The organism is Hydrococcus rivularis NIES-593, from assembly GCF_001904635.1.
Classification (GTDB): Bacteria; Cyanobacteriota; Cyanobacteriia; order Cyanobacteriales; family Microcystaceae; genus Hydrococcus; species Hydrococcus rivularis.
Genome location: NZ_MRCB01000019.1, coordinates 1 through 57671, shown reverse-complemented (window position 1 = coordinate 57671; position 57671 = coordinate 1). Strand labels below are relative to the sequence as shown.

At 46.8% G+C, this 57671-nt stretch carries 48 protein-coding genes and 2 pseudogenes (1 of these 50 running past the window's edge); 24 read left to right on the top strand and 26 right to left on the bottom strand.

Features of this window, described 5'->3' with window-relative positions:
- Positions 1-99, top strand: partial view of a dual-specificity RNA methyltransferase RlmN gene (gene rlmN / locus NIES593_RS15415; protein ID WP_073600424.1) — the end only. 1017 nt of this gene lie to the left of the window's left edge; 99 of the gene's 1116 nt are visible here — the last part of the coding sequence; its start codon lies off the left edge, out of view; the stop codon is at positions 97-99.
- A 7-nt stretch (positions 100-106) separates the two neighbouring features.
- On the opposite strand, the gene NIES593_RS15410 is transcribed toward rlmN, so the two are convergent.
- Both NIES593_RS15410 and NIES593_RS15405 read right to left on the bottom strand, forming a co-directional pair.
- Positions 107-346, bottom strand: a complete 240-nt coding sequence (locus tag NIES593_RS15410; RefSeq protein ID WP_073600423.1) for a hypothetical protein — start codon at positions 344-346, stop codon at positions 107-109.
- A 265-nt stretch (positions 347-611) separates the two neighbouring features.
- Complete coding sequence (locus tag NIES593_RS15405) at positions 612-1010, bottom strand: hypothetical protein (protein WP_139253718.1); 399 nt, start codon at positions 1008-1010, stop codon at positions 612-614.
- Between the two features lie 510 nt (positions 1011-1520).
- Between NIES593_RS15405 and menB the strand changes: the two genes are divergently transcribed.
- Complete coding sequence (gene menB / locus NIES593_RS15400; protein WP_073600421.1) at positions 1521-2354, top strand: 1,4-dihydroxy-2-naphthoyl-CoA synthase; 834 nt, start codon at positions 1521-1523, stop codon at positions 2352-2354.
- Between the two features lie 321 nt (positions 2355-2675).
- Here the strand turns inward: menB and NIES593_RS15395 are convergent, their stop codons facing one another.
- Positions 2676-2957 (bottom strand): hypothetical protein, encoded by a 282-nt coding sequence (locus NIES593_RS15395; protein WP_073600420.1) that lies wholly within the window; start codon positions 2955-2957, stop codon positions 2676-2678.
- A gap of 364 nt (positions 2958-3321) precedes the next feature.
- Complete coding sequence (locus tag NIES593_RS15390; RefSeq protein WP_073600419.1) at positions 3322-3915, bottom strand: DciA family protein; 594 nt, start codon at positions 3913-3915, stop codon at positions 3322-3324.
- 221 nt (positions 3916-4136) lie between these two features.
- Here NIES593_RS15390 and NIES593_RS15385 point away from each other — a divergent pair, with 221 nt between their 5' ends.
- The gene (locus tag NIES593_RS15385) at positions 4137-5312 is read left to right on the top strand and encodes a hypothetical protein (protein WP_073600418.1); all 1176 of its coding nucleotides are present in this window, start codon (positions 4137-4139) and stop codon (positions 5310-5312) included.
- A gap of 49 nt (positions 5313-5361) precedes the next feature.
- On the top strand, positions 5362-6012 hold the full coding sequence (locus NIES593_RS15380; protein ID WP_073600417.1) for a PspA/IM30 family protein: 651 nt from the start codon (positions 5362-5364) through the stop codon (positions 6010-6012).
- A gap of 21 nt (positions 6013-6033) precedes the next feature.
- Here NIES593_RS15380 and NIES593_RS15375 read toward each other — a convergent pair whose 3' ends face one another.
- Positions 6034-7350: a DUF2330 domain-containing protein gene (locus tag NIES593_RS15375; protein ID WP_073600416.1), complete on the bottom strand. Its 1317-nt coding sequence runs from the start codon at positions 7348-7350 to the stop codon at positions 6034-6036.
- 30 nt (positions 7351-7380) lie between these two features.
- Entirely contained in the window at positions 7381-8274 is an 894-nt protein-coding gene (locus NIES593_RS15370) for an RnfABCDGE type electron transport complex subunit D (RefSeq protein WP_073600415.1), read from the bottom strand.
- 314 nt (positions 8275-8588) lie between these two features.
- Here NIES593_RS15370 and NIES593_RS15365 point away from each other — a divergent pair, with 314 nt between their 5' ends.
- The 3 genes and pseudogenes from NIES593_RS15365 to NIES593_RS15355 all read left to right on the top strand — a co-directional run.
- A complete protein-coding gene (locus NIES593_RS15365; RefSeq protein WP_073600414.1) occupies positions 8589-9134 on the top strand; it encodes an NADPH-dependent FMN reductase in 546 nt (181 codons plus the stop codon).
- A 105-nt stretch (positions 9135-9239) separates the two neighbouring features.
- The gene (locus NIES593_RS15360) at positions 9240-9428 is read left to right on the top strand and encodes a hypothetical protein (RefSeq protein WP_073600413.1); all 189 of its coding nucleotides are present in this window, start codon (positions 9240-9242) and stop codon (positions 9426-9428) included.
- A gap of 104 nt (positions 9429-9532) precedes the next feature.
- Positions 9533-9868: pseudogene (locus NIES593_RS15355) on the top strand (glycerate kinase); the annotation flags it as partial.
- Between the two features lie 18 nt (positions 9869-9886).
- Here NIES593_RS15355 and NIES593_RS15350 read toward each other — a convergent pair.
- From NIES593_RS15350 to NIES593_RS15325, 6 genes are all read right to left on the bottom strand, one after another.
- Entirely contained in the window at positions 9887-11176 is a 1290-nt protein-coding gene (locus NIES593_RS15350; protein WP_073600412.1) for a pentapeptide repeat-containing protein, read from the bottom strand.
- A gap of 99 nt (positions 11177-11275) precedes the next feature.
- The gene (gene fabD, locus NIES593_RS15345; RefSeq protein ID WP_073600411.1) at positions 11276-12151 is read right to left on the bottom strand and encodes an ACP S-malonyltransferase; all 876 of its coding nucleotides are present in this window, start codon (positions 12149-12151) and stop codon (positions 11276-11278) included.
- Between the two features lie 111 nt (positions 12152-12262).
- A complete protein-coding gene (locus NIES593_RS15340) occupies positions 12263-13264 on the bottom strand; it encodes a beta-ketoacyl-ACP synthase III (RefSeq protein WP_073600410.1) in 1002 nt (333 codons plus the stop codon).
- A gap of 87 nt (positions 13265-13351) precedes the next feature.
- Complete coding sequence (gene plsX, locus NIES593_RS15335) at positions 13352-14422, bottom strand: phosphate acyltransferase PlsX (protein WP_073600409.1); 1071 nt, start codon at positions 14420-14422, stop codon at positions 13352-13354.
- A 164-nt stretch (positions 14423-14586) separates the two neighbouring features.
- Entirely contained in the window at positions 14587-15768 is a 1182-nt protein-coding gene (locus tag NIES593_RS15330) for a class I SAM-dependent methyltransferase (RefSeq protein WP_073600408.1), read from the bottom strand.
- A 92-nt stretch (positions 15769-15860) separates the two neighbouring features.
- A complete protein-coding gene (locus tag NIES593_RS15325) occupies positions 15861-17168 on the bottom strand; it encodes a hypothetical protein (RefSeq protein ID WP_073600407.1) in 1308 nt (435 codons plus the stop codon).
- A gap of 328 nt (positions 17169-17496) precedes the next feature.
- Between NIES593_RS15325 and NIES593_RS15320 the strand changes: the two genes are divergently transcribed.
- The 3 genes from NIES593_RS15320 to NIES593_RS15310 all read left to right on the top strand — a co-directional run bounded on the left by NIES593_RS15320 (position 17497) and on the right by NIES593_RS15310 (position 23934).
- The gene (locus NIES593_RS15320) at positions 17497-19113 is read left to right on the top strand and encodes a serine/threonine-protein kinase (protein WP_073600406.1); all 1617 of its coding nucleotides are present in this window, start codon (positions 17497-17499) and stop codon (positions 19111-19113) included.
- Between the two features lie 54 nt (positions 19114-19167).
- Positions 19168-22140 carry a methyl-accepting chemotaxis protein gene (locus tag NIES593_RS15315; protein ID WP_073600405.1) on the top strand — a complete coding sequence of 991 codons (2973 nt, stop codon included), beginning with the start codon at positions 19168-19170 and terminating at the stop codon, positions 22138-22140.
- Positions 22141-22203: 63 nt separating this feature from the next.
- The gene (locus tag NIES593_RS15310; protein WP_073600404.1) at positions 22204-23934 is read left to right on the top strand and encodes a response regulator; all 1731 of its coding nucleotides are present in this window, start codon (positions 22204-22206) and stop codon (positions 23932-23934) included.
- 22 nt (positions 23935-23956) lie between these two features.
- Here the strand turns inward: NIES593_RS15310 and NIES593_RS15305 are convergent, their stop codons facing one another.
- Positions 23957-25303, bottom strand: a complete 1347-nt coding sequence (locus tag NIES593_RS15305) for an ABC transporter substrate-binding protein (RefSeq protein WP_073600403.1) — start codon at positions 25301-25303, stop codon at positions 23957-23959.
- Positions 25304-25875: 572 nt separating this feature from the next.
- Here NIES593_RS15305 and NIES593_RS15300 point away from each other — a divergent pair.
- Positions 25876-26862, top strand: a complete 987-nt coding sequence (locus NIES593_RS15300) for a TauD/TfdA family dioxygenase (protein ID WP_073600402.1) — start codon at positions 25876-25878, stop codon at positions 26860-26862.
- Positions 26863-26886: 24 nt separating this feature from the next.
- Positions 26887-28050, top strand: coding sequence for an MFS transporter (locus tag NIES593_RS15295; RefSeq protein ID WP_073600401.1), 1164 nt, complete (start codon positions 26887-26889; stop codon positions 28048-28050).
- A gap of 14 nt (positions 28051-28064) precedes the next feature.
- Here NIES593_RS15295 and NIES593_RS15290 read toward each other — a convergent pair whose 3' ends face one another.
- From NIES593_RS15290 to NIES593_RS15270, 5 genes are all read right to left on the bottom strand, one after another.
- On the bottom strand, positions 28065-29516 hold the full coding sequence (locus NIES593_RS15290) for an ABC transporter substrate-binding protein (protein WP_073600400.1): 1452 nt from the start codon (positions 29514-29516) through the stop codon (positions 28065-28067).
- A 411-nt stretch (positions 29517-29927) separates the two neighbouring features.
- Positions 29928-30662: an MgtC/SapB family protein gene (locus NIES593_RS15285; RefSeq protein WP_073600399.1), complete on the bottom strand. Its 735-nt coding sequence runs from the start codon at positions 30660-30662 to the stop codon at positions 29928-29930.
- 355 nt (positions 30663-31017) lie between these two features.
- A complete protein-coding gene (locus NIES593_RS15280) occupies positions 31018-31389 on the bottom strand; it encodes a hypothetical protein (protein ID WP_073600398.1) in 372 nt (123 codons plus the stop codon).
- A 155-nt stretch (positions 31390-31544) separates the two neighbouring features.
- On the bottom strand, positions 31545-32378 hold the full coding sequence (locus tag NIES593_RS15275; protein WP_073600397.1) for a hypothetical protein: 834 nt from the start codon (positions 32376-32378) through the stop codon (positions 31545-31547).
- 12 nt (positions 32379-32390) lie between these two features.
- On the bottom strand, positions 32391-32588 hold the full coding sequence (locus NIES593_RS15270; protein ID WP_073600396.1) for a hypothetical protein: 198 nt from the start codon (positions 32586-32588) through the stop codon (positions 32391-32393).
- Between the two features lie 632 nt (positions 32589-33220).
- Here NIES593_RS15270 and NIES593_RS15265 point away from each other — a divergent pair.
- Positions 33221-34387 (top strand): pyridoxal phosphate-dependent aminotransferase, encoded by a 1167-nt coding sequence (locus NIES593_RS15265; protein ID WP_073600395.1) that lies wholly within the window; start codon positions 33221-33223, stop codon positions 34385-34387.
- 230 nt (positions 34388-34617) lie between these two features.
- Here NIES593_RS15265 and fahA read toward each other — a convergent pair whose 3' ends face one another.
- The 3 genes from fahA to NIES593_RS15250 form a co-directional block, all read right to left on the bottom strand.
- Positions 34618-35937, bottom strand: coding sequence for a fumarylacetoacetase (fahA, locus tag NIES593_RS15260; protein WP_073600394.1), 1320 nt, complete (start codon positions 35935-35937; stop codon positions 34618-34620).
- A gap of 238 nt (positions 35938-36175) precedes the next feature.
- Entirely contained in the window at positions 36176-37051 is an 876-nt protein-coding gene (locus NIES593_RS15255; RefSeq protein ID WP_073600393.1) for a hypothetical protein, read from the bottom strand.
- Between the two features lie 104 nt (positions 37052-37155).
- Entirely contained in the window at positions 37156-37710 is a 555-nt protein-coding gene (locus NIES593_RS15250) for an Lrp/AsnC family transcriptional regulator (protein WP_073600392.1), read from the bottom strand.
- Between the two features lie 298 nt (positions 37711-38008).
- On the opposite strand from NIES593_RS15250, the gene hppD reads away from it, so the two are divergent.
- From hppD to NIES593_RS15220, 6 genes are all read left to right on the top strand, one after another.
- Positions 38009-39103, top strand: a complete 1095-nt coding sequence (hppD, locus tag NIES593_RS15245; protein ID WP_073600391.1) for a 4-hydroxyphenylpyruvate dioxygenase — start codon at positions 38009-38011, stop codon at positions 39101-39103.
- A gap of 100 nt (positions 39104-39203) precedes the next feature.
- Positions 39204-40364 carry a homogentisate 1,2-dioxygenase gene (locus NIES593_RS15240; protein ID WP_073600390.1) on the top strand — a complete coding sequence of 387 codons (1161 nt, stop codon included), beginning with the start codon at positions 39204-39206 and terminating at the stop codon, positions 40362-40364.
- A gap of 231 nt (positions 40365-40595) precedes the next feature.
- Positions 40596-41084: an Hsp20/alpha crystallin family protein gene (locus NIES593_RS15235; protein ID WP_073600389.1), complete on the top strand. Its 489-nt coding sequence runs from the start codon at positions 40596-40598 to the stop codon at positions 41082-41084.
- 169 nt (positions 41085-41253) lie between these two features.
- Complete coding sequence (gene dnaK / locus NIES593_RS15230; RefSeq protein WP_073600388.1) at positions 41254-43125, top strand: molecular chaperone DnaK; 1872 nt, start codon at positions 41254-41256, stop codon at positions 43123-43125.
- Positions 43126-43215: 90 nt separating this feature from the next.
- The gene (gene ftsH, locus NIES593_RS15225; protein WP_073600387.1) at positions 43216-45195 is read left to right on the top strand and encodes an ATP-dependent zinc metalloprotease FtsH; all 1980 of its coding nucleotides are present in this window, start codon (positions 43216-43218) and stop codon (positions 45193-45195) included.
- Positions 45196-45291: 96 nt separating this feature from the next.
- On the top strand, positions 45292-46248 hold the full coding sequence (locus NIES593_RS15220; RefSeq protein WP_073600386.1) for a DMT family transporter: 957 nt from the start codon (positions 45292-45294) through the stop codon (positions 46246-46248).
- A gap of 567 nt (positions 46249-46815) precedes the next feature.
- On the opposite strand, the gene NIES593_RS24265 is transcribed toward NIES593_RS15220, so the two are convergent.
- Positions 46816-46962 (bottom strand): hypothetical protein, encoded by a 147-nt coding sequence (locus NIES593_RS24265; RefSeq protein ID WP_175561150.1) that lies wholly within the window; start codon positions 46960-46962, stop codon positions 46816-46818.
- A 784-nt stretch (positions 46963-47746) separates the two neighbouring features.
- Between NIES593_RS24265 and NIES593_RS15215 the strand changes: the two genes are divergently transcribed.
- Positions 47747-50485 carry a bifunctional acetate--CoA ligase family protein/GNAT family N-acetyltransferase gene (locus NIES593_RS15215; RefSeq protein WP_073600385.1) on the top strand — a complete coding sequence of 913 codons (2739 nt, stop codon included), beginning with the start codon at positions 47747-47749 and terminating at the stop codon, positions 50483-50485.
- A gap of 35 nt (positions 50486-50520) precedes the next feature.
- Here NIES593_RS15215 and NIES593_RS15210 read toward each other — a convergent pair whose 3' ends face one another.
- Together NIES593_RS15210 and amrS are read right to left on the bottom strand one after the other, a co-directional pair.
- A complete protein-coding gene (locus NIES593_RS15210) occupies positions 50521-51339 on the bottom strand; it encodes an alpha/beta fold hydrolase (protein ID WP_425432543.1) in 819 nt (272 codons plus the stop codon).
- A gap of 451 nt (positions 51340-51790) precedes the next feature.
- Positions 51791-52804, bottom strand: a complete 1014-nt coding sequence (gene amrS / locus NIES593_RS15205) for an AmmeMemoRadiSam system radical SAM enzyme (protein ID WP_073600451.1) — start codon at positions 52802-52804, stop codon at positions 51791-51793.
- 454 nt (positions 52805-53258) lie between these two features.
- Between amrS and NIES593_RS15200 the strand changes: the two genes are divergently transcribed.
- Positions 53259-54191 carry a ribose-phosphate diphosphokinase gene (locus NIES593_RS15200; protein ID WP_073600384.1) on the top strand — a complete coding sequence of 311 codons (933 nt, stop codon included), beginning with the start codon at positions 53259-53261 and terminating at the stop codon, positions 54189-54191.
- Positions 54192-54444: 253 nt separating this feature from the next.
- Here the strand turns inward: NIES593_RS15200 and NIES593_RS25860 are convergent.
- A pseudogene (locus NIES593_RS25860) lies at positions 54445-54564 on the bottom strand (pepsin/retropepsin-like aspartic protease family protein); the annotation flags it as partial.
- Positions 54565-54636: 72 nt separating this feature from the next.
- On the opposite strand from NIES593_RS25860, the gene NIES593_RS15195 reads away from it, so the two are divergent.
- From NIES593_RS15195 to NIES593_RS15185, 3 genes are all read left to right on the top strand, one after another.
- Positions 54637-54915 carry a DUF1816 domain-containing protein gene (locus tag NIES593_RS15195; RefSeq protein ID WP_073600383.1) on the top strand — a complete coding sequence of 93 codons (279 nt, stop codon included), beginning with the start codon at positions 54637-54639 and terminating at the stop codon, positions 54913-54915.
- A gap of 16 nt (positions 54916-54931) precedes the next feature.
- Positions 54932-55381, top strand: a complete 450-nt coding sequence (locus NIES593_RS15190; RefSeq protein ID WP_073600382.1) for a pyridoxamine 5'-phosphate oxidase family protein — start codon at positions 54932-54934, stop codon at positions 55379-55381.
- 153 nt (positions 55382-55534) lie between these two features.
- The gene (locus tag NIES593_RS15185; RefSeq protein ID WP_015142173.1) at positions 55535-55855 is read left to right on the top strand and encodes a GYD domain-containing protein; all 321 of its coding nucleotides are present in this window, start codon (positions 55535-55537) and stop codon (positions 55853-55855) included.
- Here the strand turns inward: NIES593_RS15185 and NIES593_RS15180 are convergent.
- Positions 55852-57330, bottom strand: a complete 1479-nt coding sequence (locus tag NIES593_RS15180) for an AAA family ATPase (RefSeq protein ID WP_073600381.1) — start codon at positions 57328-57330, stop codon at positions 55852-55854. The genes NIES593_RS15185 and NIES593_RS15180 overlap by 4 nt on opposite strands.
- Positions 57331-57671: the final 341 nt, after the last annotated feature.

Below are 57671 nucleotides of genomic sequence, written 5' to 3'. Positions count from 1 at the left end.
GATATCTTAGGACAAAAACGTATTGCCGTTAGCGTTCGCTACTCTCGCGGGTTGGAAACTGATGCAGCTTGCGGACAGTTGCGAGCATCGAAAGTTTAATTCGATTTCAGTTAAAAGTGGCTACGGATAACGGAGATAGAGGGGTGGGTATAGGGGTGCATCGCGATGCGTCCATCATTGCAATGCCGGGTGCGTAGGACTCTAACACTTTACCCGTAACGGAGCAGTTCACCATTAAGTAATCGCAAACCGGACAGGAAGTTTCTGTAATTTGGTTGTTTAAAAAATAAAATCGTTTTGCAGGACTGCCGCAATTTGGGCAGCGAACTTGTTGAATTTTAGTCATCTTAAAACCTTTTAATTCCGTGACAACTAATTTTGAAAAGAAGTTGGTTAGTTATTTTTTAGCGACTAATTAGTTTTTTTTGATAAATTTCATAAGTACGTTTCATATGTTAACGAGCCATATCTCTCTTGTCAATGTCGATCCCCATTGAATTTATATTTTTTAATCTAGTATTTATCTCAAATGAGCAATTGACAGGAGTTGTTCGGTTTATGTAAGGATCGCTTGGATAAAATTGCTGATTTCTTAAGAAAAAATTAATATTTTATTTTTTTCTGAAAATGTAGGTATCCATCTGAGGGCTAAAAGGAAGAGATTGATAGTGAAACAAGAGAGTTTCATGCTGCTGCAACTCTTTGAGAGCTTCTGGTGAAATCTTGTTCTCTGGCAGAATTACAATTAAGTCACCTGTTTGAGGCACTTTTGCGTGATAACAATAATGGTCGCGCTCCCAAGCAACGCATAGATTATTCTTAGGGAATTTTAGAGGACTCTTGAGAATAAAAATAGTTTCATCTTTAGATTCAGCGAATTGAGGCTTAGCGAGTCGAAGTTTTTTATATTCCAAAAAACTAGAGAGAAAGTAAAGAGTAGGCTCTCCTTTAACATAAGGAAAAAATAAAGTAACGCGATCGGGAACGTCTTGTTGGGCATAGTTCTTCAAAAAATGAGCGATCTGCGCTCTACCATGAATAAAATTCTTTTGATAAACAATAAATTCTTGAGATTTATAGATGTTATGTAAAAAAAAAATCAAATAACAGGCTAAAAAGACTAGACTAGGTATTTGACTTTATTTATGCCGATGATTAAAGAAATAAAATCTATAATATATAAACTAAAAATTAAATCAATGGGAGCTGTAAAATACGGCATAAAAAGCTCGATTTTAACATAAAATATAAAGTATAAAATAGCAGCGATAGCCAAAGTCTAATTTTTTAGATTTAAAAGACAGCAAAAAAGTGTAATTCAGTCAAGTCTAACGAAATATAAAGATTTCTGTAATGTGACTCCTCATAGGTTGTCCCAAAAGTAGAGAATATGGACTTTTCAGATGTTCTCTCAAAACTTGCGATCGAGTGCAGAATTTTTTTCTTATCAATTGAGGCAAATATTAAGCGGATCGCGCTTTGCGGTAAGATTGCCAAAGCGATAGAAATGACCGCCTCTTATGCAAGTTGAATGGCAAACTGCTAAAACCTACGAAGATATTCTGTATCACAAGTTTGAAGGCATTGCGAAAATTACTATTAATCGCCCTCACAAACGCAATGCTTTTCGCCCTAAAACCGTTTTTGAACTCTATGATGCCTTTTGCGATGCCCGCGAAGATCGTCACATTGGCGTTATTTTACTGACAGGGGCAGGACCCCACACCGACGGCAAATATGCCTTTTGTTCTGGCGGAGATCAAAGCGTCAGGGGAGAGGCAGGCTATATTGATGACGATGGCGTGCCTCGCTTAAACGTCCTCGATTTGCAACGCCTGATTCGTTCTATTCCCAAAGTTGTAATCGCCCTGGTTGCTGGATATGCAATTGGTGGCGGTCACGTTTTACATTTGGTTTGTGACTTAACCATAGCTGCTGATAATGCCATTTTTGGACAAACTGGTCCTAAAGTTGGCAGTTTTGACGGTGGATTTGGTGCTAGCTATCTCGCTCGCATCGTCGGACAAAAAAAAGCTAGAGAAATTTGGTTTCTCTGTCGTCAGTATACGGCAGCTCAAGCTTTAGATATGGGTTTGGTGAATTGTGTCGTCCCAGTCGAGCAATTGGAGGCAGAAGGTATTCAATGGGCAAATGAGATTTTAGAGAAAAGTCCCATTGCGATTCGTTGTCTCAAAGCTGCCTTTAATGCCGATTGCGACGGTCAAGTTGGGTTGCAAGAATTGGCTGGCAATGCAACGCTACTCTATTACATGACCGAAGAAGGCGCAGAGGGAAAACAAGCTTTTCTCGAAAAACGCTCGCCCGATTTTCGCAAATACCCTTGGCTACCTTGAGGGATAAGAGGACTTCTGAGATGGGGAAACAATTAACGACTAATATCATTTTTCATTCATTAATGACAGAGATGGTCGATCGCCCTCACCCCCAACCCCTCTCCCTATTTGGGAGAGGGGAGAAGAATGTCGATCGCGAAAACCTGAAAATTGGTATAACCACTAACCACTAACAAATGACAAATGACCAATGACAAAGGATCAATAACAAAAACTAAAATCGCACCTTGGTTAAAAATAAGGTGCGATCGTAAGTGCTAAATTTTTAAAGAAGATTTGAAAACTCAATATATATCTTGCCAAGTTAGGGAAAATAGTTGCTTAAACTGTTGCAGGTTGTTTTGATTCGAGATCGGGTGTTGTACTTGAAGTAATAACCGAAGTGCATTCAGCCGGATGTTTCAACGTCAAAGAATTTTCTAAATGAACGACTTCTTCGAGACTTTCCCAGGGATCACTAAACGGTCGGGCTGCTAAAGCGCAAGCCTTCCAACCAGACTGTACGGGAACTCCCAATTGCTGGCACATGCCCCCTCTACGCCCTTCTGGATGATAGTAACGGCAGTAACGACACGAAGAAGTTAAGAAATTGGCTGTTTTCATAAGTTTCTGTCAAACGATAGCCTTTGATAGAGCTTTATCTCCGCCCTTGATTCTATTTTCCTTCTTGATGAAACTAGGGTTGTCATGGTTAAAGCTCCGATCTCGTATAGATTTCTGCGATCCCCGACATATTCTTAATCTTTAGTTTTTTTTAATTATTAGTTAATACAACTATACAATTAATCAAAAACCTAAGCAATTTATTACTCCAATGGGTTTACACGAATTCAGTATTTTTCAGGATAAAATGATGGGGATCGACTAAAATAAGAACAAACACTTAAACTATTTTTAATAGAAATTACTTAGATTGATTTAAAAAATACCTTAAAAGTGTGACTTCTCAATTTTTTTTTAGACTTATTTAAGATAGATTTTCTTGGAAAGTAGTCGGGCTTTCGGAAGACCATTGCTTGGCTATGCAGTGGGCACAGACACTCCATCGTTCCAGTTCTCCAGGCGGAGTAGGACTCTGACAGCGAGGACAAAGGGGAAGGTTTTGCGATCGCGCTCCAATAACTGCCGCCCAACTTTGAAAGGCTGCTTCAGGTGTTTTTTTCCCTTTGGAGAACTCTGTTAAAGGTGGTTGAGAGGTCATCTCGATCGCGCTAGGATGTTTTTCCTGACTAATCGATTTGGGCGCAGAATCAGTAAGACGCTTAGAATTATGCCATTGAGCCGTAGAAAAGCGAATATCGGTTAAAGGCTCCGATAACAGCGCATTTAGTTTTTTTAGCAATGAATACCTCTGAAAAGATAAATTTTGCGCCCAGACAGAACTAGAAGTCGCTACCCATAAGACATTGCGAGCAATATACAAAGGTCGCGTTTGTCGGACAACTTTAGGATCGACTACAGTTTCCCAGCATTGCAGCAAGTGGCGATACTGTTGCTGAATTTCCCAACCCGCTTGTTTTTCAAGCGCTTCAAGAATGCGATCGAGAGAGTCGAAAGACATAGTTAATACCTAGTGCAAAAGTCCCGAAAACAAATTGGTAAAGTTCAGCCCATCTCAGTAATTCCACCGATCTCTAGCAGTTGCGTTCGACAAATATGCGTAATCTCACGGAATTATTATTGCGGCTGTTTTTAGATACTAAAGCTGTAATAAACTGAACCAAAGAAATTCAACCCCCGATAGAATGCAAAATAGATTTGCTAAAAAAATGGAAGAAATCCATGAACTGCTCAGATTCAAATAACTCTCCTGAAAAATCATCAATTACTTCGTCTACTACACCTGCATCTGAAGACTCGGTACAGTCGATAGATGCAGAAATTGTAGAAAACGATCGTTCCTCATCCAATAGTATCGTCAACGTCAAAAGAAACCCAATTCAGAGAAGATCGGTTAAAGTTTATCGCGTCGTCAAACTCCTTCCCGCATCCTATGAAGCTATTCCAGAAGCAGAAAGAACGACACGTCCCGATCGCGATCGCAATTGGCTCGATGATGTAATGACTCCCTGGACAATTGCTTCTATGCTATTGGTGCTGGGTGCTAATATTCTTCTCGGTTTCTCTCAGTTGAGCCGTCCAAACCAGATGACGGCAGAGCAGGATATTTCAAAAACCGCGACTCCATCCACACAACAGCTACAGACATTATCCACCCCTAAAAACCTTGACCTAGCGACCGAAAAACCCGATCGCTTAGATGTAGAGGTTTTGAGTCAAGTCAAACCCGATTCTGCTGGCAAGTCAAGCACGCCGACTGCCTCTTCTCAAATTCCTCCCGCTCAAGCAAAAGCGATCGCGGCTAAGCCCACTCCAAGGCTAACACAAGCCCTCCTGCCTCCTTCCGTGCAACCACAGCAGATCATTCAAACTTATACCCTACCGCCTTCTCTGCCAGTGGCTTCCCTGCAAGTACCAAGCCAGCCACCTCAGCCGTCCTCTCACGTTCAACAGCTTCAAACTCCTCCACCTCCAGTTATTTCCTCAACTCAGTCAGTCCAACAAGCTCAAACAGTACCCACTCTTCCTCAAAACGCCGATCCCATGGCAGAATTTTCTCAACGTCATGCCGCAGAGCAAAGACGGTTAGAGGCGGAAAATTTACCGACTCCCAGTCTTTATCAAAAAACGCGTCTCGAAGGGATCGCCAAACAAAATCAACTTAATCCTGACGGGTTAATACGGTATTTTCAGCAACAACAAAAAGAGCAAATTCTCAATTCGACAAATGGCGAGTCAGCAGCCAGCAGCCAGCAACCAGCTATTAGCAACCAACCACTAACTACTAACAATCCACAACCATCCACGATCGATGCATCTCCGTCAAATAAAGGTAGACCTTTAGTAGAGATGAATAATGATGGTTCGGTGGAGATAAGAAGTAACAGTTTGCGATAGGATAAGCTTAGCGATTGCTTTAAACTAATCCTGTTAGCGGAGTAGAGTTATGGGCTGGCTGGAGCGTATGGGACGAGTGCTTCGCGCACAGATGAACAGCCTGGTAAGTGAAGCTGAAGATCCAGAAAAAATTCTGGAGAAGGCTGTTATGAATATGGAACAAGAGTTGATTGAAATGCGAAGGGCGTTAGCAGAAGCGATCGCGACGCAAAAAAGCACAGAACGATATATCGCTAATTATCAACAGGCGAGCCAGAAATGGTACGAACGCGCTCAAATCGCTTTGGAAAAAGGAAACGAAGCCTTGGCAAAAGAAGCGCTGCTTCAGCGCCAATCCTATCAAAAGCAAGCCCAATCTTTACAAGCTCAGCTAGAGGGACAAAACGAAGTAGTCGGCAAGCTTAAAAAAGATTTGCGAACTCTAGAGCATAAATACACCGAAGCCAAAGCTAAGAAAAATCTTTATATTGCTCGCTTGCGCTCGGCTATGGCAACTCAAAAAATTCACGAAATAACAAGTAATCTTAATAGTGCAAGTTCTGTGAGCGTTCTCGAGCAGATAGAGACTAAAATTCTCGAACTCGAAGCGCGATCGCAATTAACGAGCGCTTCAGTGACAGATAGCCTAGAAGAGAAATTTGCTTCTCTTGAGGATGAAGATGACGTCGATAACGCCAATTCCAAACATCAAATTAGTTAGCAACTATTCGCGATCGCTGATTTAACGCCAGATACTGTTCCACCAAGCATTTTGTTTGGACTCTACAAAATTTATCTTTTTACGAATTTCGTTAATATTCCATCCCGTCAATTGAACTAATGTTTGCGCTTCTTTTTCCTGTCGTTTTTTTACTGACTGATAGTAGTCTTTTGCTGCATCGCAGTTAGCTTCTTCTCGATAGGGGTGATGAATAATATAACGTCCTTGGAATAATTGATGGTTGGCTGTTTCTTGAAACTGTAAATCTTCTGGAAATTTATCGCGAGCATAGCGGACGCGCAGTCGAGTAATAAATACATTAGATAAGCGATCGGAATTCAACCAAAAAACGCCTGCTTGTTTTAATTCTTCTGAATTTAGAGGTTGAGCCGAACAGGGATCGCAATTGTTCATGTCCCAAGTATATTCGAGAAAAGCTACTTTTTTTCCTGCCCGTTCGTGAGATTTTTTAAACATCGCCTGATAGAAATTCTTAAATTCTTGTGCGATAAATTCAGGAACTTCTACATCTGACGGAATTTTGATAGTTCGATAATTAGTTAATTCAATTTGCCCTTTGGGGGAAAGTAAGTAAACAATTAAATCTTGTTCGTCTTTGGCATTTACCATCCCCAGACGAATCGGCAACATAAATTTGGGAGATTCATAAGCCATCATTAGGGGACGTAGCGATTTAAATCCCGTATTGGCATATTCTTGTAGGTTGACTTTAGCGACAAAAAATTTCAGTCCCCCTCGGATGTAAGGACGTAATAATTGACTCGCAGCGCTAGGAATTTTATAGCCATTTTGCTTTAACCAAGTTTCTAGCCCATTTGATTCTTTAGCGCTAAGAATGACAATGTCGTATTCGCCAACAGTAAATTGTTGTTCTACCGTTACGCCTAAAGCATTATCGGTTTTTTCTCTGCTTTGAGGAACCGCTACTGCACCTCCTCGCGTTCGATATAGCATATCTTCTGGTCGAACGTTAATTCCACAAGGATCGGAATCGAAATATTCTACTAATCGCGGTGCGCTAAATGCATCTAATCGTTCGATAATTTTGGGGTCGCCAACTTGCACTTGTTCTTGAGTTAAAACAACGGGAACGGGAACGACTAAAGCAAAATCTTCGATCTCGCCTTGATAGTCATTCGCCATCGTTAAAACCGTGCGATCGCCATTTCGAGCAATAATTACTTGAGAGGATTTGTTGTATAATTTAGCATCCGCTTTAGCAACGTAAAATCCACAAAAAGCCCAGGCAGGTTCGGGAAAAAAAATTACCGCGATCGCGAGTAGAATCAATGTAATAAATAGTCGCTTAATTTTCATTAGGATTATTTTTATTGCTAGTTTTACTTGTTAAAAAACTCGATCGAGATTTAGACGACCGACCGAGGTTGACTGCCAAGAAAATCTAGATGCAGACCAAATTGAATCTAAAATTATTGTCAAAGGTGAGAGGCTAAATAAAGCCCAAAAGACAGCAGTAGATAGATAGAAAGCATGTTGAAGAATAAAGGTTAAAATAGCAATACTAACAGCCCAAATAATGCGGCTAATAGTAGCGTTAGGAATGGAACGAGGATCGGTAATCATAAAGAAAGCAAACAGCAATAAACTTCCGCTCGTTAATTGATGTTGCAGAACATCTAAACTCCATCCCAGCCAAAAATTTCGGATCGCTTCCAAACCAATATAAGTCAATAAAAATGCTGCCGAAGTATCCCACCGCCCTACTCGTTTTAAAATGATTCCTCCCGTTCCAGCAAACAATAGCAAATACCACCAATCCGTTCCCCATTGTCCGGGAGAAACCCAGGCATCATCGGTCAGAATCAAAGTGGCAATAATGCCAAAATTGGCGGGGTTGAAAAAATGCTTTTCTCGAAAGCGAAAAATAAACTTACTGGCAATAGCCAAACATCCCGCGATCGCTATCGTCGTCCAGTGATTTCCTCGCAGCAACAAACATAATCCCAAAGCAGTAATTGTTGCACTCCGCAATGAAAAAATAGACAGGAAATTTTTTAAATGATAAAATTGATTATCGTAATGATACTGTCGCGTATACTGACCATTTTTTTCTTGGGTCGCGTTAACCAGTAAAGACAAAAACGCCTGAGTCAGTAAGCAACTCAACAAAAGCATGCCGATAAGATCCAACCGCAGCGTCCAGTCCCTCGTAAGAATCCCCAAAAATAGGAAGCCTGAAAGAAAAAGAATTTGATAGTCGCGTGCATCTTTAAACAGCATTATTTTGCGATCGCTCAACTTCTGCTCTAGTATGCCTGTTTTAAAACCTATACAGCTAAAACGTTACATTTTCTGTAACAAGGCATAGAATTTTCTGTTTTGACTCCTATCGATCGATATGACCAACAACAGTCAAAATTCGTTGATAAATTCATCAATTAATTTATTTCCACAATCTATCAGGGACGGATTCCCGAACCTTTCACTACTTTATTTAGCTTGACAGAACGCGATCGAATTCGTTAGTCTCTATGTAGTCATAACGACTTCATTTTAATAGCCAAACTCTCGTACCAGATGGAGCGATCGAACTCATGGTCAAAATTGTCGGTATCAGCGGTAGTTTGCGCCCTGAATCCTATAGCGCTCAAGCACTCGATCTAGCAGCAACGCGAGTGCGTGCTTTGGGTGCAGAAGTAGAAATACTCGACCTTAGAGAGATGTCTCTTCCCTTTTGCAACGGCGGGGACGAGTATCCAGGCCATCCAGATGTAGAGAAACTGCAAAAGGCAGTTCGGGAAGCAGACGGACTGATTTTAGTCACGCCAGAGTATCACGGCAGCGTCAGCGGCGTTCTCAAGAATGCACTCGATTTAATGGGATTTGAGGAGCTATCCGACAAAGTGACGGGATTGATTAGCGTTTTGGGAGGACAATCCAACAGTAACGCCCTCAACGATATGCGCACGATTATGAGATGGGTACATGCTTGGGTAATACCCGAACAAATCGCGATCGGACAAGCTTGGAAAGCCTTCAATGGTGAAGGAAAACTGTTGGATGAAAAACTCTCCCAGCGATTCGACCAATTCGCGCAAAGCTTAGTCGAAAATACCCGCAAACTGCGCGGGGTTTCCTAGCCAATTCCTTATTGGAACTACTTAGCAGGTAACTAAATTGCTAGTTAGGATCTAGCAGAAGCGATTAATTCCTAATCCAGCAACAGCAAGCTTTAGGAGGTAAATATGAATAAGACAACGACGAATGCATCGAATGTCTTCCTGACTGATGAAGACTGGTTTAACCTGGGGAAAGCTGATGCCTGGGCTGGAAAACCTATGTCTCCGCCAGAGGATGATTCGCGGGCAGCTACTCTGTACCAACTAGGTTACAGCGAGGGCAAGATCGAACGCCCGTCGAGTGAAAAGTTGTAAAGCTGCAACAAAAGTGCCACACAAAAACCTTCGAGATCTATGATTTTTGACTAAAAAGTTGGTAAGATGTTTAGCCGCATTCACCAACATCTCTAGAATTAGACGAACTGCTGAGTCAGTCCGATCTGGTGATTACTGCCGAAGGAAGTATTTACTTTCAAACGCCGCGCGGCAAAATTCCTGTAGAAGTGGCGCGACGAGCTAAGCAATATCAACTACCCACGATCGCATTAGCGGGAACTATCGGCAAGGATGTAGCAATAAATTTCGAGCATGGCATCGACTCATTTGAAAGTATTCTGGATGCACCTTGTACCCTTGGCGACGCGATCGCTAACGCATCCGAACTGGTAATTAATGCAGCCAAACGGCTAGCGCGATCGATTTTGGTGGGTCAAAAACTTACTGCTAGGTTATCGCCTAATCTCTCCCTTAGATAGTAATTAAAAATTGTATCTTTAACGACCTAACTGATTGGGAATTCCTTCGCAACCGCCGGGGATTGTCGAGCGAGTTTTTTCTCCTCCCCAAGCGCAGCAATAATAGCGCTGTTCCTCGCTGAGATTTTGAACGCCCGTGAGATCGGCATTTTCGATAACTGTTCCCGTATGAGCACCCGTTTGGTAGTTGGCAGGAGCATTACGACTCCGAGGACTGGCGGTTTCAACGGAACCGTAGAATAATCGCGCTCCCTTGAGATCGGCTCCCCGGAGATTGGCTTCATATAAAATTGTGCGGGAGAGATTAGCTTTGACGAGATCGCAGTAGCTCAAATTAGCGCGAACCATATTGGCTTCGCTTAAATCCGTCCAGCGCAAATCCTGTCCGGCAAGATCGGCTAGTGCTAACATGACACCTAAATTAATGACCCGTATTCCCTGGGAGCGATCCTCTGCATAGCCGCCGGAACCGTCGAGAATCGGTCTGCCCAAGTAGCGATCGCGCGCAATCGGCGTTAATAATTTAGATTGAGATAAGAAACGTAAAATTTTGGCTTTTCCTGTCGCGTCTACGCTACTCATAAGAGCGGCGGTACGTCCTTCTGCGATCGCTCGTTCTTGGGGCCAATCTTCTAGCAAACCTTCTTCATCGAGAGCTAGGTCAGAAATTCCTTGAAAATAAGCATCAATCGTCTGCTGTTGCGTAATTCGGTTTTGTTGAATCGTTAAATCTTTGGAAATAACATACTGTTCCCAAGCTACATAGACCGCCAAAATCGCAATCATAATCTGACCCAACGCTCCCACCCATTCTGCCCAAGAGCCAAATTCATCGTACTTAAAATTATTGAGCCAATTGCTTATAATTCTATAGAACCCAAAATACTTGATTAAACTAGCCACTGCCAGCAGAAAAACGATAAATCCAAACACCGTCCTTCGCTCGTTAGGCGTTAGATATCGGCTAATCCAGCCTTGTAGGGATGGCAAAATCACTCGTAGTGAGAGAAACAGGGCAACTAATGCGCCAGAAAACCCTATCCAAGCTACATTAGACCATAAGCCTATGCCCATGACTGCCACGGTTGCTAGTAGCAGCCAGGGATTAGATGAGTCTACCTCTTGCAAGTAGAGTGGTTTGCGTTGGGAAGGGATTTGAGGGGGAGGGATAACGATATTTGCTTGCTCTGTTGAAGTTGAAAAGGAATCGCCCGATGAAGCTTGAGAGGCAGAATTTGGATTGCCATTTCGATCCTGAAGCGTTTTAGAGGGATTGGGAGTTTGACTGGAATCGGGTCGATCTGTCATCTTGTCTGTCTATAGGGCACCTTGAAAATAGTTTAGCCTTAGCGATCGCTAGATAGCCAACGGCTAAATTGTGACCTCCCCATCCCCAATCTTGAGACTTCAACTTATGTCTGCTAAGCTGCCGACATTTTTTAGTTTTAGATCGGGACAAATTCTCTTAATCAAGCCAGTCAATACTTTGCCGGGTCCCACCTCTACAGCTTGAGAAACTCCTTCTTTTGGCAATTGCAGCATAATTTCTCGCCAGCGAACCGTTCCAGTCATCTGCTTTATCAGGCGCATTTTTATCTCAGTTCCTTTAGTGGCAGGCACAGGATCGACGTTTGATAGGACAGGAACTTTGGCATCACTAAAGGTAACTGACTCTAAGATTTCTTGGAACTGTTGGGCGGCTGGTGCCATCATCGGCGAGTGAAACGCACCGGAGACTTTCAGACCAACGGCACGTTTGGCTGAAACTTGAGAGAGAACCGAATCGACAGCTTCTGGCGTTCCAGAAATGACAACTTGTTCGGGACTGTTATCGTTAGCGATGACGACATCTGGGGTGGCTTCAACGACCTTTTCTAGCGTTTCTCGGTCAAATTTCATCATCGCTACCATTTTACCGCCAGCCGCAGCATCCATGAGTTCGGAGCGATGCTTGACCAGTCGCAACCCAGTTTCAAAATCAAAGACTCGCGCTGCATACAGGGCAATGTATTCTCCTAAACTGTGACCCGCAACGAAATCGGGAAACTGTCCTCTCTCCATCAATAGATCGGCTAGAATGCTTTCGATAACATACAGGCAAGGTTGGGTGTAGAGGGTGCGAGATAATTGCTCTTCCTCGCCTTGGCACATTTCTAAAACAGACCAGCCCAATATTTGTTCGGCGCGATCGAATTGGGCTTTAGCCGCTGGGAGATCTTCGAGATCGACTCCCATTCCTACTGCTTGCGAACCTTGTCCTGGAAATACCCACGCTGTTTTCATCTGTTATTTGTTATTGAATTTTGGATTTTGGATAGGGGATTAGTAGCAGAAGTCGGAATTCGGAACTCGGAACTCGGAAGTATGTCCCCCACTCTCCGGGTTCCCCATCTCTTATTTTCCCCATTGAAAAATCGCTGCTCCCCAGGTCAGTCCCGCGCCAAAACCAGAAGTGACAATGGTATCGCCCGGTTGAATTTTTCCTTGTCGTACTGCTTCGTCGAGGGCGATGGGAATGGAAGCAGCAGAAGTATTGCCATATTCGGCAAGATTGCTAATGACTTTCTCGCTAGGAATTTTAAGACGGCTAGCAACGGCATCCATGATTCGTTGATTGGCTTGATGCAGAATGAGCCAATCTATCTCCTCAACTGCGAGGTTAGCGCGATAGAGCGCTTTTTCAATGACTTCCGGGACTTTTTCGACGGCGAAGCGGTAAACTTCTCGACCGTTCATTGAAATTGGTTGATAAGTTCCGGAAGCGATCGCGATATCTTCTTTGAGAATTTTTGGCTCTCCTCGATAAGCTAGATTGAGAGAGCCATTTTGAGTGCCATCGCTATGCATTTCAAATCCCAAAAGGCGATCGCCATTTTCGATCGCTTGACATACCACTGCTCCTGCGCCGTCGCCAAAGAGAACGCAGGTGCTTCTATCCGACCAATCGAGCCAGCGAGAATTGACATCTGCCCCAATGACGAGAACGTTGTGATAAACTCCCGTGCGAATGAATTGAGAGGCAGTAATTAGACCGAAGACAAAACCCGAACAAGCAGCCGTGAGATCGAAGGCAACAGCTTTGGTAGCTCCTAGCAAGCTTTGTACTTGACAAGCGCTTCCATACAAATCGTCGGGAGTAGAAGTCGCCAAGACGATCAAATCGAGATCGCAGGCACTAAGACCTGCCATCGCGATCGCGCCTTGACTCGCTTTAGCGGCAAGTTCGCTCAGGGAGCTAGAAGCGGCAGCTAGGTGTCGCCTTCCTATTCCCGTTCGGCTTCTAATCCATTCATCAGACGTTTCGACCATTTGACTGAGGTCGTGGTTATCGAGAATCTGTGCTGGTGTTGCCGAACCGCTTCCGGCAATTGCGATGCCTGCCCCTTGTGCTTTCAATGCCTTTCTCCCTTTTTTTCAGTTATCAGCGATGTTTGCCATTTGTCCTTGGTTGTCTTCCCATCGACCAACGACGAATGACAATCTTTACTGCTCGCTGTTCCCGCCGAGTGAGGTTTCTGAGACTCGATCGCCGTCTTTTGTGGATCTTTCTTTATATCCCTGAATGCGATCGAGCACTTGATGGTCGTTCGCTTCTTTAGCGAGGCGAATGGCATTAAAGATTGAGGGAGCTTGAGAACTGCCGTGGCTAATAATACAAACGCCAGCCACCCCAAACAACAATGCGCCGCCGTGTTCGGCATGGTCGATGCGCTGCTTGATTCGCCGTAAATTTGGCTTCAAAATTGCCGTTCCGATCTGACCCCGCAATCCTTGGGGTAACTCTTCTCGCACGATTTGCAGCATAATTTCCCCGACGGCTTCGGCAAATTTGAGCAAAATATTGCCCACAAAACCGTCGCAGACGATTACATCGAAGCGGCCCGACAGGACGTCTCTCCCCTCAGCATTGCCGATAAAGGGGATTTGTCCGTTGGTTTCTAGCAGTTGATAAGTTCGCAAAGCTAGATCGTTGCCTTTTGAGGGTTCTTCCCCAATATTGAGCAAGCCTACTTTTGGTTCTTCGACACCCAGTACGTACTTACTATAAATCGTCCCCATCAAGGCGAATTGTTCTAAGTACTTGGGACGGCTGTCTACGTTAGCCCCAACATCGAGGATGATGACCGATTTTCCTGCCAGCATCGTCGGAAAGACTGCCCCGATCGCCGGACGGTCGATGCCTTTGAGACGACCCAAGCGCAGCGATGCCGCTGCCATAGCCGCACCGGAATGCCCTGCCGACACGACTGCATCGGCTCGTTTTTCTTTAACCAAATTCATCGCCACGTTAATCGACGCATTGGGTTTGCGTCGAATTCCCACTACCGGTTCTTCGTGCATGCCGACTACACCTTTAGCAGGAACGATTTCGATATTGATATTGCTAGTGGTGGTATGTTGCTTGAGGGAGGATTCGAGCCGCTCTGGTTCGCCTACCAGCAGAATTTCTACATCTAATTCTGCGGCGGCTCTAATTGCTCCAGCGACGATTTCCTGAGGAGCGTAATCCCCTCCCATAGCGTCTACTGCAATTCTTGCGCGAGTTGATGCCATCGATCGAAGTTATAGAAGCCTTAAAGATTGTATCATTGGAGTTCGACTTAACGGCGACTACTTTGCTACTTTAGTAGCAATTTTGGTTTATTCTAGCCTTAGCTGCTTGCTTTTGCGCCTAATTTCTGTTAATTTAAAGTCGTCAAGTAGCCATTAATTTAAAACTATTCGGGTTGCATCAGCCCCTTGAGAGGTCGCGCTCTTTCTTGTTCTGTCAAGCCTTTCTCTTGAATCAACACGCCAAATCCTCCCAACCCAGCCGGATCGATTAACTGATGCAGTGCGTCGCGACGCTTGATAATTTGCTCGACATTGTATTTTCCGCTAGACAGCTCCCGTAGGCGATCGCCCAATCCCAATGCCATTAAAAACATTCCCTGTTGCGTGAATCCGATCTTGGACAACCCGCACAATTGTCCCTGACGTTCTAGAGCGCTAAAGTCTACATGGGCGGTAATATCCTGATAGCCGATATTTATGTAGGGATCGTCGTGACGGCGATGCTGGTAGTAACATTGCAAAGTGCCTCGATACCGTTGGGGATTATAGTAACGTCGAGCGCTATAGCCATAATCGATGGTCAAAAGATAGCCGCGCTTTAACTTGTCAGACACTGTTTTCAACCAGTCTAGAGCCGCTAGATTGACTTCTGTTCTATAGCCCTCTGGATATGAATCAGAGGGCAAGTCAACGCCGACTAGGTTAAAATATTCCCTCAGCTTGGGCGTTGAAATTTCGTCGATCGTTTCTATCAATCTGCCTTGGGAATGAGTGACGTAGACTTCTTTTAAATGACCTTGCGCGATCGCGATTTGATGGAAGGGCAGCGCATCGACTAATTCGTTACTAAAAATACAGCCAACAATTGAATCTTCTGGAATCTCCTGCCACGATTTCCAGAAGAGTTTTAGACCGCGATCGCGCCATGGCTTTAATAAATTTTGTTGCCGAGCGATTAATCCTTTTGCCTGTTCGATAATAATATATTCGATGACCTTGAAGCAGTCTAAATAATTTTGTTGTAGCTCGGACAAAATATCTGAAGCTAATAATCCCGATCCCGCACCCAATTCTACTAATAAAAAAGGGTTGGGACATCCTAAAATTTCCCACATTTCAGCCAATTGCTTGGCGAGCAACTCACCAAAATCTCCTCCTAAAGAAGAGGAAGTAAAAAAATCTCCGCTAGCGCCAATCTCGACTGTCCCGGAGGAGTAATAGCCATACTGGGGATGGTATAAAACTAAGTCCATATAGTCAGCAAAAGTTAGGCGTTGCTGGCTGGAGGTAGAGAGGCGATCGAGGAGAAGATCGAGCAAAACTTGAGAGTTTGAATGGGTTAACATTTAAAAGATTGATGGAAAGGGAGAGTAGATACTTTCTCTTAAAACTAACTACAGATTGCGATCGCGACAGATAAATTGTCACTCATGAAAAACTAATATTTCTCTAAATCTTTTAAAGATCGATGGATTTTTTCGTGGATCTGGCGCAGAGAAGGAAGCATCTCTAGTCGAGTAGGATTAATTTTAGACATCGCTTGAATTTGTCTTAATTTTCTCTCCAAGCTTTCAGCCAATCGCAAGGCTTGCTGTCCTAATTCATCCATTTGCCGCTGTTGATACAACTCCGATGCTTTGCCTCGCAACACTTGCAGCGTTCCTTCCTCCCCGTATTTACCCGGTATGACCTGCCAGCGCAGTAACAAACGTTCTTGCCGATAGTATCGTTCTAGTTCTCCTTTTCTCGCTTGTTGAAGCGGCGTAGCGGGTAGCTTGAGCAATCGCTTAAACTCGTCGATCGTGCCCTGGAAAACCGATGGCGTTACTTTTTCCAAAGACAACTGCAAAACGCCATTTTTACTCCAAAAAATGCGTCCGTGATGGGGATGTCGTTCAAAATAGAGTCGCCCGATCCCTTCGCTGAGCACTCGAGTCAATAATTCTTGCCATAGCTTTTGGGGCGACAATTTCGCCAGAAAGTCAAGAGATTGCGACGTCGAGTAGGTTTGTACTTCCAATAGCGGTTGGGAAGCGACATCGGATAGCTTTTCCGCTGGCGAATTAGCGTTTTGGGGCGAAGCCGAACCGAACATCCTCTCTGCTAGCTCTGGGGGTAGCTCATCTAGACCATCGACAATTAGAGTCGGTTGTTCGTTAAAGTTAGTAGCAGATGGAGGGGGAGGGAAAGCATCGGAAGCACTGTCTGCCAAGCTGGGCGATAGGTCTTCTGGGTTATCAACGATTAGCGTCGCTCGCTCGTTAATTAGTGCCGAGTGATTGTTGAAATGAGTTGCGGAGTCGGCATTTGGTCGTTCCAACGCGATCGCGTCATGAATTAGCGTTGGCTGGGCATTGAAATTAGTTGGAAGTTGGGGAATCTGTTGTTGCGTCAACTTCGCGTCTTGGAGGTCTGAAGGAGCTGCTTGCAGAGAGTTTGAATGAGCAGAAAGAATGAGTTGCAGCGTTTTAGAATCTATGGGCTGAATTTTTAGACAATAGTCGCCGGAAGATAAAAGGGACCGGACGTAATCGAGCGCTGCCGCATCTTTCAAGTTTACCATCCCCAGAGTCAGATGCTTCTCGACTAGCGATAGCGGTAAAAACTGATGGTAAAGGCAAGCTGCTTTAGGAATGAGCGAGTCGATCAGCCGAAAGGCTTGCTCGAAATTGCTGACTGACCAATCCGTCTGAGCCGGAACGGGTTCGGGTTGAGAAAATTGAAAAGGGTTGCTGGGTTGGGGCATTGTTTTTCACACAGAAGTAATGAATTTTGTAAAACTAATTGTTACTTTCCCAAACAAAATATAGCTGTATAAAGATAACATGACTTAAATTCTATTAAACCGCTACTTTGAGAGAAAGGGGGAATTGATTTTAGAGTTTTTCAACGTTAGCTTTTGTTTGCTGTAAAATGCCTTCTAAGGATAAGCTTTTCGCAAGCTTGTTACTCGTTGTGTATCGGTTAAGTCTTTAACTTTATCTCGTCAAACAGATTTCAATTGTAAATAAATAACTGGCTATCGACATCTCTAATTGTGTCAAACTTCCATCATTTATTAAAAAAGCAAGAGGATGACTGCCTTGAAAACCAGCCAGTGCATGAATCCTAATTGCCTCTATCATCATCCATACAACAGTACGAACTGTCAGCGATGCGGTGCAAACTTGCTATTGGCGGCTCGATATCGAGCCGTTCGCCAAATTGGATCTGGGGGATTTGCTCGAACGTTTGCAGCAGTGGACGAACATTTGTTGGACAATCCCTGCGTTATCAAGCAGTTTTATCCGCTTCCCCAAAGCAGCAAAGCTTACCAGAAATCTTTAACTTTGTTTCGGCAAGAGGCAGAAATCCTCAAAAAATTGGGTCAACACGCTCAGATTCCAGAACTACTGGCTTTTACAGAGCAGGAGGGACGATTGTATATCGTCCAGGAATTTATCGAAGGGCTTGATTTGTATAGAGAAGCTAAAGAAAGCGGAGCTTTTAGCGAACAAAAAGTGCGGCAAGTTCTCGTCGAGTTGCTACCAGTTCTTCAATATATTCACGAACGACAGATCATTCACCGAGATATCAAACCGAGTAATATTATCCGGCGATCGCAGAGGTCTCTGGTATTAATCGATTTTGGCGGTTCTCAACAGCTAAGTGCTGACTTCCCTATTGGGAAAAGTCCGATTACTGGAACGCCAGGATATGCCGCCCCCGAACAAATGCGAGGAAGCGTTTCTCCTGCCAGCGACCTCTATAGTTTAGCTATGACTTGCATTCGATTGCTAACCGGATGCTTCCCAACCGATGAGGAGGGCGACCCGCTTTTTGATGTCGAGCGCCAGCAGTTTAACTGGCAAGAGCGGGGCATTTCGGTGAGTGCCCAGTTAGAAGCTATCCTAAACAAAATGTTGCAGTGGGAAGCGAGCGATCGCTTTCAGTCTGCCGCAGAAGTCCTGCAAGCCTTGACTTTAACGCCAACGATAACGCTAACAGACAAAAAAAATCTGACTCCTACCGTTTCCGTCCTTCCAAATACCACTTGCTTCAAAGAAGAACAATCCAACGCTAGTGATGATGGGTCGGAAAACCCACGCCAGCAATTCCCCCAACTAAGAGACCCCCGACGCGCTGTACCCATGACGGTTGATTACAGCCAACTGCGATCGCTACTAGCGACAGGGAACTATGGAGAGGCAGATCGCGAAACCTGGAATTTGATGCTGCGAGTCGCCCGTCGCGAACAGGAGGGATGTTTGAATCTCAACGCGATCGAACAATTTCCCTGCACGGATTTATATACGATCGATCGCATCTGGCAGGATTATAGCAACGGACGCTTTGGTTTTAGCTCCCAGAAGCAAATTTATCAGCAATTGGGGGGAACCAGTGAGTTCGATTACGAGATTTGGAGAGCTTTTGGCGATCGCGTCGGCTGGTACGCAAAAGGAAAATGGTTGAATTATCATGAGTTAACCTTCGAACGATCGGCAGTCCCAGGACATCTGCCAGCTTGTTTCGTTGACGTTTTCAATCGGGCGGGGGTAGCGCGAGGGGTTTGCGGTTGGTGGCGACTGGGGTTTGTGTCTTTGGTGGGGAGAATGGATGAATGTAATTGCCAGAGCGAGCCATCTTCCGACGATCGCCAAAAAGAAATAGGCAAAAATCTTCATCGGTTAGTAGATAGGATTTTATCCTAGAAGTGCGGGCAAAAAAAGAAATTTTAGTCAACTGCTCCAAGCGAGGTTCGATTTATGTCCCAGTCTCCGTCCCCAAAGTCTAGTAAAAATCCAGACAATCCTCCCGATTCTGCCCAGAGAATCGACAATCTTCCTCCTCGTCCCGAATTAGGAGCGCCTCAGCGGCAAGCAGAACCGAGGCGGCAGCAGAGCGGGCAACGCGAGCAGAGTCTGAAATCGAAAGTATTAGCGATCGCGATCGCCATCGGCACGATCCCTCCGCTCATCGTGGGGACGGCTACTTATATCGGCAATCAATCGTTCCAGAAGGAGCTAGAGCAAGCCGGATTGCTCGCAGAAAAACTCGCACTCCAGAACCAACTGTCCCTCCTGGGATTGGGAACGGCAGCCACCGCCGCGATTGCTGGCGCGATCGCAGCAATTGCCGCCAATCGAACCTTGCGACCAGTTCTCAATGCCGCCGAAACCTCAAATCAATTGGTCAATCGACTGCGGCGAGAAGACACGAGAATTCGCGATCGCGTAGCGGGCAAAGATGAATTAGTGGCTTTGAAAACAAACCTCAGCTTGCTCGACGAACAACTGCCAGACCTACTTTGGAAACAAGAAGCCGAAGCCGAACGCTTTCAAATTTTGATGAAAATTACTCGTCGCCTGCGGGAAGCGCGCTCTCAAGAAGAAGTCCTCAGATTTGCCGTCGAAGAAGTGCGTCAATCCCTCAGAACCGACCGCGTAGCCATCTTTCGCTTCGACGCTAACTCTAACGTCGAGGGGGTAATCGTCGAAGAATCGGTGGCGGCGGGCTGGCCGAAAATGTTGTGGGCGACGCTCTCAGATGCCTGTTTAGAGGAATATGTCGAACTCTATCGCAACGGTCGCGTCAAGGCGATCGACGATATTCATAACGCAGGTCTTAACGATTGTCATATCGGGCTGCTGGAGCGATTTGCGGTCAAGGCAAATCTGATTGCTCCCATTCTTAAAAAGAATCGGCTGTTTGCCTTACTGATTGCCAATCAATGCTCTGCGCCTCGCTATTGGCAGTCCGCCGAAATCGATTTGTTGGCTCAAATCGCAACTCAAATCGGTTTTGCCCTCGACTACACGCAAACGCTAGAACAGTTAGATACGAAATTCGATCGCGCACAGCTATTTATCGAAATCACGCGCCGCATTCGCGAGTCTTTAGTCGAGGAAGACATTCTCAAAACGACGGTTGACGAAGTGCGTAAGGCAATCAGAAGCGATCGCGTCGTCGTTTACAGTTTCGACGACGAATGGTACGGAACCGTAGTCGCCGAATCGGTAGTACCGGGATTGCCCAAGGCAATTCACGCCCGCATCAAAGACCCCTGCTTTGCCCAAGGCTATGTCGAGCAATATCAAGCGGGTCGGGTACAGGCAACGCCGGATATTTACCAGGCTGGCCTGACCGAATGTCACCTCAAACAACTCGAACCGTTTGCGGTCAAAGCCAATTTAGTTGCCCCTATTCTCAAAGACGGGCGATTATTCGGGTTGCTCATCGCCCATCAATGCTCTGCCCCGCGCAACTGGCAGCAGTCAGAAATCGATTTCTTTACCCAGATAGCGATGCAAGTCGGTTTTGCCCTCGACCAAGCCAGACTCCTCCAGCGCATGGATGCCGAAGCGGTACGAACCGAGTTATTAGCCTACCTTTCCCGCCGCATTCGGGAATCGCTCAACGAAGAAAGCATTCTCAACACTACGGTAGAAGAAATCCGTAAAGCCATTAGAGCCGATCGCGCGGTCGTTTATCGCTTCAACTCCGACTGGAGCGGCTATATTGCCGCCGAATCCGTGCTATCCGGCTGGATACATGCCCTAGAACATCGAATTGAAGACCCTTGCATTCCCGAACAGTTGCGTCAAGCTTATCTAAGGGGTCGCGTCGTTCCCACTAGCAACGTCTTCGAGGCGGGGTTTCATCCCGAACACTTGCAGTTAATGGAACGGTTAGAAATCAAGGCGAATTTAGTAGCTCCGATTATTAGAGACAATCAGTTATTCGGGTTGCTAATCGCCCATCAGTGCTCTAGCTACCGCACCTGGCAGCAAGCCGAGATCGATCTCGTTGCCCAGCTAGCCCTACAGGTCGGATTGGCCCTCGACCACGCACGGCTGCTTTCTCAGGTAGAGCAAGCTTACCACCAAGCCGAAGGATTGGCTTACCAACAGCGCCAACAAAAAGAAGTGCTTCTGGCTCAAGTTGCCGAACTGCTCAGAAATAGCCAGACTGCCGTCGAAACCCTCTCGACCGAAGCGATGAGTCAGATGGAATCGGTGACGGCTGCCTACAATCAGATTAAAGAAGTCAACAATTTAGCCCAAACCACGAGCGCCAGCGCCCAACAAGTAGACATGCACAAGCAGCAGGTCGCTCAAATCGTCCAGTTTTCCCAACGGGCGATGGGTCGTATCGTTAAAGGGATGGCTGCCATTCAAGAAACGGCATTGGCAGCAACCGAGCAAGTCAAGCGTCTCGATCGACCCTCTCGCAAGCTTGCCGAGATCGTCGATATGCTCTCTCAGGTAGCATCGCAGATGAAGCTTCAGGCAATGAATGCAGCCCTGGAAGCGGCGAGAACCGGAGAGGCAGGCAAAGAATTCGCGACAATCGGCGAAAAAGTGCTGGCTTTGGCGCGGCAGTTGGACGCCGATATTGCCGCGATCGCTCCTTTGGTCGAGGAGATCCAAGCACAAACCCGACAAGTGGCTGCCGCGATCGGAACCGGACATGACAGGGCGATCGCAGAAAGTCAGGTAGTTAGCGAAACTCAAAAAGCGCTTCAGCAAATTGCCACCGTCAGCGAACGAATGAACGCGCTAGTAGCGGAGATCGTCCAAGCTGCCGATCGCCAAGCACAAACCTCCGCCTCGGCAAGCCAATCGGTTCTCAATGTTGCCAATCTTGCCAGCCGAACCTCGGAGCAATCAATGGCAGTAGTCGAGTCCTTCAACAAGCTAGCAGCAGTTGCCCACCAACTTCAGAGCGAAAAGCCATAGTCATCCGGATTTTGAATTCTATGCGTTGAATTCTAAACAATAGACGATGACAGGAAACTAACGATGACCCTCGATCCCGATTTCCACGACCAAGCCTATCATCTCTTCGTCGAGGAAGCGCTAGAACTCCTACAGCAGCTCCAAGAAACGTTGCTAAAACTCCCTGATGACCTCAGCCTTACCAATGTTTATGGATTGGTGCGGGCGGCGAGTACTATCAAGAGTGGTGCAGCCCAAGTTAAATTAACCGACATCTATACTCTAGCCGATCGGTTCGAGAATTTTTTTCGTCGAGTGTGGCAAGAAAAGCCGATCGTCGATTCCGAACTCGCAGATCTGCTCTGGCAGGCTTATGAATGTCTGCGCCAATCTCTGCTGACCCAAATTCAAGCCGATCGCGAGGAGGGGGCAAACGCGATCGCCAAAGCGGAACCCATTTTTACCCGACTCGAAGCCTACCTGACTCCTGTGCCAGACGAGCTAGAAGAACTACTGGCGCTCGATGATGACCTGGAGCGAGAGGAGGAAGAGACAGAATCGCTGTTGAACCAGGAAGTTCCTCAAGCGCTGGCAAATCTGGAGGCGATCTTGTCTCGTCCCAAAGCCTCTAACCTGGCAACAGCACTCATGGCTCAAATCGAAGAGTTTTTAAGCTTGGGCGAACTGTTAGAGATCTCCGAGTTTGTTGCCGTTGCCCAAATTACGCTGGCAACCCTGCAAGTGAGTCCTCAAACGGCTCCTACTATCGGACAGCTGGCTTTAGCAGGTTTTAGAGGCATTTGGAAGGCAACCGCCAAAAGCAGTTTGACGACAAAAGTCAAACACGAGGATTTATGGGACGCAGAAATCCCTATCGCAGAACAGTTTTTGGAACTGGAACGAGAGCGGATGGTTTTCCCAATCGCTGGCCCACAGGAAACCTTAAACGAGGAACGAACGCTGAAGACGGCTAATTCGCTCGTTTGGTTGGCGGGTTCTGCTGCCTTTGTCGTCTCTTGCCAACAAGTCCGAGAAATTTTGCTAGCTCAAGGCAAATGCTCCATCGATGCGAGCGGACGGCAGTGGTTACACTGGCAAGATAGCGATCTTCCTCTTTACCGCCTATCCGAACTGCTCGAATACAATAGCCCCCTGCCAGTTGGGATTGGAGGTACAACCGATCCTAGCGATCTTATGGTCGTCGTCCTCGATCTCGGTCGGCAGACAATCGCCGTCGAGTTAGCCGTCGATCGCCTGATGGCGGTGCCGGAAATGGTCGTCAAGCCTTTTGGCAGCGCGATCGCACCTCCAAGTTACTGCGCTGGCTGCGCGATTCTGGAGGACGAAAATTTGGTCGCGGTCATCAATATTGAGGCTTTACTCGCTCAAAAGCTCGACCGAATGCCGATAGCCGTAGGGGCAGGTTCCAAACCTGCTCCTGCTACGATTTTGGCGATCGACGATTCGCGCACCTCGCGGCGGGTGCTTGTTTTGACTCTGCAAAAAGCAGGGTATCGAGTCATACAAGCGCAAGATGGAGAAGAAGGCATGCGGCAATTGCTCCAAAATCCAGCCGTCGATTTGATTGTCAGCGACATTGAAATGCCTAATCTCAATGGCTTTGGCGTTCTCAAATCTTGCCGTCAAAACCCGCAGCTAGCTAAAATACCCGTCATCTTGATCAGTACGTACAGTAGCGATCGCCACCGTCGCCTGGCAAGGGAATTGGGGGCTGCTGGCTATCTCAGCAAGCCTTTTGACGAGAGAAAATTACTCGCGATGCTCGACGCGATTTTGAAACAGAAGGTTAGATAATCGGCGCGATCGCACTTGTAACTTATTGAGCAGGAGACACTTTATCGATGATTTCCAGCGTTCCGTCATCTTTTACCGTCCAGACATCGTAATTTCCTACAACATCTCCATATTCATCGATATCGACGTTACCGCTAGCACCTTGATAGTCGATATCTTCACCTTTTTTGACTAACTCTATGGCTTGGCAAGCATCGGTTACGGCAGTACCCGGAGGTCCGGCGACTTCGCGGATTTTACTCTTAATCCCCTCTCCCGTATTCGTTTTAGCTGCTTGTGCAGCTAGCATCAAGAGAACCGCTGCATCCCAGGTATGGGGCACGTAAGCCGTTACCTCTTTGCCCGTCTTCTCTTTCCACAGCTGGGTAAAGTTGGCTAATGCTTTCCCGTCAGCTCCCGGAACCGTTCCTAAAGCACCGCTAATAATCGATTTGCCGTCGCTGGTTTTGCCCACCGACTTAACAAAATCTTCCGAATAAACCCCATCAGTTAGAAGCAGGGTTACGCCTTCGGTCAATCCTTGCTTGTAGGCAGCTTCTAGTAGCAAACTGCCCGTCTCGGCATAGAGGACGGCGGCGACGGCATCGGGTTTGCCTGCAAAAGCAGCAGCCGCTTCGCTATCGAGGGTCGCTGCCTTGGGATCGTAGCGAACGGGGTTACTTTTATCGGTAATCTTGCCGCCTTGTTTTTCAAAAGACTTTATAAATGACTGCTCGAAACCAACGCCATAGTCATTGTTGATGACGACAGTCCCGACATTCTTGAAACCTTTTTTATTTGCCAGCGCTGCTAGAGCTTGTGCCTGATAGGTATCGGGAGGAGCCGTTCTCGCCCAATAGCCTTGCAGCTCTCCTTTTTGGGCGCGTTCGGTAAAGACGGGGCTGGTGCTGCCCGGAGAAACTAACATAATCTTGTTTTGGATGGCGATATCGACTGCCGCACCAGACACGCTGCTGGCAAACGAACCGATAACGCCAGCAACTCGATCCGATTCTGCCAGTTTTGTCATGGCTGCCGCACCAGCAGCCGGATCGGTTTGATCGTCTTCGGCGATTAGTGTAACGGGTTTTCCGTTGACTCCTCCGCAGGCATTTATCGTGTCTACTGCTAACTTGGCAGCATCGGGCATATTTTGTCCGATCGATGCTAGGTCGCCCGTGATTGGCAGTAGTGCCCCCAACTTTAATCCCTCGCCACTGCCAGTCGCGGCATCGGGAGAGGCTCCTGGGGAAGCTGGGGGTGCCCCGCCACCTTCAGTAAGCATGCTTGTGTCGCAAGCAGTAGTTAGAAAGCTAGTTGTCAAAGTAGCGATCGCAAGGGTCAATGCAAGGGGAGACTTAACGCGACGATTTTTTTGGGTTTGGCTCATGGCTTTACTCTTCTCCAACTCCGATGACAGTAAATTTTAACGAAATCTTTAACTAATTCAGTAAAGATTCTGCCAGTTTGCGATCGCCAGCAGAGACTAAAGGCTCGATCGCCTGTCAAGCAATTGACCTGTACTAGGCAATTTTTCTGGCTAGTTTTCTAAGCATTAAAATTTGGTTTCAATCATTTTTTAATTCATTGATTTGTTAATAATTAAATAAGGTTTAGTTTATAAAAAAATCTTGGACTTTTGTAGTTTTTAATCTAAATTTAATTTTTTATTAACTCATCCTTCACTTATTAGTTGTTTAATCAACAAGGTGCCCAAAAATTATAATTTTTAACGTTGGGGCTACGATTTCCGTTGGTTTGTTCCTAACTGCCTTGAATCTCAGATCTTGTATCTTTGGTATTAATGTCTAGAACTAAAGTTCTAGGCTCAAAACTCAACTCGATTAAAATAGACTGAAATTCTTTTTCGGTCGAACAAGAAATTAATGACAGCAGCAGTTGTTGAGAATGGTACAAGATCTCAGTTGAATCGTAGATTATCAACCTAACTTAGTAAGTGTGATGCTTTTCCACAAAGAAGATTTAGCTCCAGGAATAGGTAGATTTGCATTTTCGGATATCTGGAACAAAATTGGTCTAAAAATCACAGAGACAATTGACGAGTTTTACGACAAGCCGGTTGCCAAAGGATTTTATCCTCACTTTAACGAGATAACTTTTCGCCAAGCGGTTTTGTCTGTTAGTGCTGAGCTTAAGGCTTTGCAAGAAAACCTCAAACAGCTTCTGAGCGACCGATACTGTGCTATTTTTTTGGATCGAACCCATCTATGTTCGTTTTCTGAAATCGATCGCAACAAGTTACTCTATGCACTGAGTTTAGCTCTAGGTTACCCTACGCCAACCGACCCTCGTATCGGTAAACTGCTTTGGGATGTAAAGCCTCGGTATCTTCCAGCCGGATATTTTGCCACCTACTCCGAACACAGCGATCGTGCCGATCTCCATACAGATACGCAATACTATTTACGACCAGAAAAGTATTTTCTACTGTATGTTGTCCGAGCAGCCAGATGTGGTGGCGGAAAATCTCTCATCTGCGATAGTCGCGAGGTCAAGAATCGTTTGCTCGAAACAGAGCAAGGACGCAAAGCCTATGAGACCTTATCAACCTTCAAGTTTCCATTTCGGATTCCCACAACCTTTACAGAGGCAGGAACCATTGGATCGGTCAAAACTACTTTAGCCCCTATCTTCAGTAACGAACCGTTTATTCGATTTCGCTACGATACTCTTGAGAAGGGATTTCAATCTCGTCGGGATCTCGATGTCCCAGAAGCTCGCAATGCCTTAAAAGTTCTTCTTGATGTTTTAGAAAACAAGGCGAACGTGGTGGAATATTACATGAGCGACGATGCTTTAGCAATCTGCAACAATCATGTAGCACTTCATGGTCGTACCAGTTTTCAGGATCGAGATCGCCATCTCATCCGAGTTCGTATGAGCAGTCAACCTGTAGTTTCTAAGCCAACGCTCTTAGCTACTGCTTAATAGCTTCGATCTACGATTTTTATTTTGCTGAGCCATTTCTTTAAAAAAGTCAATACACGAGTTTTAGCCATAGCCCTAGCAGGCTTTAGCGCTTTTCTCAATCTGTATGCTACGCAGTCGCTTCTTCCTCTTTTCTCGCAAGTCTTTCATGCTTCTAAAGTGGAGGTAAGTCTGACAGTTAGCGCAACGACGATTGCAGTTGGTCTGGCTGCCCCGTTGGTTGGTATTCTTGCTGACGTTTTAGGTCGCAAGGATGTTATCGGTGCGGCGATCTTTGGGCTTTCTATACCAACTTTCTTGACGGCAACCGCCCCCGATCTGGATGCGTTAATTGGGTGGCGTTTTGTACAAGGTCTTTTTATCGCAGTAATCTTCTCGGTGACAATTGCTTATATTAGTGAGGAGTGGGCAGATGTTGGAGTCGGCTCGGCAATATCTGCTTATATTACTGGTAATATCGTTGGCGGAGTTTTGGGAAGATTTCTCTGTGGGGTGGTTGCCGACCGTTTTAGTTGGCGTTTGGCTTTCGTTATTCTTGGGTGCTTGAACTTAGTTTGTGTTTTTGTGGTTTTGGCTTGGCTACCGCGATCGCGAAATTTTGTCCGTCAGAAAAATCTAATCGCCTCGGTGCGTGCTTTTGGCATGCATCTGCGCAATCCCCGCCTCTTAGCAGCCTATGCGGTGGGATTTAACGTGCTTTTTGCCAACGTTAGTACGTTTACCTACGTTAGTTTTTACTTGGCGGCACCGCCATTTTATTTGGGAACCACAGCTCTAGGGGCAATTTTTTTCGTCTACTTGCTTGGTGCTGTGGTAACGCCCATAGTAGGAAAATGGCTTGACTTGATTGGCTATCGCCTTGTGTTGACGATCGCGATCGCGGCGGCTGGCGTAGGCGTAATGATTACGCTAGTGCCAAAATTGTGGCTGGTAATTATCGGACTCGCGCTCGGCTCGTCAGGAATTTTTGTCTGTCAGTCAGCCGCCAAAAGCTACGTTGGCGCAGTCGCCCAAGAGGGACGATCTTCAGCCACCGGACTCTACGTGTGTTGCTTTTATATAGGCGGCAGTCTTGGTGCAATACTTCCTGGTTTTGTCTGGTCGCTAGGCGGTTGGTCGGCTTGCGTAGGGCTTATCGTGCTCGTCCAGCTACTGACAGGAGGAATAGCGCTTGTCTATTGGCGCTAATAGTCTATTGCTCTTTATCGATTAACTGGTAACTGACCGCTGACGGCTGGCTTGAGAATAGCAAAATCGTAACCCGTGTCAGAGGTTTTTCCGGGCTGAATCTTAACCAGTACTGCTGTTCCATAGCGATCGCCAGAGGGGAGAAAACGAATTTCTCCCGTAGCTCCCTTGAAGGAAAAGCCAGAATTGGACAAAGCTTTTTGCAAAGCATCGCGCTTCGGCTCGGACTTCAAACCCGCGATCGCCACCTCAGTTGCATCATAAGCAGTTGCCATGCGCCAGTTTCCCATGCCGCCCCAAAGATTTCTGGCATTTTTCAAATAAGTCTGGTCGCCATTAGCTGCTGGATGCCAAGCCACTGCTAATACCATCCCATTAACATTCGTTTGTCCCTGTTTTAGGGTTTCAAATGCATACATAGTTTGATTGCCAAACATTGCGAGTCGATTTTGATTCGCTTGCGCTACATCGATCGCTTGATTGATTTTCTTAATCGAAGGAGCTAACACCAAAGCATCGGCTCCATCGCTAATGGCTTTTGAGGGAATTTCTGTCGCGTTGAAATCGGCGTTGGCAAAATCGCAGCTTGTATCGGTTACTTGACCCCCAGCCGCTACGGCAGCCCATATAAATTCCTCTTTAAAAGACGCACTGGCTTTATCTGTGGAATCGGCACATATGGCGATTTTCGATTTGCGTGCGGTTTTGACGGTGTATTGTGCCAATGTCTCGGCAGTGACTCTAACGCTGGGAGTCGTGCGAAATAGATAACTTCCGATTCCTGAAAGCTCATTAGCGCTGCTAGTGGGAGAAATCGCAACTAAGCCTCCCGCTTGATAGATGGGAGCCGCCGCGATCGAAGCATCGCTAGCATTATGTCCGATGACTGCTAGGATCTGGCGTTTTTTAACTAATTGTTCGGCTATTTTTTTGGCAACTTCTGGATCGTTTTCATCGTTGGCAATTTGAACTTGAATGAGTCTTCCCCCAATCCCGCCTTTTTGATTGATTTGGTGCTGAGCCTGAGCCACGCCTCGCAGGATTTCTTTGGCAATATTTAAATTTCCACCGATAGGCACAACTGCGCTGATAGCAATCGAATCTCCTCGTTCGGCTGCTTGTGCATTGTTCATATAGATCCAGGCTTCCGGATCGTTGCGATTGAGTTGCAGCGACGAATTAAGTAGTTCGACGGCTTTGGTATAGTCGCGACTGGCGAATGCCTTAGTTGCCGCTTGTTTGTCGGGACTGTTATCCGCCGTCACCAAAATTCGCTCGCCCATGCTCATGCGTCTTTGAATGTCTTGGCTGGTGAGCGATTTTGACAAACCTGATAATGTTTTAGAAGGGTCGGATGTACCTTGGCTACCAAACACTAAGATCGCGAAACCGATCGAACTGAGCATAGCAACGTAGGCGAGAAGAACTAATTTTTTTTTGTCGATTTGGATTTTGTTGCCTACCATGGCTTCCCCGCGCTCCTATATAACAATTGCTACAGTCGGATCGAAATCACATGCGATCGATATCGTTGAGTCGGCAAGAATACGTAAATTTTTCAGCAAAAACTCTAGCTCTTCTAGTTGGTAACTCGCACTAACGCTTGATTGGCTTCCCGCAGGTTTGGCTCAAGCACGATACATTTTGCGAATCTCTCACCAGCACAAGAGAGTTTTGTTCTCTGCTTATCTTAACCTTACCATTACCGAAAATTTAATTATCCATAAATAACGGCTTGTTGTCCATCGGTAATTTCACTTAAATTTTACATTATACTTTACATTATTTTACATTAAATTTTACGTTATTTCCGATATAATCGTCATAAACTAAGTCAAGCAACGCTTTTTGCTATCTTTTTTTTCGATATTTAAGTTTTATTCGCGATCGCTCGGCACTAACTCCCAACTAACGCGATCGATTTTTGTCTGTTGCTTGAGCGTATTTAATACTTGCTCTATCAGTTCTAATTCATCAGCATTCTCTCCGCAGAAGAAATCGGCTTGAATCTCTACTACTGACGATTGAGTTGGATCCCCACTTCTTATCATTTTGCTGTGAATTGCAGTCAGCGTCAGCTCTCTCTCTCTAAGTGACTGAAATAACAAAGTGCGAACGTTCATTTCATCTTCTGCTTGACAGATCAACCAACAGCGATAGTTGATGCTTGGTTGCGTTTGTGCCGCTAGATTGCCATTCCCATCAACTTGTTGAAAGATAGGAATGAGCGGTCGCAGAAGAAAGTTGGCTCCCACAACAACTATTGCTCCGATATAAGCTTGCAAGAAAAAACCCGAACCTGCCAGCGTACCGATCGCGGCTGCACACCACAAAGTCGCTGCTGTATTAATGCCGCGCACGCTAGCACCCTCGCGCAAAATCACGCCTCCTCCGAGAAAGCCTATTCCAGAAACGACTTGAGCAGCCACCCGCGTCGGACTCGCATCGCCCGGAGTCATAGCCGACATCATGACAAACATGGCTGCACCGAGAGATACTAAAACATTGGTTTTGAGTACTGCTCTTGTTTTGAGCCACTGCCTCTCGACTCCGATCGCAGCACCAAGGATAAAGGCAACCAGTAAGCGTACAACAAAATCTGTCCACGACATTACTTAGGTCTCCGCATTAATCATCAGGTCATTAGTCATTTGTCCTTTGTACTATTTGTATTAGTTCAAACGATCTCATACAGTGAAAAGTGAAACAGGACAAGTTAATCTTTAGGTTAAGAAATTTTTCTTTTATTAAATTTTTAATGTGAAATTTAGATTATTCAGATTTTAGGAAGCGAAGAGATTTCAATGCCAAGTGCGAAACTTCCTGAAATCCACAAAATCTCTATAAATATGGCAAGACCATGCCCGAACGCAACTTTGTCCCAAGGCTCTCAATGTAACAAAAAGCGATCGCGCCGACAAGGATACGCGATCGCCAAAATACCACTAAAGATTTTTTGTCCTAAACTTAAAACACGCCGATAGCAATAGCGGCTGTCATCAAAAACAAAGCCAACATAGACACGCCTATGACGGCAATTAAACCATTGAGGTTCGACTTGTGCTCGCTTGTGTTTCTTGGCGTTGGCTCTTCTTCTAAATGCATTTGTCGGATGACATCAGAAATTTCCTGAGCATCCCTAACATGATGGAGTGCCTTAGTTTCCCCATTAGGATAGGTGACAATGAAATAGGTGGGAACTTTAATGTGGGCACCTGTAATATCGTACTTATCTACCGCTATTTGTTTGGCTTTTTCCTCAATCGTTTGAGATTCTTCAGCAATTCTATCCCCTGGATTGGCAGTCAGAGGCATTTGCATTCCTACGTAGCTAACCATAGGAACCTCCACTCTTTTTAAAAAGTATTTTTGATGAGCTAATTTGCTTCTATGCTAAAAGAATCGGCAACTAAATCTAAAAATTCAAAAAAATATTTAAAATTTATTATCAATCCTTCATCTTTTACTCAATTTCTTAAATGAAGTGATTTACTTTATTTAGGCTCGGCAGGATAGGGCATATAAAGACCGACTGCAAAACGCTTCCAACAACCAACCTGGCCGCACTTTTTAATGACAACATCCCTAATAGCTTGACGCGCTCGCTTTTTGTTTTCTTGGGGCAGACCTTGAGGATAGAACCAATCCAAAATATCATTAATGCTCATTGCCTTGGGCATATTTTCTTCCAAGCAAGTTTTTATCGCTTCGGTCAGGTTTTTATACCGATCCAATTTCTCGTTACCGGGTAGGCGAGATACCCCTCTTTTTCTCGATCTTCTTTTAGTTGGGAGAGAGGCAAGTTCGGGAAATTCACTCAAGTCAATCGTCCAACAGTCGGGAGAATCGGGCACTGCCATCCATCTTCCTTGACTCGCTCCTCGTTCGAGAAGTTGCTTTACTACCTGCTTGACTGAGTGAAGTTCTTTGTCTGCTAACCGCCCGCAAAGTATTCTGACGATATAATCCAGGTGCAACATTTTTCCTCGATTAGTTTTCAAAAGTTCTTCTAAATCTTCTAGATTGGGAAGAAATGACCCGATAGAGATCGCTCCTGGTTGTTCTAAGCTGGGCAGTTGAACCGATATTGGCGATTCTTGCCGCTTGACCGTTGTCTTAATGACATTGTCTAACCCTAGCTCCAAAGTTGCTTGCTGCTCTAGAGTAGGCTGACCTAGATTGAGCAGGGTTTCCACGTGAGCTAAACGAGAAGCAGCTAAAGTAGCAGAGCGTTGGTGATAATCGAGCAAGGCACGATAATAATTCGCTAACTCGTGCAAGAACTGTTCGCTATTCTGTGGCGGTTCTGGTAGCGGCAATTTCGTCATCTTTAATTTCCCTTAGTTTTTAATACAGCGCAGGCATTTACTCGCTACTCCGTTGCATTTGTTGCCATATTTGGGACAAGTTGTTGCATAGGTTTCTCGTTCGACATCTTCATGACAAAAGTGACAAATAAATTTGTATATCCTAGTGTGAATCGTTCTAGTATGCGCTCTGACCGTGTATTCTTTGACATAAACTTTCTTGCTCGGCATCTTCTTGTTTGACTGTTTTACGGCTCTGCTACTTGTGAGTGTGAGGTGGTAATTACATTATTCTATTTCTAACAAATGTAGAATGGTCGGGCTGTTCGGCAGATACGACAACGATGGCTTCCATCTACTATGAGAAAAGTGCGTCGAGATAGAAAGCATCGTAATGTAATACTATTTTAGATTTTGGATTGAGAAAGACTCATATCATTTTTCATTCATTAATGACAGAAATAGTCGATCGCCCTCACCCCCATCCCCTCTCTCTATTTGGGAGAGGGGTGAAGAATGTCGATCGCGAAAACATGAAAATTGGTTTTATCCCATAAAGGTTTTAAAAATCCATCCGTAGCCAAGATTTTTCAAATTGGTATAACGCAGATCCATCAGCAGCTTAGCTTAAGAAAGATAGAGATTGACCAACATAGCGCGAGCTATTAACTAGAAAGATATGATGGGTTATTAGCAGTATAGTTTCTCTTCACGATGGTGGGATACATAATTCCCAGTTGCGCCAGTAGAAACTCAATCGAGTTGAACAATTATGTTTGCACCCATCTCAGAGAAGCGCTCTTGGCTTCTCTTGAAGATTAACTTTTCCAGTTAACTTTGCTGCCCTAGAAAAAGGAATTCCTATGAAATTTGCCAAGCGAATGAGTCGTTTAGGAACTGAATCAGCCTTCGAGGTCTTTGCCAGAGCAAAAAATTTAGAGGCGCAAGGCAGAAAGATTATTCACCTCGAAATCGGTCAGCCCGATTTTAAAACTCCCATGAATATTTGTGCAGCTGCTTTCCAGGCGATGAAAGATGGATACACCGGATACAGCCCTGCTGCCGGACTATGGGAATTTCGCGAAGTCATAGCCGAGCACATTTCGCAAACGAGAGGCATTGAGATTTATCCCGATGAAGTTGTCGTGACTCCCGGCGCCAAACCGATTGTTTTTTTTACTATCCTAGCGCTGATTGAGAAAGGAGATGAGGTAATTTATCCCAATCCGGGTTTTCCTATTTATGAATCGGTTATTAACTTTGTGGGCGCAAAAGCCGTTCCGCTGCCCTTGCGAGAGGAAGTTGATTTTCGCTTTCGCGTTGAAGATTTAATTGCCGCAATTTCCGATCGCACTCGCCTATTAATTCTTAATTCTCCCCAAAATCCTACGGGCGGTTTTCTCAAAAAAGAGGATTTAGAGGCAATTGCCAATCTGGCAAACAAATACGATTTTTACGTCCTCTCCGACGAAATCTATTCCCGCATTCTCTATGAAGGACAACACGAAAGTATTATTGGTTTTCCTGACATGAAAGAGCGAACAATTTTGCTCGACGGTCATTCAAAAACCTATGCGATGACGGGATGGCGATTGGGCTACGCTATCGCTCCCAAGCGACTTGTTGAGGAGATTGTGCGATTAACGATTAATTCTAATTCCTGTACGTGTTCGTTTACTCAAATGGCAGGAATCGAAGCGCTCAAAGGATCGCAAGATTTTGTTACCCAAATGGTTGCCCAATTTAAACAGCGGCGGGATGTAATTGTAGAAGGTTTAAATACCATTGAGGGAATTAGTTGCCTTAAACCCGCAGGCGCTTTTTATGTCTTCCCCAATGTGAAGCAGTTGCCCCTTTCCTGTGGGGAACTTGCCGACTATCTACTCGAAGAAGCGGGAGTAGCGGTATTGTCCGGTACGGCTTTTGGAAAATTTGGCGATGGATACTTGAGGCTTTCTTATGCCAATTCTCTAGAGAATATCCAAGAAGCACTAGAGCGGATTCAAGCAGCCATTAGCAAGCTCAAATAAATATATATATTTCTGTAACACGACTATTTGGTTTTGAATCATAGAAGTCATTAACAATAATCGATTGGATAGTTATGGGGTAGGCGATCGATAAAAACTTTTGGTCAAATAACGGTGCAGCCCTATGAGTTGATGGCGGTGTAGTGCTAGCTTCTAGCTATTATTTATCAGATCGGAGTCTAGGAGATCGCAATCTGCTAAAGTGACACAAGAGGGTTAAAGCGAGAAGTCTACTCTACAGATAGAACTGTGCCTCGGCATTCCCCGAATCCTACTCTGGCGTAGCCTTCTTTTTCGCAGTATCCTCGCAAAATCACTTCGTCTCCATCAGATAAGAAACCTCGCTTTTCACCTGTTGGCAGTTGAATGGGTTGTGAGCCGCGCTGGGTAAGTTCGAGCAGAGATCCTTGCGAACCTTCTTCGGCACCTGAGACTGTGCCGCTAGCCAGTAAATCTCCCGTGCGGAGATTGCAACCATTACTTGAGTGATGGGCAAGCATCTGAGCTAATGTCCAATACATCTGTGCAAAAGAAGCGCGACTCAAACAAAATGACTCCATCCCCGCCTCGCGCATCTGAGCCGAAAGCAGCCATACTTCTACCGTGAGGTCGATCCCGCCCAGGCTAGCATCCTGCCGCGAAAAAAGATAGGGCAACGGCGGGGGATCTCCTTGGGGACGAGAAAACGCCGAACAGCGAAAAGGGACAAGCGCTTCTAGAGTCACTACCCAAGGCGAGATGGTGGTAGCAAAATTCTTGGCAAGAAAAGGACCGAGGGGTTGGTATTCCCAGGCTTGGATATCTCGTGCCGACCAGTCGTTAACCAAGCAAAGTCCAAAGATGTGTTCCTCAGCATTGTCTATTGGGATGGGCTGACCGAGTTTATTTCCAGTCCCTACAAAGAATCCGACTTCCATTTCGTAGTCGAGAAGTCGAGAAGAACCGAAACTGGGGGCTGTCTCATCGGGACGCTTTCGCTGACCTTTGGGACGATTGATAAATGTGCCGCTGGGTACGATAGAGGAAGCGCGTCCGTGGTAGGCGATGGGGACATACTTGTAGTTAGGAAGTAGGGGATTGTCGGGGCGGAATAGCTTGCCAACGTTGGTGGCATGAAAAATTGAGGCGTAAAAGTCCGTATAATCGCCAATCTCGGCGGGTAGTAAAAGTTCGACATCGGACATCGATACGAGAATTTCTCGTTCTGGAAGGGATTTTTGCGTGTCGTATCGCAACAGTGCGCTCAAGCAACGGCGCAGCGCCAAGGAAGCTTCGCTCCCCATCGCCATCAGTGGATTGAGGTTGGTTGCCGCACAAGCTTCTTGCAGTTTCCCGGGAAGTTCTTCTAGGAGTCCGGCTTCGACACATAAAGACAAATCGAGAATGCGATCGCCGATCGCAACGCCAATGCGCGAGGAGTCAATGCTATCCCGCCTGCGAAATACTCCTAAAGGAAGGTTCTGGATAGGAAAATCGGTGTCTTTTTGATTCGCCGATTCTACCCAACTGCGCAAATTCGGATCGTGTGTGGCATCGATGGGACGGATCATATGTCATTCGTAATTCGTAATTGGGAGCAGGGGGAGACTTCTGAGACGGGGAGAGGGGGACTCAAAGACTGGGGGACAAGGAGACAGGGGAGACTGGAGAGACAATTAACTACTATCCACTGTACAGGCGGGTTTATCTAAAAATCCTAGAGATTTACCAACACTTACTGCAAAAAAACCGCCCCTACTACTAACTACTCCCCAATCCAAAATCAAATCACTGACTCCTAACAACCAATTAGCTTAACAGTTTTAGTGTCTTGAGGTCGTCTATTGGCTCTTTAAAGGAGCAGGAACCAAAGGATCGAAAGAAACGTTGTCTGGCTCCCTCTATTTCTGAAAGGTTTAGGTGATGGGATGCCCAGCTAATTCCGTCTTCTGCGAATCGGAAACCTTCGATGGAAGATTCCTGAAGAATTGCTAGCGCTTCTTCTCGCGTGATTTTTTGCCAATAGGCGAGTGCTGCCGCGATCGCAACATTGAGAAAACCATGCATTGCTGTGGTATTGCTCTGTGACTCGTAGTTTAAAGGATAGTTGCCTGGTAAGGGATGATGTAGTCCTGCGGTTGCCTTAAAGGGAATTTGAGCTTCGGCAAACGAGATAATATAATGACTTAGTTGGAATGCGGTTGGAAAAGCCTCGGCGATCGTGCTTCCGGTTCGGATTTTAGCCAGTGCATCGGCGTATTGCAGGGCAGCTAGATAGGCTTCTAAGTTTCCATCCAGGGGAATTTCAAAGAATACGTCAACGCCAGCCGAGAGATTGGGAAATACGCTTTCGATCTCGTCGGGGGGCAGTGGGGGAAATTCTAGGGCAGCGAGCTTTATTTTGCCTCCGTCAGAGATAGATTGTACCCTTTCCATCTCCGACTCCAGATTTCCCGAAAGAATAATTGCGATCGACCATTGCTGTGAGGAAAATGCTGGTAGGAGTTCTTCAAACTCGTTGAGTCGGGACGCTGGTAGGACAAAACGACCCAGCATCCAATTATAGGAACTCATTCGATCGCGATCGTAATTTGCCATCGCCTCCCGCATGTCAAGCTTGGCTGGCGGGAAAAGTCCGGCATAGTCCACAATCGATGAGAGAAGTATTTTTATCGATGCAAGCATAAAGCCTCGTTCTCTATTCAAATTCCGGTGCCCAAATGCCAGCAACTGCTAGTTCCCAGCCAGGAAGCAACTCCGGCACCGTTAACAAGAGGTCTGAGTCTATATTATTCATTCTCGCTTAAACTCACGCTGTCAATTGCAGCTTCAGGCAATGGCAATGAAGTAGATGCTTTGATTTCGTTGAGAACGATGCTAGTACGAATCTTATCCACACCTGGAATGCGAGTAATTTTGTCGAACAAAAACCTTTCTAGATGCTGGCGATTGGAGACAACTACTTTCAGCAGATAATCAAATTCGCCAGTGAGGTGGTGACATTCTAAGACTTCTGGTAATTCCTTGACGCGATCGCAAAATTGCCCGACATATTCAGGTCTATGGTGGGCAAGCGTTATCTGTGCAAAACATAACAAGTCTAAACCTATCGCCTCGCGATTGACCAACGTAACGTAACCTTCAATGATGCCGCTTTCTTCAAGCTTCTTCAGTCTTTTTTGCAATCCCGGCGCTGAGAGATTGACCCGACGAGCCAATTCAGCGCTAGGAATCCGGCTGTTGTTTTGCAACAGGTGCAAGATCTGTCGGTCTATCTCATCCAACTGTTGAAGTTGTTCGGCGTTTTTTGGCGCTGGCTTTACCTTAGTGTTGTTCTTTAGCAATTTATCTCTCCAGTTAGACTCGTTCGAGGATGTTCGACGGATACGTTGGTAGAAGATCGAATCAAATCAAAGTATATAAAATAACGATCGATACTTTTATAACTTTAAAAATAAAATTTATAATCTTATTAAAGGCTTTTAGTTAATTAACGCAACTAAAGGTCAAGCCATTAAAAACCAGCTTTCGATTTCTAGCAAGCATCTGAACTGTCTGCGTCTAGATATTCCCATCCCCAATTGCTCTCCCAACAACATCGAGAAAGGCAGTCCTAAAGGCTGCTTTAAAGGAGAAATTCAAATGAGCGACTTTTTTCCGATTAAGGGATTCGACCATCTTGAGTTCTATGTCGGCAACGCCAAGCAGGCAGCTTTCTATTACTCAAAATGTTTCGGATTCACCAATACGGCATACCGGGGTCTGGAAACTGGCAGCCGCGAAACCGCTTCTTATGTAATGGAGCAAGGAGATATCCGCTTTGTTTTGAGTACGGGGATCAATCCAGACCACCCGATCTCAAAAAGCGTTCTCAAACATGGAGATGGCGTAGCCGTCATTGCCATAGAAGTTCCGGATGCTGTCGATGCCTACAAAGCGACAGTCGAGCGAGGAGCCGAAGCCGCGATCGCGCCGACTGAAGAAGAAGACGGGCGCGGGATATTCCGCTACGCCGCTATCCACGGCTACGGAGATGTATTAATCAAATTCATCGATCGCAGCGATTATTCTGGCGCGTTTGCACCGGGTTTCGAACCTCGCTACAGCGATCGCCCTCTCTCTTATGAGACGAAACTAAAAGCGATCGACCACGTAGTCGGAAACGTTGAAGTCGGCGGCATGGAGCGATGGGCGAAGTTTTTCGCCGACACGATGGGCTTTAGCCTATTGGTGCATTTTGACGAGAAAACGATCTCGACAGAGTACTCGGCATTAATGTCTAAAGTAATGCAGGACGGTACGGGCAAAATTAAATTGCCGATCAACGAGCCTGCCGGGGGCAAGCGGAAATCGCAGATCCAAGAGTATTTGGAATACCATTGCGGTCCGGGAATTCAACACGTCGCTCTCGCTACTGACGATATTATCGCGACAGTCGCCCATCTCAAGGCGGCAGGAGTTGAGTTTCTCGACACCCCGAAAACCTATTACGAGAACTTGGAGAAACGAGTCGGCAAGATCGACGAGCCGGTCGATAAGCTAGCAGAATTGGGAATTCTGGTAGATCGGGATGAAGAAGGGTATTTACTCCAGATTTTCACCCAACCCGTGCAAGATCGACCGACGCTATTCTTCGAGATAATCGAACGGCACGGAGCGCAGGGCTTTGGTGAGGGGAATTTTAAAGCTTTGTTCGAGGCGATCGAGCGCGAACAGGCGATGCGGGGCAATCTATAGAAGGAAAAAGTTAAAAGGAAAAAGGCAAAAATACTGACTTCTCACTTTTCCTTTTTTGCCTTAGATGGATAGGAAACAGACAAAGCACAGGGATGAAACCATGACTTACTACTACAAGTTAGGACGCATTCCCCATAAGCGGCATACGCAATTTCGTCAAGCCGACGGATCTTTGTATCGCGAAGAGTTGATTAGCACTCGCGGCTTTTCGGGCGTGCAATCTCTGCTCTACCACCTGCACCCGCCTACCCAGCTCGATAAACTGTTACTCGATAGAATACTAGAAATTCCCTATGAAGAACCAGGGGCACTGCATCCCCGCCATCTGCGTGCGGCAACTGTAGCTACTGGGGGCGATGCGATCGCGGCAAGAGTTCCGCTCGCAGCTAATGACAACGTCTGTATCTCAGTGGCACGACCGACAGAATCAATGTCCTACTGGTATCGCTTTGCCCACGGCGATGAGGTCATTTTCATCCACGAAGGCAGTGGCATACTAGAGAGCCAATTCGGAATTCTCCGCTATCGACCGGGCGATTATTTAGTGATTCCTGCTGGAGTGCTTTGGCGTATCCTTCCCGACGAAGGCAGCCAACAGCGAATGCTGGTTATCGAAGCCAATGGGCACGTCGAACCGCCCGCCCGCTATCTCAATCGTTACGGTCAATTTCTAGAACACTCCCCCTATTGCGAGCGCGACATTCGCCCGCCAGAGGAGCTGATTGCCCACGACGAAGAAGGCGAGTTCGAGATTCGGGTCAAAGCGCGCGATCGCATTACCCGCTACTTTTATCGCTATCATCCCCTCGATGTGGTCGGTTGGGATGGTCATCTTTGGCCCTATGCCTTCAATATCGAGGATTTTGAGCCAATTACAGGTCGGGTTCACCAACCGCCGACCGTGCATCAAACCTTTGAAGGTCCTGGCTTTGTTGTGTGTTCTTTCGTCCCTCGGCTGTTCGACTATCACCCTCTGGCGATTCCGGCTCCATACAACCATTCCAACGTCGATTCGGATGAAGTTCTTTACTACGTTGAGGGGAACTTCATGTCGCGCAAAGGAATCGATCGGGCATCAATTACCATTCATCCCGGCGGCATTCCCCACGGTCCTCACCCAGGAACTTACGAGGGTTCTATCGGCAAGGAACGGACTGACGAACTCGCCGTGATGATCGATACCTTTCGTCCGCTAAAGCTCACACAATATGCAGCTGCCTTGGAGGATAAAGACTACCCCTACAGTTGGAGAGGGCAATAACCCAAACGATACGATATATCAGTATGGTCGGGGTACGGAAATTGCGATCGCTTTTGCCAGAGAACCGAACCTAGTGCACCGAGATTTTCTTGTTAGCTTGTAACTGGGGAGCCTGAGATCGAGCTTCCCGAAATCGAAACCTGGAATTGAAAAACCTTACCAATTTCCGACGAATCGGGAAGCTTGAGCTTAAGCCTCCTATGAAAAAACTCCAAGATTGGAGGTGTAGTTATGTCACTTATTCGTTGGGAACCTTTCCGAGAAATCGAACGCTGGGAACCTTTCTGGGAATTCGAACGTTGGGAACCCTGGCGGGAAATGGAACGCATACAACAGCGCATGAATCGCTTGTTTGAAAGATTGATGCCCGATGGCGGAAGAGCGCTTTCTTTTGGCGTTCCTGTCGCTGAAATGGAAGAAACCGACAGCGAGATTCGCCTCAAACTCGAAGTCCCAGGTTTGGAAGCCAAAGATCTCAACATTGAAGTGACCGCTGACTCGGTTTCGATTAGCGGCGAGCGCAAGTCGGCCACTAAGACTGAAGGAATAGGAGTCACTCGCTCTGAATTCTACTATGGCAAGTTCGAGCGAACGATTCCATTACCTGCCCACATTCAAACCGACAAAGTTCAAGCCGAATACAAAAACGGGGTCTTGAGTCTCACTATGCCGAAAACCGAGACAGAAAAACACAAAGTCGTCAAGGTTAGCGTTGCTTAATTGACGAAGTGCTTTTCAGGCTCCGCCGTGCAACGGCGGACTATCTTGCACTCGGTTAGGTTAGAGATTCACTTGCGAAGCGAACAGGATTGGTAACTCGATTTTCACTACCAGTCCTGTCAACCCCATTCTTTTCTAAATGCAACGATTGGCTGGGGAGAGAACGTATATGCCAAAAGTAGTTGGAATCGATTTAGGAACGACAAACTCTTGCATTGCTGTTATGGAGGGAGGACAGCCAACGGTCATTGCTAATGCCGAAGGACAGCGTACTACTCCCTCCGTCGTCGCATATACCAAAACGGGCGATCGCTTGGTCGGTCAAATTGCCAAACGCCAAGCGGTAATGAACCCAGAAAATACATTTTATTCGATCAAACGCTTCGTCGGTCGCAAATATGATGAAGTTACCCACGAAGCAACCGAAGTCTCTTACAAAGTCCTGCGCGACAGCAACGGCAACGTTAAACTCAATTGCCCCGTCGCCGGCAAACAATTTGCCCCCGAAGAGATTTCCGCTCAAGTGCTGCGCAAGCTGGCTGAGGATGCAAGCAAATATTTGGGAGAAAAAGTCACTCAAGCAGTAATTACTGTTCCTGCTTACTTCAATGACTCCCAACGGCAAGCCACTAAAGACGCGGGAAAAATCGCCGGTCTCGAAGTTCTGCGCATCATCAACGAACCTACGGCAGCTGCCCTCGCCTACGGTTTAGATAAAAAGACGAATGAAACGATTCTCGTCTTTGACCTCGGCGGTGGCACTTTCGATGTATCCATCCTCGAAGTGGGCGATGGAGTCTTTGAAGTGAAATCTACTAGCGGCGACACGCACCTCGGCGGCGATGACTTCGATAAAAAAATTGTCGATTGGCTGGCTGATGAGTTTAAGCGCAACGAAGGCATCGACCTGCGCAAAGACAGGCAAGCGTTGCAGCGGCTGACGGAAGCAGCAGAGAAAGCTAAGATCGAGCTTTCGAGTGCCACTCAAACTAATATTAACCTGCCTTTTATCACTGCTACCCACGAAGGACCAAAACACCTAGAAATGACCCTGACGCGGGCACAATTCGAGCAGATGTGTTCCGACCTCATCGATCGCTGCCGCAAGCCAGTGCAACAGGCGCTTCAAGATGCTAAACTCACGACTGCCGACATCGACGAGGTAGTTCTGGTCGGCGGTGCGACGCGCATGCCAGCCGTTCAAGCTCTCGTGCGGCAAATGACGGGTAAGGAACCCTGCCAAGGTGTTAACCCCGATGAAGTCGTCGCCGTCGGTGCGGCAATTCAAGCAGGCGTTCTAGCGGGTGAAGTGTCCGATATCTTGCTGCTCGATGTTACGCCCCTATCCTTGGGTGTAGAAACCCTGGGCGGCGTGATGACCAAGATTATTCCTCGCAATACCACGATTCCTACCAAGAAATCGGAGATCTTCTCCACGGCGGCAGACGGGCAGACGAGTGTAGAAGTTCACGTCCTCCAAGGCGAACGAGAATTAGCCAAAGACAATAAGAGTCTGGGTACATTCCACTTGATGGGAATTCCTCCGGCTCCTAGAGGCGTACCGCAGATTGAAGTTACCTTCGATATCGATGCTAACGGCATCCTCTCGGTTACTGCCAGAGATCGGGGTACGGGCAAACAGCAGTCGATTTCGATTACAGGTGCTTCTACACTACCGAAAAATGAAGTGGAACGCATGGTGCGAGATGCCGAGTCCCATGCAGCCGAAGACAGAAAGCGCCGCGAACAAATCGATACGAAGAATCTGGCAGACTCTGCCGCCTATCAAGCCGAGAAACAACTCCGAGATTTGGGCGATCGCGTCAGTACTGCCGATAAGAGCCGAGTAGAGGGATTGGTGAAGGATTTGCGCGAAGCGATTAACCAAGAAAACTACGATCGCATGAAGTCTCTCACTAACGAGTTGCAGCAGCTGCTCATGCAAGTAGGCAGTAACATTTACGCTCAAGCTGGAAGCGCGACGGGCGGAACGGCTGGCGGCAATGATGTTATTGATGCTGACTTTGTGGAAAACAAGTAATTCACAAAGGTTAAAAATTGATCGGCATTAGCGATCGCGCCGTACAAGTAGGACACATTACTCAATTGATTTGACAAGGAGCTACTAGCAATGCCTATCGATACCAATAACAATCGTCGTCTGAAAATGCCTGAGCCAAAGCAGTTTGGCGGCAGCTTGATTCTCCTATTCGCGATCCTTATTCTTTTCAATTTGTTTTTATTGCAGGGACCTCGGTATCCTACAACAGCCTATAGCGATTTTATTGCTCAGGTAGAAGCGGGTCAAGTCGAGCGGGCGGAAATCGGTCCCGAACGAATCCGATACATTTTGAAAACCGATCGCGGTGCCGAGCGAACTGGGATTCAACCCGGTCAAGTTTTTGACACCATTCCCGTGCCTACGGATTTTGAATTGCCCAAGCTGCTGAGGGAGCATAACGTCAAATACTTTGTTCGACCTCCAAGTGGCATGGGCTGGCTCCGAACGGTATTGGGTTGGGTTGTCCCACCTCTTATTTTTGTTGGCATTTGGGCTTGGCTGCTCAGCCGCAGTCAAGGGGCTGGCCCTGCTGCTTTAACCCTTGGGAAGAGCAAGGCTCGTATCTACTCTGAAGGTAGCACGGGCGTGACATTTGATGATGTGGCCGGGGTGGATGAAGCGAAAGCAGAACTGCAAGAGATTGTCGATTTTCTCAAAAATGCCGGTAAATATACTCGTTTGGGGGCTAAAATCCCCAAAGGCGTGTTGCTAGTAGGTCCCCCAGGAACGGGGAAAACCCTACTAGCAAGAGCAATCGCTGGAGAGGCTGGCGTTCCCTTTTTCAGCATTTCAGGTTCCGAGTTTATTGAATTATTCGTCGGTCTTGGGGCAGCACGAGTACGCGACCTATTTGAGCAGGCAAAGCAACAAGCCCCCTGCATCGTTTTCATTGACGAATTGGACGCTCTTGGCAGATCGCGGGCAGGTGCTGGGTTTCCTTTAGGCGGCACCGAGGAGCGAGAACAAACCCTCAACCAACTCCTCTCCGAAATGGATGGCTTCGATCCCAATACGGGCGTTATTCTCCTGGCTGCTACAAACCGCCCTGAGATTCTCGATCCGGCGCTCTTGCGCCCTGGTCGGTTTGACCGTCAGGTTGTCGTCGATCGCCCGGATAAAAGCGGTCGGGAGGCAATTTTAAGAGTCCATTCCAAAACCGTAAAACTGGCTGAAGATGTTGACTTGGCGAAACTGGCAGCCCGAACGCCAGGGTTTGCGGGGGCAGATCTGGCGAATCTCGTCAATGAAGCCGCGCTGTTAGCAGCCCGGAGAAACCGCGATACAGTCACTATGACTGACTTTAACGAAGCGATCGAGCGAATTGTGACCGGGCTGGAGAAAAAATCTCGCGTCTTGAACGATCTTGAGAAAAAGACGGTAGCATATCACGAAGTCGGTCATGCGATTATTGGAGCGCTGATGCCGGGTGCAGGCACGGTTGAGAAAATCTCGGTTGTTCCCCGTGGAGTTGGAGCTTTGGGCTATACGTTACAATTACCGGAGGAAGATCGCTTTTTGATGATCGAAAATGAGCTTCGGGGTCGGATTGTGACTCTTTTAGGCGGACGCTCGGCAGAAGAATTGATCTTCGGTCAGGTTTCCACGGGAGCGAGCGATGATATTCAAAAAGCCACCGATCTGGCTGAGCGATTTGTCACTCTCTACGGGATGAGCGATGAACTCGGACCTATTGCTTTCGAGAGAACCCAACAACAATTTTTGGAAGGAACTATTAATCCTCGGCGTTCGGTCAGCCCTAAAGTCGCTGAAGAGATCGATCGCGAAGTAAAGGAGATTGTCGATAGCGCACATCACATCGCGCTGACGATCTTAACTAAGAATCGGAATCTGCTCGAAGAGATGGCGACTGCGCTCCTCGATAGCGAAACCTTAGAGGGAGAAAACCTTAAAGAGTGGCTTAGCCGGGCACAATCTTGTACGGAGGTGACTCAATGGTTACAAACTGGCAAACTTTCTCCCGGAACGCAGTTGATGCAAACGAAACTCGATAACCAACAATCGGTTGCTGTAGCTGCTCTTGGAAGTTAGGAAGTTTGAATGGTTCGCGCTCCCATCAGGCGATCGCTCAAGATCCGATCCAAGTAAAATAGCTAGATTGGATTTGTTTTAAAAAGCGTTTTAATTGTGAAGGGAATTCTAACAGTTCTTCTATCCGCCTTTTTCTTAACTTTCCACAACATTACTGTTCGAGTTCTGTTTTCAGAGCATCTCTTTGTTGGTTTATTCTTACTCGGCGGATATGTTAAACCCAATTTGCCTAATTCATTTTTGCTGATGTTTATGCGGATGCTGTTAGTGGTTCCACTGATGGTAGTTCTCGCTATCCGGCTGTATCCATCGGCTTTCAAAGAATTCCGAGGCTTATTCGCCCGCGATCGCAGGGATGTTCTGATGCAAGCATTTGGCTGTGGCGTGTTGATGTTTGTCTACATTGCCTCGCTCTATATTGCCATTGGTTTGATTCCGACAGGAATTGCCATGACACTCTTCTTCACCTATCCAGTTTTTACGGCATTACTATCCTGGAAGTTTTTTGGCGATCGCCCTACGTTTTTTCGCTGGATAATCATGGGCACGATTTTGGTAGGCAGTGCCCTTACCATTCCCCAGTCTTCTGCCACTAATAATCATTATGCGATCGCGAGCGGCATTCTCGCCAGTATCGGTTCTGGGATCGTTTATGCTTTTTACAATGTGGTTGCCCAAAAATGTTTTGAAAAACTGCACCCGATCCCCTTTACTTGGATTAGTTTTGCTTCTACACTGCTGCTTTCTGGCATTAGCTTATTGTTTTGGCAGCTTCCCGATGCTCGACTTGCATGGACTCCCCTGTGGATTTGCAGTATTTTTTCAGGTTTGGTCAGCTTTATCGGACATACCCTCAACAATATCGGCATTCGTATAATTGGTGCAACTGCCGCTTCTATAATTGGTTCTAGTAGTCCGGCATTGACGGCACTACTTGCATGGGCAACAATTCGTGAAACTCTTGATGGAATTCAGATTTTCGGAATTGGCATCGTCACGCTAGGGATTGCTTTGCTCAGTGGAGAACGAACTTTTTGGACTAAACGCGATTAATACCATTTTGAATTTTCGATTGAGAAAGACTCATCTCATCAAGGTTTTAAAAACCTATCTCCTTACACACAGAACTGCTGACTAATTGCGAACCGATCGCTGACGAACCACGCGGACTCCCACGAAGTGGAGGAGCATCGGCGAATTGGTATAACTTTTCAAAAAAATTTTGTCACAGAACTTCTGAGTATTCTCGCTAAGTAGGGGAATACAGTGCCTCTTCCCAAATAATATGTCCTCCGGTCATTATCTTGTCCTTCGGTTCTATTTTCATAGACGTTCAATCTTTCGCCGTCCCAAGATAATGACTGTTGGTACAAATACTTGTGTAAGCGCTCGTACCCAGTCACATTGCATCACCTTTTTCCATTTATGTAGGGTAAAATTTACGCGCCCATCGCTTCCCCAAACATCTACGTCTATACAACGCTCGCTTGGGGAAACTTTTTGGCATTCGCTTTTCGTCAACGCCTTTCTGGCTGCTACTACAATGCAGTAGTTGCTAGATAATAAAAGCCATCAAAGGCATCCAGCGTCTCCAATGAAGATAATTAACGTACCAAAGGGCTAACATTCTCTTGTCTCCACGTATTCAAACCCGTCATCAAGCTGACGGTAAATAGTTTTCCATTCATGGGTGCTGTCAGCATACACGCTGACATAGTAGGCAGTATCGTCCTCATAGTGCCAATAGCTGTGTTTATAAGTAGACATAGTTATTTCCTCTTCCCGTTATTGATTGGACATTAGTTTGCGCGCGCGATCGCGATTACGTAGTGTAGATGTGTAAATGCGATCGCGAGTATTGGTGAAGCGTTAACATTCGATACGTTAGCGTCTCGCCTAGTATTTCTGCTGCGGGAATAGTCTCACTGTTGCTAGGTTCCTAACAACGTGCTTTTACCTTGGCAAGTGAAGGGATAAAGCCAAGTATCATAACGCTCAGAACCAGTAACATTCGAGTCTAAGAATGCTACTGAGTTCATGACCAATATACATATAATATAATAACTTATTTGAAGACAAAGTGTGTTGGCACGCTGTTATGTAGCAATAAAATCTATTGTGCGAATTCTAATGGGTTTCGCAAGGGAGAGTTATCAACTCAAGTAAAAGCAAACTTGCCGTTAATTAATTGATGAATTCATCATCTCCTAATTTTGAGCATGACCTGCTCGATTAGTTCTGGGTAGGATTTTCCCGCAAGCGATCGCTATCTTTCAACCCAGTAGAAACTCAAAATAAAACGAAAAGCAACCAGATAAAAAGTGAGAATAATGTTTAGATGCTTGGTTCAAAATTTTGATAAATTTTACTAAAAATTCCAAATATTAGAGTTATTTTTTTCTAATTAATTTAGCCATGAAAACAATTTTGCTGTTGGTTAAAACCAAGCAAAAATAACAAAAATTTTCTATAAAATAGGAATTGGAGAAACAAAATCATCCCCATTTAAAGCAACTAGCTATGTAAGTAATTACTTACGAGGAATATAAAAATGATACAGCCCTTCAAACCAACTACCGATCCGGCTTACGATATTTTCCGCTCCGAGCGCCAGCCCCTCAACTCCATCTTGGCACCGGAGACGATAGCCGTGTTCGGTGCTACCGAAAAAGAAGGAAGTGTGGGGCGAACTTTACTGTGGAATCTAATCAGCAACCCCTTTGGCGGCACAGTTTTTCCCATCAATCCTGCCCGACGTAGCGTCCTGGGCATTAAAGCCTACCCCAACATCAAGGCGGTCCCAGAACCAGTGGAGCTAGCGGTCATCGCTACTCCCGCACCGACAGTGCCCGGCATCATTGGAGAGTGCGTTGAAGCTGGTGTCAAAGGTGCGATTATCATTTCTGCGGGCTTTAAAGAAATCGGCTCGGCGGGACTCGATTTAGAGCGGCAAATCATCGAGAAAGCGCGGGGCAAGATGCGCATTATCGGTCCCAATTGCCTTGGAGTAATGAATCCGCATACGGGTCTCAATGCCACTTTTGCCAGCGCAATAGCTCGTCCTGGCAATGTTGGCTTTATCAGTCAGAGCGGTGCCCTGTGTACTGCTGTCCTCGATTGGAGCTTTTCTGAGAATGTCGGTTTTAGTGCCTTTATTTCCACTGGCACGATGCTAGATGTGGGTTGGGGCGATCTGATTGACTATCTCGGTAGCGATCCCTACACCCAGAGCATTATTATTTACATGGAGTCGATAGGCGATGCTCGCTCATTCCTCTCTGCGGCAAGGGAGGTGGCATTAACTAAGCCAATCATCATCATCAAAGCGGGTCAGACGCAAGCAGCAGCTAAGGCATCCGCCTCCCATACCGGAGCCATGGCAGGTAGTGATGAGGTTATCGATGCCGCCTTTCGCCGCTGCGGGGTGCTGCGAGTCAATCGCATTTCAGAACTGTTCGCTCTGGCAGAGGTACTAGCCAAACATCCCCGCTTGCCCAAAGGGCCTCGACTGACCATTATCACCAATGCTGGAGGACCGGGGGTACTGGCGACTGATACCTTAATTGCCACGGGAGGCGAACTGGCAGAACTTTCTGAAACAACAATTGCCCAACTCAACGAATGTCTGCCCCCTCACTGGAGTCATGGCAACCCGATTGACATTCTAGGTGACGCGAACCCAGAACGCTATGCCAAAGCTGTAGAGATTGCCCTCAAAGATCCGGGCAGTGACGGTTTACTGGTGATTCTAACTCCCCAAGCCATGACCGATCCCACCCAGACAGCCGAACAGTTGAAACATCTCGCCAAAAACGCTGACAAACCCGTCTTGGCTAGTTGGATGGGGGGAGATGAGATAGCGGCGGGCGAGTCCATTCTCAATCGCGCTGGCATTTCCACCTATCGCTATCCCGATTCAGCAGCGCGGCTCTTTAATTTCATGTGGCGATACAGCTACAACTTGAGCGGCATCTACGAAACTCCGACCATACCCCCCGATGAGAAAGGAATACCCAATCGCGTTCTGGCAGAAGCGATTGTCAAATCGGTGCGCCACAAAGGTAGAACTATTCTCACCGAACTGGAATCTAAACGCATTCTGTCCGCCTACGGTCTTCCTGTTATCCAGACGGCGATAGCCGAGAATGAAACCGAAGCAGTAGAATTAGCTAACGCTATTGGCTATCCCGTAGTGCTGAAACTCCTGTCGGAAACCATTACCCATAAAACCGATGTGGGTGGGGTGCAGTTGAATCTCCTCAGCGCAGAAGATGTCAAATGGGCTTATCGTGCCATTGAAACATCGGTGAGAGAAAAAGCCGGGAAGGAGCATTTTTTGGGAGTGACCGTACAGCCAATGCTCAACCTCAATGGCGGTTATGAACTAATCGTCGGTAGTAGCATCGATCCCCAATTTGGATCGGTGCTGCTGTTTGGCTCCGGGGGACAACTGGTAGAGGTGTTTAGAGACCGAGCGCTAGCGCTACCTCCTCTCAATACAACCCTGGCGCGGCGGATGATGGAACAAACCAAAATTTATAAAGCCCTCAAAGGAGTCCGAGGACGCAAATCTGTGGATCTTCGCGCTTTAGAGCATCTGATAGTGCGATTCAGCCAGCTTGTGGTCGAGCAGCCTTGGATTAGAGAAATTGACATCAATCCTCTATTCGTCTCTTCAGAACAGATGATAGTGCTAGATGCCCGGATCGTGCTTCACCCAGAAGAGATCGCAGAAGGCCAACTTCCCAAACTAGCAATTCGTCCCTATCCACTCCAATACGTCGCACCATGGAAAATGGAAGATGGCACCCCCGTTACGATTCGCCCTATTCGACCGGAAGATGAGCCGCAAATGGTTCAATTTTACCAAACCCTCTCCGAGCAAAGCATCTATTGGCGTTATTTCCATCTGATGGCACTGAGTCGGCTTACCACCCACGAGTGGTTAACCCGCCTCTGCTTCATTGACTACGATCGCGAGATGGCACTGGTGGCGGAGTACCGAAATCCGGCAACTGGAACCCCCGAAATCCTAGCAGTAGGTCGCTTAAGTAAATTGCCAGGGGTAAACGAGGGCGAATTCGCTATGCTGGTCAGCGATCCATACCAGCGTCTTGGCTTAGGAACTGAGTTGCTGAAACGACTGGTACAAGTTGGTCGCGACGAGCAATTAGAGCGGATCTCGGCTGAAATTTTGCCTGAAAATCATGCCATGCAGCGAGTGTGTGAAAAAGTCGGTTTCCACCTCCGTCGCACTCGTGAGTTAGTGAAAGCAGAGATTGATTTATGAATTTACTATTATGACAGAGAAGGACTTGCAGCAGTTCACGAATGAGTTTGAATCCAGCGAATCGCTTGCGGCCAAATATGCAGATGAGCCTGCCGTCCGACGAGCATCCCGACGTGTTGCAGAGCGACTCCCGTGTCTCCTTCATACCACAGCAGTTGGGAATCGGGATGGCGAATGGCTTGATGGAATGGCACGACGGACTGAGGCGGAACGAGTCGGCATCGCGCATCTACCACGCTCAGCACCGAAGCTGTCACCTGCTCTGGCAGAGCCAGCTTTCCCCCAACTCTTAAGGTTCCGCTCAGAAAGCGATCCTCGCGATACAATTTCTCAACAACTTCTTCAAAAAGATGCTGTGCCATGGGCATCTCTTCGAGCGTCCAGTGGACGACCCGCAGGTGGGTCAATCGGGCGTGGCGATCCCGAAGGCTTAAAATCCAATCCAGCCATCGGTCAAATCCGAGGGGGACTGGAGCGATAGTTCCGGAGACGATAGAGAGAAATGAGCCGGGAACATTTCCCAGAGCTGCCGTTAAAAAAGAAGTTTTGGGAGAAGCTGCTACGAAAGAAGCCAGAATTCCCGACGACGAACCAAAACCAAGAGGAGATCCCAGGAGAATCAGTCCTTTGACTCGTTCGGGGTGGAGGGCGCAAAAGATGGCAGCGAGAGTTCCTCCCAAGGAATGCCCGGCTAGGAAAATCTGTGATTGTCCGGTCTCCAACGAGATCTGTTCCAAACAGTCTAGAATAAGGCGGTCAGCATATTCCGACAAACCGGAATCTTGTTGAGCTTCTCCTGGCGGCTCCCACTCGATAAGGTATACTCGCAATCCTGCCCGAAGGCAATGACGCACAACGCTGACAGAGGGACTCAAATCCCAAATCGATGCGCTTTTAATCGGGGCGGGAACGATTAGCATTACCGGTCCGCTTTCCCAGTCGGACCTATAGGAGCGAAGCCCGATCCCAGGTTCGGAAAAAATAATCTCAAACGGAGTTTCTACCGCTCCTAACCCGAACTCAGCGAGTTGGCGTGCGAGCCATCGGCGAGAACGATCTAGTTGGGAAAAATAGAGGGAAGCTCCCTTACTTAACCAGGTTAAATAGTTCATGTTGCTATGAACTTGACCCATTCATCGCGATTGGCTCTTCTTTGACCACTATTATTATGGCAATCTATTAGTTTTCTTGCCTAATAGACTTCTTAATATTTTTACAGGGGTCTAATAAACACTTGAGATGAGACTCTTGTGAGACGATCGCGATGGCATCCTAAACGACGACTCCTGAGGTAAACGATCCACCTTACATCCCAACCCCCGCGATCGCGAATCCACAATCCGGACAGCATCCATTTTGAATTCGGTTGTCTAACACTCCCAAACCACTGCGCTCGATCGCTACGTTACCGCATCCGGGACAGTAAGTGTTCTGGCTCTCCGCATCGGGGACATTGCCAATATAGACGTATCTTAGCCCGGCTGCCAGTCCGATTTCCCGTGCCTGACGCAGCTTATCTAGCGCCGTCGGTGGCACGTCTGTCAGCTTGTAATCTGGGAAGAAGCGGCTGAGATGCCAGGGGGTATCCACACCAAGCTCTTGAGCGATGAATTGCGCGGCATCCCTCAACTCTGCCGGATCGTCATTGATGCCGGGGATCGCCAAGGTCGTTACTTCAAGCCAGATCCCCAGCTGTTTCATTGCCTTGAGACTGTCTAGCACTGGCTGTAGCCGCGCCCCGATATAGTGCCGATAGGTTCGATCGCGGAACGCTTTCAGGTCAATATTGGCAGCATCCAGATAAGGTTGGATGGTCTCCAACATTTCAGCGGTCATGTAGCCGTTAGTCACGTAGATGTTGGCCAAACCAGCCGCACGAGCGAGTCGTGCCGTATCATAGGTATACTCAAAAAAGATGGTCGGCTCCGTGTAGGTGTAAGCAACACTGCGGCAGCCAAAGCGCTGTGCGTCAGCCACGATTTGTTCGGGGGTCGCCTCATAGCCAGCAATGATATGCTCAAGACGCGGCATTTGGGAAATCTCCCAATTTTGGCACCAGGCACAGCGAAAGTTACAGCCTGGGGTGGCGATCGAATAAGCAGTCGAACCCGGATAAAAATGAAACAGCGGCTTTTTCTCCACTGGGTCTACATTTTGGCTAATCGTGCGCCCGTAAACCAGCGTATAAAGTTTTCCGCCTTCATTTTCGCGAACTTGACAAATCCCCATTTTGCCATCGGCGATGAGGCAACGATGGGCGCACAGATGGCAGCGAACTCGATTGTCTGCTAGCTTTTCATAAAGCATTGCTTCTTTTATTGCCATGACTACTCGATCGCGCGGAACACAGCTTCAATATCTTTCTAACGCGATCGGGTTTTCGTAGATAGAAGCGTTTAGAAAAATTGACATCTTCACCTTCTGCCCCGATATCTGTTTACTGTCTCGCTCGATAGAGACGGTTATCAGAAAGATGGGTCTAAAACCCCGTCCTTCTAGGACGGCTTTTCCTGGTTCCTGATTAGGTTAGAAGCTGTTTGTAAACTAAAGTTAAGAAGCTAATGGGAAAATCTGAAATGCTGCCGGATTAATTTTTAAGTATAATCTCAGTGATTTTTTTAGAATGAAATTAGATAAGCTCGTCGATTTTTACAACAAGCGAGCTAAGATGACCGCCGCAGTGTGAAACCGAAAAATTTAACCAGGATTGAGATCGATAAGGTGGTCTGGTAGTGGGGAATGAGCCTCTCTCTAGCAACAAGAGGTACTAAGAATGGCTAACTTCATTCTTTTGGCTGGCACCGCTAATCCAGGATTGGCAAATGCGATCGCCCAAGAATTGGGAGTCCAGTTAGGGGCTTGCGTAACCGAACGTTTCCCAGATGGCGAAGTTGCGGTGCAGTTGCTCGAATCAGTCCGCCACAAGACGGTCTTCATCGTGCAGTCAACCTCGCCCCCAGTCAACGACCACCTAGTTGAACTTCTCGCGTTTGCAGATGCGTGCCGTCGCGCGGCAGCTAGCCAGATTGTCGCCATTGTGCCCTATTTTGGCTATGCTCGTTCGGATAAGCGACATGGACGGCGGGAACCAATTAGCGCCAGTATGGTGGCCGAACTGATACAGGTTGTTGGCATCAATCAGGTTATCACGCTCGATCTGCACGCCCCGCAAATTGAAGGGTTTTTCCGCATTCCTGTAGACAGCCTTACGGCAGTACCGACGTTCTGTGAAGCGTTACGCGATCGGCTACCTCCCGATCTCGTTGTGGTGTCGCCAGATATCGGACGGCTTGAGATGGCAACTCATTATGCCCAACAGCTCAATACTTCCGCGATCGTGCTGCATAAGCAGCGCAAGAGTGGCACAGAAACTGAGGTGACGCGAGTTATCGGTGACGTGCGCGATCGCCCCTGCCTGATTATCGACGACATGATTTCAACGGGCGGCACGATTGCTAGAGGGATTGAGGCACTCCTCAACGCGGGTGCCCGCGCTGAGATGACCGTTGCTGCCACTCATGGACTGTTTGTCAAGAATGCGCGTGCCAAGCTTGCTCATGGGAGCATCAGGGCAATCTTTGTCTCCGACTCTGTATCGCCAAGCGATCTGGACTGGCCACAATTGCACGTCGTCTCAATCGCACCCCTACTTGCCACAGCCATTCGACGGCTTAGCATCGACGGTTCTCTCAGCGACCTTTTCTAGGCGAGAGCAAGATTTTTCATCCAGGTTAGAGCCATCGATAACACCTCAAAACTTAATTTGCATAATTGCTGATGAGGGACTAAGGCTAGGTTTCCCAGTTTTGATTGCGATCGCTAAAAAGCTTATTTATTTAGCCTCGTTCTTTGGTTTTATATCAGAACTTATTGACAAACCGATGTAACATTTTCAGCTTTCAGGCGCGATCGCGATTTACCAATTCGCCAACAACTTACCTAAGAGAGTATTTACTTTGAATCACGGGTACGTCTTTCAATTGAGTCCAGGCAAATGCAAGCAAAACGGGTGGGAACGGAACAACTGTACCAGAAAGAACTAAGCCTCGTGCCTCATTACGAGCCAAATTTCCACTCAACCCTCACAATTTCCTCACTTTCAATCGGTAGAGTTAAATAAATAACACTCTTTTTGAATAAGTGCAAGTGTTATGCATGGTGACAATTTATCTCTGAATCCACTCAGCGCGATCGCAGATCCGATAAATAGTGATTCATCAATTGATGGTAAATATTGGTGGGTAGAGATCGTCACAGTGAACCCTCAGTGCATCTACTACTTCGGACCCTTTCAGAGTTCTCAAGAAGCCCAAACTATGGGTCCGGGTTATATCGAAGACTTACAAGCAGAGGGGGCCAAAGAAATTCAAGCAAGCATCAAATACTGTAACCCAAAACGGTTAACCATATTTGAGGGGGAAAGTTGCTAGAAAAGAGGAGTGAGTCATGGAGGAGAAAGTCAAAAACTTCATCCTCGAACTGATGGGGGAACACAACATAATGACCTTAGCGACTATCCGCGAAGATGGATATCCCCAAGCGACTACAGTTGCTTATGCCAATGATGGCTTGACGATCTACGCTGTTGTATCCCCAGACAGCCAGAAAGTACACAATATCAGAAAGTGCAATAAGGTATCGCTGACTATCGATCGCGACTACGAAGACTGGAATCAGATTAAAGGACTCTCAATGGGAGCGATTGCTGAAATTGTCACCGATCCCGATGAGTTCGATCGCGCGATCGCCATTCTCGAACGCAAATTTCCACAGATCGCGAGTATGTCTTGGCATCCCACGGCTGAAACAGTGGCACTTCTTAAGATTACGCCCAAGGTCATTTCGGTCCTTAACTATGCATTGGGATTTGGACATACCGATCTGATTGAAGTTTAGGGGAAGTTGGGTAAATGGCTGGGCACGCTGGCTGCTTAACATTTATTGAGGTTAGGTCAATTAGCCGATCGTTACACTAGAAGTGGAGGGAAGTTAGAAAAGTTCTTTATCTTCAGGAAAAGCTTTTTGATAAAATGCTTTAGGAGGTTTGGTATGTCCACCTACATTATTTTGAGCAATCTAACTGATGAAGGAGCCAAAACCCTCAAACACAACCCAGAGCGAATCAAAGAAGTTAATAAGGAATTTGAAGCCCTGGGCGTAAAAGTTCTCTCGCAGTATGCCGTGCTTGGACCTTATGATTTCGTTAATATCGTTGAGGGACCGGACAACGTGCAAATGGCGCGGATAGCTGCTGAGTTAAGTTCCCGTGGCAGCGTAAGAGTTCTGACTATGGCAGCCATTCCGATTGATGAATTCATCGGCAGTTTCCAAAAAAAGACCGATACGGCTGAGTTAGTCACCTCTGTCTAAATCGGGCTGGCAGCGATCGCTTCCTTGACTTGTCCGAGTCGATCTTGCTTATCGAGTGCGATCCTTATTTCATTCATGTCCGACAACTGTTGTAAGGCTCGAGCAATCTGAGAAATTGTGTTGGCTTTAATGGTATGGATTGGCACTCGATCGTTTTTAGCCATGCGCCGTAGGTCGGCGTTTTTTCTCAAGTGCGATCGCAATGCCAAGATGGCATCAGCCTTCTCGATTTTCCGGGTCAGGACGATAGGTAAATTCAGCGTCTCGATCGCAGACATCAATTGGTGAAGACCAATGCCGTAGGCGTAAAGACGCAACGGCGAAGTTTTGCCCATAAGAGCCAGCTTATAACGAACAGAGTCCAAGGATTGCACGTTTGGGAAAGGGATGATTTGTCCTGTCTTTCGCCAACCGTTTGACTCGGAAACGTCTAAAGGTTCGTAGGAAAGGGGTTGTTCGTGTACTGGCACGGGGGGAACCGTGCGAGTAATCGCGACCCGACCGTTTCCATTCATCGTTCTCATTTGCAGATGTGGCTGATGCCCCCGCAGGAGGCTATCTACTGTATCGGCGACGCTTTCATGAACTACCCAGCGCTGCCGTTCCAGCATTTCTACGGCAATATCAAAAGTGGGAGGCGCTTTGCGTTCTCGCACGGTCTTCTGGCTACCCCGTCGTCTAGCTTCTTCATCGCCGAGGGTGACCGACTGAATCCCACCCACCAGATCGCACAGGATCGGGTTTTTAATCAGGTTTTCAATCGAGTTGCCGTGAGCGGTGCCCACCAACTGTACGCCCCGCTCGGCAATGCTTCGCGCTGCATAGGCTTCTAGCTCAGTACCGATCTCATCGATGACGATCGCTTGGGGCATATGGTTTTCCACTGCCTCAATCATCACTTTGTACTGGAGTTCGGGACTTGCCACTTGCATCCGCCGCGCCCGACCGATCGCTGGATGGGGGATATCGCCATCCCCGGCAATTTCGTTAGACGTGTCAACGATGATAACGCGCTTATTTAGGTCATCCGCCAACACCCGCGCAATTTCCCGCAATGCAGTCGTTTTTCCCACGCCTGGACGACCTAGCATCAGAATCGACTTCCCCGTTTCTACCAAGTCGCGAATCATGTCGATCGTCCCATAGACTGCCCGACCGACGCGACAGGTTAAACCAATAATGTCTCCATTCCGGTTTCTAATGGCACTAATGCGATGCAGGGTTTGCTCGATACCTGCCCGGTTATCCGTCCCAAAGCGACCCACGCGATCGATGCAATAATCGATCTGTTCGCGGGTGACGAGAGTGTCAGACAGATGCTCCGCGCGTTCGTCTAGGAAACGGGCTTCTGGGCGACGACCCAGATCCAGAACGACTTCAATTAAGTTGTCTCGCTGTGGGTGTTGTTTTAAGACCTGTCGAATCTGTGGGGGAAAAATATCGAGTAATTTCTGAAGGTTGTCTGTAATTCGCATTGTTTCAATAACGATGTTGCTAGCGATCGCACGAGAGCAGAAAAGATTAGTTAGCGCTCCTGTAATAAGCGATCGCGGCTGGTGAGTAAAGATTGGCGGCGAATAGCAACATCAAATGGTAGAGAGCGATCGCTGCTATCTCTCAAATTTCAAGCTAACCTGGTCATAGTACTCGCGATTGAGAACTTGTAGATTACTCTCACCTCTAGTCTATCAAGCTCTGCTCGGACAGTTAGCGAGTAGAACCAAACGCTGTTGCGTTCTTTAACTTTTTTCCTCATCTCAGAATAGTTACTAATTTTGTAGACAAATATCTACTCAAGCTTGATAAGGTTTAAACC

What these genes read in the sequence shown, in the direction of transcription:
- NIES593_RS15410 (WP_073600423.1), bottom strand. Translation starts at nt 346, where the DNA reads ATGACTAAAATTCAACAAGTTCGCTGCCCAAATTGCGGCAGTCCTGCA.
- menB (WP_073600421.1), top strand. Translation starts at nt 1,521, where the DNA reads ATGCAAGTTGAATGGCAAACTGCTAAAACCTACGAAGATATTCTGTAT.
- NIES593_RS15395 (WP_073600420.1), bottom strand. Translation starts at nt 2,957, where the DNA reads ATGAAAACAGCCAATTTCTTAACTTCTTCGTGTCGTTACTGCCGTTAC.
- NIES593_RS15390 (WP_073600419.1), bottom strand. Translation starts at nt 3,915, where the DNA reads ATGTCTTTCGACTCTCTCGATCGCATTCTTGAAGCGCTTGAAAAACAA.
- NIES593_RS15385 (WP_073600418.1), top strand. Translation starts at nt 4,137, where the DNA reads ATGAACTGCTCAGATTCAAATAACTCTCCTGAAAAATCATCAATTACT.
- NIES593_RS15380 (WP_073600417.1), top strand. Translation starts at nt 5,362, where the DNA reads ATGGGCTGGCTGGAGCGTATGGGACGAGTGCTTCGCGCACAGATGAAC.
- NIES593_RS15375 (WP_073600416.1), bottom strand. Translation starts at nt 7,350, where the DNA reads ATGAAAATTAAGCGACTATTTATTACATTGATTCTACTCGCGATCGCG.
- NIES593_RS15370 (WP_073600415.1), bottom strand. Translation starts at nt 8,274, where the DNA reads ATGCTGTTTAAAGATGCACGCGACTATCAAATTCTTTTTCTTTCAGGC.
- NIES593_RS15365 (WP_073600414.1), top strand. Translation starts at nt 8,589, where the DNA reads ATGGTCAAAATTGTCGGTATCAGCGGTAGTTTGCGCCCTGAATCCTAT.
- NIES593_RS15360 (WP_073600413.1), top strand. Translation starts at nt 9,240, where the DNA reads ATGAATAAGACAACGACGAATGCATCGAATGTCTTCCTGACTGATGAA.
- NIES593_RS15350 (WP_073600412.1), bottom strand. Translation starts at nt 11,176, where the DNA reads ATGACAGATCGACCCGATTCCAGTCAAACTCCCAATCCCTCTAAAACG.
- fabD (WP_073600411.1), bottom strand. Translation starts at nt 12,151, where the DNA reads ATGAAAACAGCGTGGGTATTTCCAGGACAAGGTTCGCAAGCAGTAGGA.
- plsX (WP_073600409.1), bottom strand. Translation starts at nt 14,422, where the DNA reads ATGGCATCAACTCGCGCAAGAATTGCAGTAGACGCTATGGGAGGGGAT.
- NIES593_RS15330 (WP_073600408.1), bottom strand. Translation starts at nt 15,768, where the DNA reads ATGTTAACCCATTCAAACTCTCAAGTTTTGCTCGATCTTCTCCTCGAT.
- NIES593_RS15325 (WP_073600407.1), bottom strand. Translation starts at nt 17,168, where the DNA reads ATGCCCCAACCCAGCAACCCTTTTCAATTTTCTCAACCCGAACCCGTT.
- NIES593_RS15320 (WP_073600406.1), top strand. Translation starts at nt 17,497, where the DNA reads ATGACTGCCTTGAAAACCAGCCAGTGCATGAATCCTAATTGCCTCTAT.
- NIES593_RS15315 (WP_073600405.1), top strand. Translation starts at nt 19,168, where the DNA reads ATGTCCCAGTCTCCGTCCCCAAAGTCTAGTAAAAATCCAGACAATCCT.
- NIES593_RS15310 (WP_073600404.1), top strand. Translation starts at nt 22,204, where the DNA reads ATGACCCTCGATCCCGATTTCCACGACCAAGCCTATCATCTCTTCGTC.
- NIES593_RS15305 (WP_073600403.1), bottom strand. Translation starts at nt 25,303, where the DNA reads ATGAGCCAAACCCAAAAAAATCGTCGCGTTAAGTCTCCCCTTGCATTG.
- NIES593_RS15300 (WP_073600402.1), top strand. Translation starts at nt 25,876, where the DNA reads ATGCTTTTCCACAAAGAAGATTTAGCTCCAGGAATAGGTAGATTTGCA.
- NIES593_RS15290 (WP_073600400.1), bottom strand. Translation starts at nt 29,516, where the DNA reads ATGGTAGGCAACAAAATCCAAATCGACAAAAAAAAATTAGTTCTTCTC.
- NIES593_RS15285 (WP_073600399.1), bottom strand. Translation starts at nt 30,662, where the DNA reads ATGTCGTGGACAGATTTTGTTGTACGCTTACTGGTTGCCTTTATCCTT.
- NIES593_RS15280 (WP_073600398.1), bottom strand. Translation starts at nt 31,389, where the DNA reads ATGGTTAGCTACGTAGGAATGCAAATGCCTCTGACTGCCAATCCAGGG.
- NIES593_RS15275 (WP_073600397.1), bottom strand. Translation starts at nt 32,378, where the DNA reads ATGACGAAATTGCCGCTACCAGAACCGCCACAGAATAGCGAACAGTTC.
- NIES593_RS15270 (WP_073600396.1), bottom strand. Translation starts at nt 32,588, where the DNA reads ATGCCGAGCAAGAAAGTTTATGTCAAAGAATACACGGTCAGAGCGCAT.
- NIES593_RS15265 (WP_073600395.1), top strand. Translation starts at nt 33,221, where the DNA reads ATGAAATTTGCCAAGCGAATGAGTCGTTTAGGAACTGAATCAGCCTTC.
- fahA (WP_073600394.1), bottom strand. Translation starts at nt 35,937, where the DNA reads ATGATCCGTCCCATCGATGCCACACACGATCCGAATTTGCGCAGTTGG.
- NIES593_RS15255 (WP_073600393.1), bottom strand. Translation starts at nt 37,051, where the DNA reads ATGCTTGCATCGATAAAAATACTTCTCTCATCGATTGTGGACTATGCC.
- hppD (WP_073600391.1), top strand. Translation starts at nt 38,009, where the DNA reads ATGAGCGACTTTTTTCCGATTAAGGGATTCGACCATCTTGAGTTCTAT.
- NIES593_RS15240 (WP_073600390.1), top strand. Translation starts at nt 39,204, where the DNA reads ATGACTTACTACTACAAGTTAGGACGCATTCCCCATAAGCGGCATACG.
- NIES593_RS15235 (WP_073600389.1), top strand. Translation starts at nt 40,596, where the DNA reads ATGTCACTTATTCGTTGGGAACCTTTCCGAGAAATCGAACGCTGGGAA.
- dnaK (WP_073600388.1), top strand. Translation starts at nt 41,254, where the DNA reads ATGCCAAAAGTAGTTGGAATCGATTTAGGAACGACAAACTCTTGCATT.
- ftsH (WP_073600387.1), top strand. Translation starts at nt 43,216, where the DNA reads ATGCCTATCGATACCAATAACAATCGTCGTCTGAAAATGCCTGAGCCA.
- NIES593_RS24265 (WP_175561150.1), bottom strand. Translation starts at nt 46,962, where the DNA reads ATGTCTACTTATAAACACAGCTATTGGCACTATGAGGACGATACTGCC.
- NIES593_RS15215 (WP_073600385.1), top strand. Translation starts at nt 47,747, where the DNA reads ATGATACAGCCCTTCAAACCAACTACCGATCCGGCTTACGATATTTTC.
- NIES593_RS15200 (WP_073600384.1), top strand. Translation starts at nt 53,259, where the DNA reads ATGGCTAACTTCATTCTTTTGGCTGGCACCGCTAATCCAGGATTGGCA.
- NIES593_RS15195 (WP_073600383.1), top strand. Translation starts at nt 54,637, where the DNA reads ATGCATGGTGACAATTTATCTCTGAATCCACTCAGCGCGATCGCAGAT.
- NIES593_RS15190 (WP_073600382.1), top strand. Translation starts at nt 54,932, where the DNA reads ATGGAGGAGAAAGTCAAAAACTTCATCCTCGAACTGATGGGGGAACAC.
- NIES593_RS15185 (WP_015142173.1), top strand. Translation starts at nt 55,535, where the DNA reads ATGTCCACCTACATTATTTTGAGCAATCTAACTGATGAAGGAGCCAAA.
- NIES593_RS15180 (WP_073600381.1), bottom strand. Translation starts at nt 57,330, where the DNA reads ATGCGAATTACAGACAACCTTCAGAAATTACTCGATATTTTTCCCCCA.